General features: G+C 71.3%; 54 protein-coding genes and 7 tRNA genes (1 of these 61 running past the window's edge). 47 read left to right on the top strand and 14 right to left on the bottom strand.

Annotated features, from left to right (window positions below; all coding sequences use genetic code 11):
* The first annotated feature begins 192 nt into the window (after positions 1–192).
* From ACWCPM_RS05335 to ACWCPM_RS05320, 4 genes are all read left to right on the top strand, one after another.
* On the top strand, positions 193–468 hold the full coding sequence (locus ACWCPM_RS05335; protein ID WP_385385564.1) for a hypothetical protein: 276 nt from the start codon (positions 193–195) through the stop codon (positions 466–468).
* Between the two features lie 196 nt (positions 469–664).
* On the top strand, positions 665–871 hold the full coding sequence (locus tag ACWCPM_RS05330; protein ID WP_450974787.1) for a hypothetical protein: 207 nt from the start codon (positions 665–667) through the stop codon (positions 869–871).
* Positions 872–1200: 329 nt separating this feature from the next.
* Complete coding sequence (locus tag ACWCPM_RS05325; RefSeq protein ID WP_450974786.1) at positions 1201–2136, top strand: phosphotransferase; 936 nt, start codon at positions 1201–1203, stop codon at positions 2134–2136.
* A gap of 80 nt (positions 2137–2216) precedes the next feature.
* Complete coding sequence (locus tag ACWCPM_RS05320) at positions 2217–2504, top strand: TFIIB-type zinc ribbon-containing protein (RefSeq protein WP_450974785.1); 288 nt, start codon at positions 2217–2219, stop codon at positions 2502–2504.
* Between the two features lie 58 nt (positions 2505–2562).
* Here the strand turns inward: ACWCPM_RS05320 and ACWCPM_RS05315 are convergent.
* From ACWCPM_RS05315 to ACWCPM_RS05295, 5 genes are all read right to left on the bottom strand, one after another.
* Positions 2563–2634: transfer RNA gene (locus tag ACWCPM_RS05315), tRNA-Val, on the bottom strand.
* A gap of 46 nt (positions 2635–2680) precedes the next feature.
* Positions 2681–2752 (bottom strand) — tRNA-Val (locus ACWCPM_RS05310).
* A 26-nt stretch (positions 2753–2778) separates the two neighbouring features.
* Positions 2779–2850 (bottom strand) — tRNA-Val (locus tag ACWCPM_RS05305).
* Between the two features lies 1 nt (position 2851).
* Positions 2852–2925, bottom strand: a tRNA-Cys gene (locus ACWCPM_RS05300).
* 39 nt (positions 2926–2964) lie between these two features.
* Positions 2965–3037, bottom strand: a tRNA-Gly gene (locus ACWCPM_RS05295).
* Between the two features lie 178 nt (positions 3038–3215).
* Between ACWCPM_RS05295 and ACWCPM_RS05290 the strand changes: the two genes are divergently transcribed.
* From ACWCPM_RS05290 to ACWCPM_RS05280, 3 genes are all read left to right on the top strand, one after another.
* The gene (locus tag ACWCPM_RS05290; RefSeq protein ID WP_450974784.1) at positions 3216–4256 is read left to right on the top strand and encodes a chorismate-binding protein; all 1041 of its coding nucleotides are present in this window, start codon (positions 3216–3218) and stop codon (positions 4254–4256) included.
* An 82-nt stretch (positions 4257–4338) separates the two neighbouring features.
* The gene (locus ACWCPM_RS05285; protein WP_450974783.1) at positions 4339–5160 is read left to right on the top strand and encodes an aminotransferase class IV; all 822 of its coding nucleotides are present in this window, start codon (positions 4339–4341) and stop codon (positions 5158–5160) included.
* Between the two features lie 54 nt (positions 5161–5214).
* Positions 5215–6039, top strand: a complete 825-nt coding sequence (locus ACWCPM_RS05280; protein ID WP_450974782.1) for a GNAT family N-acetyltransferase — start codon at positions 5215–5217, stop codon at positions 6037–6039.
* Positions 6040–6051: 12 nt separating this feature from the next.
* Here ACWCPM_RS05280 and ACWCPM_RS05275 read toward each other — a convergent pair whose 3' ends face one another.
* On the bottom strand, positions 6052–6570 hold the full coding sequence (locus ACWCPM_RS05275) for a DsbA family protein (RefSeq protein WP_450974781.1): 519 nt from the start codon (positions 6568–6570) through the stop codon (positions 6052–6054).
* 434 nt (positions 6571–7004) lie between these two features.
* Here ACWCPM_RS05275 and ACWCPM_RS05270 point away from each other — a divergent pair, with 434 nt between their 5' ends.
* Together ACWCPM_RS05270 and ACWCPM_RS05265 are read left to right on the top strand one after the other, a co-directional pair.
* Positions 7005–7457, top strand: coding sequence for a hypothetical protein (locus ACWCPM_RS05270; RefSeq protein ID WP_450974780.1), 453 nt, complete (start codon positions 7005–7007; stop codon positions 7455–7457).
* A 161-nt stretch (positions 7458–7618) separates the two neighbouring features.
* Positions 7619–7771 (top strand): hypothetical protein, encoded by a 153-nt coding sequence (locus ACWCPM_RS05265; protein ID WP_450974779.1) that lies wholly within the window; start codon positions 7619–7621, stop codon positions 7769–7771.
* Positions 7772–7863: 92 nt separating this feature from the next.
* Here ACWCPM_RS05265 and ACWCPM_RS05260 read toward each other — a convergent pair whose 3' ends face one another.
* Both ACWCPM_RS05260 and ACWCPM_RS05255 read right to left on the bottom strand, forming a co-directional pair.
* A complete protein-coding gene (locus ACWCPM_RS05260) occupies positions 7864–8424 on the bottom strand; it encodes a CGNR zinc finger domain-containing protein (protein ID WP_450974778.1) in 561 nt (186 codons plus the stop codon).
* 410 nt (positions 8425–8834) lie between these two features.
* Positions 8835–9248, bottom strand: coding sequence for an SsgA family sporulation/cell division regulator (locus ACWCPM_RS05255; RefSeq protein ID WP_004002642.1), 414 nt, complete (start codon positions 9246–9248; stop codon positions 8835–8837).
* Positions 9249–9439: 191 nt separating this feature from the next.
* Here ACWCPM_RS05255 and ACWCPM_RS05250 point away from each other — a divergent pair, with 191 nt between their 5' ends.
* The 4 genes from ACWCPM_RS05250 to ACWCPM_RS05235 all read left to right on the top strand — a co-directional run bounded on the left by ACWCPM_RS05250 (position 9440) and on the right by ACWCPM_RS05235 (position 10729).
* A complete protein-coding gene (locus tag ACWCPM_RS05250; RefSeq protein WP_450974777.1) occupies positions 9440–9892 on the top strand; it encodes a TIGR02611 family protein in 453 nt (150 codons plus the stop codon).
* Between the two features lie 78 nt (positions 9893–9970).
* Positions 9971–10042, top strand: a tRNA-Val gene (locus ACWCPM_RS05245).
* Between the two features lie 117 nt (positions 10043–10159).
* Positions 10160–10618 carry an SRPBCC family protein gene (locus ACWCPM_RS05240; protein ID WP_450974776.1) on the top strand — a complete coding sequence of 153 codons (459 nt, stop codon included), beginning with the start codon at positions 10160–10162 and terminating at the stop codon, positions 10616–10618.
* Positions 10619–10657: 39 nt separating this feature from the next.
* Positions 10658–10729, top strand: a tRNA-Val gene (locus ACWCPM_RS05235).
* A gap of 56 nt (positions 10730–10785) precedes the next feature.
* On the opposite strand, the gene ACWCPM_RS05230 is transcribed toward ACWCPM_RS05235, so the two are convergent.
* Entirely contained in the window at positions 10786–11511 is a 726-nt protein-coding gene (locus ACWCPM_RS05230) for an exonuclease domain-containing protein (protein WP_450974775.1), read from the bottom strand.
* A 188-nt stretch (positions 11512–11699) separates the two neighbouring features.
* On the opposite strand from ACWCPM_RS05230, the gene ACWCPM_RS05225 reads away from it, so the two are divergent.
* The 4 genes from ACWCPM_RS05225 to ACWCPM_RS05210 all read left to right on the top strand — a co-directional run bounded on the left by ACWCPM_RS05225 (position 11700) and on the right by ACWCPM_RS05210 (position 16243).
* Positions 11700–12266, top strand: a complete 567-nt coding sequence (locus tag ACWCPM_RS05225; RefSeq protein WP_450974774.1) for a DUF4365 domain-containing protein — start codon at positions 11700–11702, stop codon at positions 12264–12266.
* Complete coding sequence (locus tag ACWCPM_RS05220; RefSeq protein ID WP_450974773.1) at positions 12263–13474, top strand: hypothetical protein; 1212 nt, start codon at positions 12263–12265, stop codon at positions 13472–13474. Before ACWCPM_RS05225 ends, ACWCPM_RS05220 begins: the two co-directional genes overlap by 4 nt.
* Before the next feature lie 90 nt (positions 13475–13564).
* Complete coding sequence (gene thrS / locus ACWCPM_RS05215; protein WP_450974772.1) at positions 13565–15541, top strand: threonine--tRNA ligase; 1977 nt, start codon at positions 13565–13567, stop codon at positions 15539–15541.
* 141 nt (positions 15542–15682) lie between these two features.
* The gene (locus tag ACWCPM_RS05210) at positions 15683–16243 is read left to right on the top strand and encodes an HIT family protein (RefSeq protein WP_450974771.1); all 561 of its coding nucleotides are present in this window, start codon (positions 15683–15685) and stop codon (positions 16241–16243) included.
* 20 nt (positions 16244–16263) lie between these two features.
* Here the strand turns inward: ACWCPM_RS05210 and ACWCPM_RS05205 are convergent, their stop codons facing one another.
* Complete coding sequence (locus ACWCPM_RS05205) at positions 16264–17925, bottom strand: hypothetical protein (protein WP_450974770.1); 1662 nt, start codon at positions 17923–17925, stop codon at positions 16264–16266.
* A gap of 172 nt (positions 17926–18097) precedes the next feature.
* On the bottom strand, positions 18098–20296 hold the full coding sequence (locus ACWCPM_RS05200) for an elongation factor G-like protein EF-G2 (protein WP_450974769.1): 2199 nt from the start codon (positions 20294–20296) through the stop codon (positions 18098–18100).
* 227 nt (positions 20297–20523) lie between these two features.
* On the opposite strand from ACWCPM_RS05200, the gene pgsA reads away from it, so the two are divergent.
* From pgsA to ACWCPM_RS05125, 15 genes are all read left to right on the top strand, one after another.
* Complete coding sequence (pgsA, locus tag ACWCPM_RS05195; protein ID WP_450974768.1) at positions 20524–21264, top strand: phosphatidylinositol phosphate synthase; 741 nt, start codon at positions 20524–20526, stop codon at positions 21262–21264.
* Positions 21261–22199 carry a phosphatidylinositol mannoside acyltransferase gene (locus ACWCPM_RS05190; protein WP_450974767.1) on the top strand — a complete coding sequence of 313 codons (939 nt, stop codon included), beginning with the start codon at positions 21261–21263 and terminating at the stop codon, positions 22197–22199. The genes pgsA and ACWCPM_RS05190 overlap by 4 nt, the downstream gene beginning before the upstream one ends.
* Positions 22196–23359, top strand: a complete 1164-nt coding sequence (locus tag ACWCPM_RS05185; protein ID WP_450974766.1) for a glycosyltransferase family 4 protein — start codon at positions 22196–22198, stop codon at positions 23357–23359. The genes ACWCPM_RS05190 and ACWCPM_RS05185 overlap by 4 nt, the downstream gene beginning before the upstream one ends.
* Positions 23360–23399: 40 nt before the next feature.
* On the top strand, positions 23400–23942 hold the full coding sequence (locus tag ACWCPM_RS05180) for a hypothetical protein (protein ID WP_450974765.1): 543 nt from the start codon (positions 23400–23402) through the stop codon (positions 23940–23942).
* A gap of 181 nt (positions 23943–24123) precedes the next feature.
* Complete coding sequence (gene pdxS / locus ACWCPM_RS05175) at positions 24124–25047, top strand: pyridoxal 5'-phosphate synthase lyase subunit PdxS (RefSeq protein WP_450974764.1); 924 nt, start codon at positions 24124–24126, stop codon at positions 25045–25047.
* A 12-nt stretch (positions 25048–25059) separates the two neighbouring features.
* Positions 25060–25668, top strand: coding sequence for a pyridoxal 5'-phosphate synthase glutaminase subunit PdxT (gene pdxT / locus ACWCPM_RS05170; RefSeq protein ID WP_450974763.1), 609 nt, complete (start codon positions 25060–25062; stop codon positions 25666–25668).
* A gap of 49 nt (positions 25669–25717) precedes the next feature.
* Positions 25718–26470: a YebC/PmpR family DNA-binding transcriptional regulator gene (locus ACWCPM_RS05165; protein WP_450974762.1), complete on the top strand. Its 753-nt coding sequence runs from the start codon at positions 25718–25720 to the stop codon at positions 26468–26470.
* A gap of 142 nt (positions 26471–26612) precedes the next feature.
* Positions 26613–27158, top strand: coding sequence for a crossover junction endodeoxyribonuclease RuvC (gene ruvC / locus ACWCPM_RS05160; RefSeq protein WP_450974761.1), 546 nt, complete (start codon positions 26613–26615; stop codon positions 27156–27158).
* Complete coding sequence (gene ruvA, locus ACWCPM_RS05155; protein WP_450974760.1) at positions 27155–27760, top strand: Holliday junction branch migration protein RuvA; 606 nt, start codon at positions 27155–27157, stop codon at positions 27758–27760. The genes ruvC and ruvA overlap by 4 nt, the downstream gene beginning before the upstream one ends.
* A 133-nt stretch (positions 27761–27893) precedes the next feature.
* Positions 27894–28964, top strand: a complete 1071-nt coding sequence (gene ruvB / locus ACWCPM_RS05150) for a Holliday junction branch migration DNA helicase RuvB (RefSeq protein WP_450974759.1) — start codon at positions 27894–27896, stop codon at positions 28962–28964.
* 162 nt (positions 28965–29126) lie between these two features.
* Positions 29127–29618: a preprotein translocase subunit YajC gene (yajC, locus tag ACWCPM_RS05145; protein ID WP_450974758.1), complete on the top strand. Its 492-nt coding sequence runs from the start codon at positions 29127–29129 to the stop codon at positions 29616–29618.
* 131 nt (positions 29619–29749) lie between these two features.
* Entirely contained in the window at positions 29750–31519 is a 1770-nt protein-coding gene (gene secD / locus ACWCPM_RS05140; RefSeq protein WP_450974757.1) for a protein translocase subunit SecD, read from the top strand.
* Between the two features lies 1 nt (position 31520).
* The gene (secF, locus tag ACWCPM_RS05135) at positions 31521–32639 is read left to right on the top strand and encodes a protein translocase subunit SecF (RefSeq protein ID WP_450974756.1); all 1119 of its coding nucleotides are present in this window, start codon (positions 31521–31523) and stop codon (positions 32637–32639) included.
* Complete coding sequence (locus ACWCPM_RS05130) at positions 32636–33175, top strand: adenine phosphoribosyltransferase (RefSeq protein WP_450974755.1); 540 nt, start codon at positions 32636–32638, stop codon at positions 33173–33175. The genes secF and ACWCPM_RS05130 overlap by 4 nt, the downstream gene beginning before the upstream one ends.
* Before the next feature lie 249 nt (positions 33176–33424).
* Positions 33425–35959 carry a RelA/SpoT family protein gene (locus ACWCPM_RS05125; RefSeq protein ID WP_450974754.1) on the top strand — a complete coding sequence of 845 codons (2535 nt, stop codon included), beginning with the start codon at positions 33425–33427 and terminating at the stop codon, positions 35957–35959.
* A gap of 76 nt (positions 35960–36035) precedes the next feature.
* On the opposite strand, the gene ACWCPM_RS05120 is transcribed toward ACWCPM_RS05125, so the two are convergent.
* Positions 36036–37265 carry a DUF349 domain-containing protein gene (locus ACWCPM_RS05120; protein ID WP_450974753.1) on the bottom strand — a complete coding sequence of 410 codons (1230 nt, stop codon included), beginning with the start codon at positions 37263–37265 and terminating at the stop codon, positions 36036–36038.
* Between the two features lie 135 nt (positions 37266–37400).
* Positions 37401–38222, bottom strand: a complete 822-nt coding sequence (locus ACWCPM_RS05115; RefSeq protein WP_450974752.1) for a peptidylprolyl isomerase — start codon at positions 38220–38222, stop codon at positions 37401–37403.
* A gap of 179 nt (positions 38223–38401) precedes the next feature.
* On the opposite strand from ACWCPM_RS05115, the gene ACWCPM_RS05110 reads away from it, so the two are divergent.
* The 5 genes from ACWCPM_RS05110 to rpsD all read left to right on the top strand — a co-directional run bounded on the left by ACWCPM_RS05110 (position 38402) and on the right by rpsD (position 43547).
* Positions 38402–39109 (top strand): MBL fold metallo-hydrolase, encoded by a 708-nt coding sequence (locus ACWCPM_RS05110; RefSeq protein ID WP_450974751.1) that lies wholly within the window; start codon positions 38402–38404, stop codon positions 39107–39109.
* Positions 39110–39122: 13 nt separating this feature from the next.
* On the top strand, positions 39123–40385 hold the full coding sequence (gene hisS, locus ACWCPM_RS05105) for a histidine--tRNA ligase (RefSeq protein WP_450974750.1): 1263 nt from the start codon (positions 39123–39125) through the stop codon (positions 40383–40385).
* A 176-nt stretch (positions 40386–40561) separates the two neighbouring features.
* Positions 40562–41224 (top strand): vitamin K epoxide reductase family protein, encoded by a 663-nt coding sequence (locus ACWCPM_RS05100; RefSeq protein WP_450974749.1) that lies wholly within the window; start codon positions 40562–40564, stop codon positions 41222–41224.
* Positions 41225–41270: 46 nt separating this feature from the next.
* Positions 41271–42626 (top strand): replication-associated recombination protein A, encoded by a 1356-nt coding sequence (locus ACWCPM_RS05095; RefSeq protein WP_450974748.1) that lies wholly within the window; start codon positions 41271–41273, stop codon positions 42624–42626.
* A gap of 306 nt (positions 42627–42932) precedes the next feature.
* Positions 42933–43547, top strand: coding sequence for a 30S ribosomal protein S4 (gene rpsD, locus ACWCPM_RS05090; RefSeq protein ID WP_123987943.1), 615 nt, complete (start codon positions 42933–42935; stop codon positions 43545–43547).
* A 24-nt stretch (positions 43548–43571) separates the two neighbouring features.
* On the opposite strand, the gene ACWCPM_RS05085 is transcribed toward rpsD, so the two are convergent.
* On the bottom strand, positions 43572–45731 hold the full coding sequence (locus tag ACWCPM_RS05085; RefSeq protein WP_450974747.1) for an ATP-binding protein: 2160 nt from the start codon (positions 45729–45731) through the stop codon (positions 43572–43574).
* Positions 45732–45890: 159 nt separating this feature from the next.
* On the opposite strand from ACWCPM_RS05085, the gene ACWCPM_RS05080 reads away from it, so the two are divergent.
* The 10 genes from ACWCPM_RS05080 to ACWCPM_RS05035 all read left to right on the top strand — a co-directional run.
* On the top strand, positions 45891–46325 hold the full coding sequence (locus ACWCPM_RS05080; RefSeq protein WP_450974746.1) for a DUF948 domain-containing protein: 435 nt from the start codon (positions 45891–45893) through the stop codon (positions 46323–46325).
* An 8-nt stretch (positions 46326–46333) separates the two neighbouring features.
* Positions 46334–46684 carry a hypothetical protein gene (locus tag ACWCPM_RS05075; protein WP_450974745.1) on the top strand — a complete coding sequence of 117 codons (351 nt, stop codon included), beginning with the start codon at positions 46334–46336 and terminating at the stop codon, positions 46682–46684.
* On the top strand, positions 46684–49356 hold the full coding sequence (gene alaS, locus ACWCPM_RS05070) for an alanine--tRNA ligase (protein ID WP_450974744.1): 2673 nt from the start codon (positions 46684–46686) through the stop codon (positions 49354–49356). Before ACWCPM_RS05075 ends, alaS begins: the two co-directional genes overlap by 1 nt.
* Before the next feature lie 13 nt (positions 49357–49369).
* Positions 49370–49834 (top strand): Holliday junction resolvase RuvX, encoded by a 465-nt coding sequence (gene ruvX, locus ACWCPM_RS05065; RefSeq protein WP_450974743.1) that lies wholly within the window; start codon positions 49370–49372, stop codon positions 49832–49834.
* A 127-nt stretch (positions 49835–49961) separates the two neighbouring features.
* A complete protein-coding gene (gene mltG, locus ACWCPM_RS05060) occupies positions 49962–51638 on the top strand; it encodes an endolytic transglycosylase MltG (RefSeq protein ID WP_450974742.1) in 1677 nt (558 codons plus the stop codon).
* On the top strand, positions 51619–52458 hold the full coding sequence (locus ACWCPM_RS05055) for a shikimate dehydrogenase (protein ID WP_450974741.1): 840 nt from the start codon (positions 51619–51621) through the stop codon (positions 52456–52458). The genes mltG and ACWCPM_RS05055 overlap by 20 nt, the downstream gene beginning before the upstream one ends.
* A gap of 216 nt (positions 52459–52674) precedes the next feature.
* The gene (gene aroC, locus ACWCPM_RS05050; protein WP_450974740.1) at positions 52675–53859 is read left to right on the top strand and encodes a chorismate synthase; all 1185 of its coding nucleotides are present in this window, start codon (positions 52675–52677) and stop codon (positions 53857–53859) included.
* Positions 53856–54371, top strand: a complete 516-nt coding sequence (locus ACWCPM_RS05045; protein ID WP_450974739.1) for a shikimate kinase — start codon at positions 53856–53858, stop codon at positions 54369–54371. The genes aroC and ACWCPM_RS05045 overlap by 4 nt, the downstream gene beginning before the upstream one ends.
* Positions 54368–55459, top strand: a complete 1092-nt coding sequence (gene aroB / locus ACWCPM_RS05040) for a 3-dehydroquinate synthase (protein WP_450974738.1) — start codon at positions 54368–54370, stop codon at positions 55457–55459. The genes ACWCPM_RS05045 and aroB overlap by 4 nt, the downstream gene beginning before the upstream one ends.
* A 163-nt stretch (positions 55460–55622) precedes the next feature.
* Positions 55623–55997, top strand: partial view of a Pro-rich N-terminal domain-containing protein gene (locus ACWCPM_RS05035; protein ID WP_450974737.1) — the beginning only. 489 nt of this gene lie beyond the right edge of the window; 375 of the gene's 864 nt are visible here — the first part of the coding sequence; its start codon is at positions 55623–55625; its stop codon lies off the right edge, out of view.

Raw genomic sequence — 55997 nt, 5'->3', positions numbered from 1 at the left:
GCTGCCCGGTCCGTGTGACGTGGCACAGCTTACGTTTCCGCGGCCGCCTGCGCGCAGAGGCCGCGCCCTCTCGGCCGGACGGATTGTCAGTGCCGGGTGCGAGACTTGAGTGGTGGTCAGGGAGCGTGCCGTCGACGCGCCTTTGGGCCGTCCGCGTTTCCAACCACCTGTTGCAGAAGGGGGATTGGGCACTTGAAGGGTGACCGTGTGGAGATAGTCGTGGACGCCGGGGACACGACACGTACGTACGAGGTGGTGGCGAGCAGAGCGGGCCGCCGGGTGGAGACGGCCGTACGCCGAGGTGTCGTCGAAGTGAGCGAAGTCACGCGAACCGGCGTTGTGGTCCGTACGGCGCGGTTCATGGCGAACCGGGTGTTGGCCCTGGTCGAGCAGCCGGTGCCCCGCGAGGACAGCTCGGAAAACACCGGACACACCGGGCGGCCCCTCCGGGAAGACCCCGAGACCTAGGTCCTCTTCTCCACCCAGGGGAGTACGCCCTGGCCCATGGCTCATCCTCCGGGAGGCCCGCCAATCGGTACGAGGGCATGACGCCCGCCTTCCGCCGCGGACCTAGATTTGAGGTCAAGCGGCGGGTGCAGCACTCGTCCCCCGAGGTCAGGCACTCGCCGCTGCCGACGACAACTGAACGGTCAGGAGAGGGGCCATGGCCTACACGGCACCGCGGACACTGATCCGCGAGCAGGGACGCAAGGCGCACGCCGCGTTCCGCCCGCGCCGCACCGGCCGCCGCCACCCCGTGGTGGCGACGGCCATGGCCCTTCCTCTCGCGGTCCTGCTCCTCGTCGTCTTCGACGGCTGGGAGACAGTGGCCACACAGGCGTCGTCCGTGGGCGTGATGCTGGGGCGCTGAGCGGCGACCCCAGGCCCGGAAGAGCGGTCCGGGCGGGGACATCCACCCATAACCCCGTGGGGACGGGGGTGCGGCGGACGGCAATGATGCCGGCGCAGCTGGGGAGCTGCGCCGGCATTGCTTTTGCCTCCGGCGTCGTGCCGGGGTGAGAGCGCCGCGCCGACCGGCACGAGCCCGGCCACCCGCTTCCCTTTTCACCTCCCACCCGCACAGCCGCAGGCGCACTGCGGGGGCGCCGTCGTCGTACCGGCCCCGTGAGGGGCCCCCTGCCCGACCCCGTCCCCGCCCACGTACCCTCCCTGCACCAGCCCCGCTCCGAGGAACGCCCCGTGACCCCACCCCTCGTCGTCGACCTGGCCGCCTGTGCCAGGGCCGCGGCTCACCCGCGCGCCGACGTCTGCGCCTGCGGAGCGGTGGTCACCCTCGCCGATCGTCCCGACGCCACGGTCGTCCGGCACGCCGGCACCGTGGCCAAGGCGCACGCCCCGGACGCCGATCCCGCCGCGCTCGGCGCCCGCCTCACCGCGGCGGCGCGGATACCCGGCGTACTGCTGGCCCCCCTCAGGCCCACGCCGGTCGCCCTGCACGGCAGGCCCGTGACCCTCTGGCCGTACGGCAGCCCGGTCGACCCCGACGCCCCGGACGCCGCCCCCTGGGAGGCCGCCGCCGGCCTCCTCGCCCGCCTGCACCGCACCCCGCCGCCCGTCCCGCTCCCTCCCATGCGCGGCCCCGAGAAGGCCGCCCGGGCGGTCGCCGGGCTCCGGGCCGCGGCGCGGGGCTCCGCCGCGCGTGCCGTACTCCGGGCCTGGGCCGCCCTCCCCGCCTGGGCACGCGGCGAGGGCCCCCTTCCCGACACCGGCACCCTCTGCCACGGTGACCTCCACCTCGGCCAGCTCGTCCGGCACCCCGCGCCGGACGGCCCCTGGCTGCTCATAGACGTCGACGACCTCGGGGTGGGCCCGGCGGCCTGGGACCTGGCCCGGCCGGCCGCCTGGTACGCCTGCGGGCTGCTCCCGCCCGACGAGTGGACCCGCTTCCTGACCGCGTACCGGACGTCCGGCGGCCCGGCGGTTCCCCCGGACACGGACCCCTGGCCCGCTCTGGACGTCCCGGCCCGCGCCCTCACCGTCCAGACGGCCGCGCGGATGGTGACGAAGGCCGTCGAGGCGGACCGGCGCCTGGACGAGGTGGAGCAGTCCCTCGTCGACGCCTGTGCCCGAATGGCTTCCGTCCCCGCCCAGTTGTCCCGCGACCTCGCGAAGTAGTGTGCAACCGACCGCAGCCGGACAGAGTCTGTCCTGGCGAATGGCGAAGCAGGACCGACCGGCGAGGAGTTGAACCGACGATGCAGTGTCCGAAGTGTCATGCGCCCATGCACACGTACAACCGCAACGGCGTCCAGATCGAGCAGTGCTCGGGCTGCCGCGGAATCTTCCTGGACTACGGCGAGCTGGAGGCGCTGACCCGTCTGGAGTCCCAGTGGTCCCAGCCGGCGCCGCCGCCCCCGCCCGCCGCGCAGGCGTACCCGGCGCCGCCCGCCCCCGCCTGGGGCGCCCCGCACGGTGGGCACCACGGCGGCCACCACGGCCACCACCGCAACAAGAGCTTCGGGCGCATGCTCTTCTCCAGCTGAGCCGCCGGCACCACGACGAAGCCCCCGGCCGTACGAGACGGCCGGGGGCTTCGGTGTGTGGACGATACTGGGATTGAACCAGTGACCTCTTCCGTGTCAGGGAAGCGCTCTCCCGCTGAGCTAATCGTCCTCGGGACCACGGTCGTGACTCCGGGGAGTCGTTCGTGGGCACTGCGTGCGCGATACTGGGATTGAACCAGTGACCTCTTCCGTGTCAGGGAAGCGCTCTCCCGCTGAGCTAATCGCGCGGGAACGGACCTTCGAGAAGATCCAGTGGACGATACTGGGATTGAACCAGTGACCTCTTCCGTGTCAGGGAAGCGCTCTCCCGCTGAGCTAATCGTCCTTGGAGGTGGAGACGGGATTTGAACCCGTGTAGACGGCTTTGCAGGCCGTTGCCTCGCCTCTCGGCCACTCCACCAGGAGTGTAGGGGTTCGGGAAGATCCCCTTGCTCTTTCGAGCGAACGACGAGGTTCGAACTCGCGACCTCAACCTTGGCAAGGTTGCGCTCTACCAACTGAGCTACGTTCGCCTGTCATTCCGGTCGGCTTGCGCGTCGCGGCGACGTGTTGAACTCTAGCGGATTCCTGGGCCAGTACAAAAACGCGTTTGTGCAGCGTGCTGCGCTGTGTCTGGTCGCACGCGAGCCCGCACCACCCGGAGGGACACTGCCGGACCGCCCGGAGGACACCCGCCATAGACTCGGCAGCGTGCTGGACTTCCCCCCTCTCGCCCGCTTCGGCGACCGCGTCGCCACCGGACTCCTCGATGTCACGAGCGACCCGGCGGCACTCGACTCGTCCGGCTTCTGGGCCGTCGCCGCCGACTTCGAGGGCCGTCTGACCTGCGCGCGTTTCGCCGACGTGAGGGAGGAGCCCGTTCCCGCGCCGGCCCGGCGGGCCTGGCACGGCCCGGCCGTCGGCGACTGGACGTCGTCACTGGACCACGCCTCCTACACGGAGGGAGTGCGCCGGATCCGACGGCACATCGCGGCGGGCGATGTGTACCAGGTGAACCTCTGCCGCGTCCTGTCGGCCCCCGTCGCCCCCGACGCCGACCCGGACGCCCTCACCGCGCTGCTGGCCCGAGGCAACCCCGCGCCCTACGCCGGAACGATTCGTCTGCCCCGGTACGGAGTGGAGATCGCGACCGCTTCCCCCGAACTCTTCCTGCGCCGCGCGGGGCGTGTCGTCGAGTCGGGCCCGATCAAGGGCACCGGCCGCACCGAGGCGGACCTGCTGGAGAAGGATCATGCCGAGAACGTGATGATCGTCGACCTGGTCCGCAACGACCTCGGCCGTGTCTGCGCGTCCGGCACGGTGACGGTCCCCGATCTGTGCGTGCCGGAGAAGCACCCCGGCCTGGTCCACCTGGTGTCCACCGTGCGCGGTGAACTGCGCGAGGGCGCGGGCTGGCCCGAGCTGCTCGACGCCGCCTTCCCGCCCGGCTCGGTCACCGGGGCGCCCAAGTCGAGCGCCCTGCGGATCATCGACGCCCTGGAGACGGCACCCCGGGGGCCGTACTGCGGCGGCATCGGCTGGGTCGACGCCGACCGGGGGACCGGCGAGGTGGCCGTCGGTATCCGCACCTTCTGGTTCGACCGGGCCGAGGGCCGCCTGCGTTTCGGAACCGGAGCGGGGATCACCTGGGGATCGGACCCCGAGGACGAGTGGCGGGAGACCGAACTGAAGGCGTCCCGGCTGCTCGCGATAGCGTCGGGGGCGTACGAGGTGAGTGGAGAGGGACTGTGATCGTGCCGGGCCCGACGGGGGAGGACCCCCGGCGCCCCGGCCGCGGCCAGGTCCCCGGCACGGAAATGTGAGGTGGGGACCAGTGAAGATCTGGCTCGACGGCGGGCTCCAGGATGCCGGGTCCGCCCGTGTCTCCGTCTTCGACCACGGGCTGACCGTGGGCGACGGCGTCTTCGAGACCATCAAGGCTGTCGACGGCGCCCCGTTCGCCCTCACCCGCCACCTCGACCGGCTGACCCGCTCGGCCCGGGGCCTCGGCCTGCCGGACCCCGACCTCGACGAGGTCCGCCGCGCGTGCGCCGCCGTGCTGGACGCCAACCCCATGCCGCTGGGCCGGCTCCGCCTCACCTACACCGGTGGTCACGGCCCGCTCGGCTCCGACCGCGGCGACCAGGGTCCGACCCTGGTCGTGGCCCTCGGTGAGACCCGGCGCCGCCCGGACTCCACCGCCGTGATCACGGTCCCCTTCACCCGCAACGAGCGTGGCGCCCTCACCGGCCTGAAGACCACCTCGTACGCCGAGAACGTCGTCGCCCTCGCCCGCGCGCACGAACAGGGCGCCTCCGAGGCGCTGTTCGCCAACACCGTCGGACAACTCTGCGAGGGCACCGGCTCGAACGTCTTCGTCGTCCTCGACGGCGAGATCCACACTCCTCCGGTCGCCTCCGGCTGCCTCGCGGGCATCACCCGCGCGCTGGCCGCGGAGTGGACCGGCACGAAGGAGACCGATCTGCCGCTGGACGTGCTGGAGCGGGCCGACGAGGTCTTCCTGACGTCCACCCTGCGGGACGTCCAGGCCGTCCATCGCGTCGACGGCCGCGAACTGCCCGGCGCCGCGGGCCCGGTGACCGCGAAGGCGATGCGGATCTTCGACGAGCGGTCGGGCGACGACCTCGATCCGTAGAACGCCGCGGAGATTCGGCGGACTCGGGGGGCGGGAGCGGGTAGAACACCCCTGATGACCACCACCCTGCGGCCGACCCAGCCGCTTCAGCGCGCGGCCGACGGTACGCGCTCCCGCCACTACCAGGTGTGCGTGAACAGCCGTCCCGTCGGCGCGGTGCGCCTCGGCACGTCCCCCACCCTGGGCGACTCCGTGGCACGCCTCCTCGACCTGCGCATCGAGGAACCGGACCGCCGCCGCGGACGCGGCACGGTCGCCGCCCTCGCCGCGGAGGAGGTCGCGCGCGGCTGGGGCTGCCGCCAGATCGAGGCGTCCGCCCCCGGGGACGCGGAGCCGGCGCTGCGGCTCCTGACGGCACTCGGGTACGTCCCGCGCAACCGCGGTATGGAGAAGCACCTCGGCGCCACCCCGCCCGAGTTGCCCGCCGGAAGTCACGCGCGCCCGATGACGGAGGCCGAGTTCGCCCGCTGGCTGGAGCACGAGTCGGAGCATTACGCGCGTACCTGGATGGAGCGGGGGGTACCGGAGACCGAGGCGTACGCCAAGGCGCGGGACGACCACGACAGGCTCCTGCCGGACGGCCCGGCCACCCCGGACACGCTGCTCACCGTCCTGGAGCGGGACGGCACGCGGGTGGGCACGCTGTGGGTGGCGCTTCAGGACGACGGGGCCTACGTCTACGACGTCGAGGCCGACGCGGCACACCGGGGGCGGGGTCACGGCCGTACGCTCATGCTGCTGGCCGAGCGTCAGACGATCGCGGCCGGCCGGCGTCTTCTCGGCCTCAACGTCTTCGCCGGGAACACCCCCGCCGAGCGGCTCTACGAGTCACTCGGCTACACGACGACGCGGCACACCCTCTACAAGCACCTGATCTGAGGAACCCGGCCGTCAGTCCTGGCCGGCGAGCAGCCGGTCCGCGATCTCCTCGATCCGCTCGCGCAGTCCCTCCTGGCTCTTGCCGCCGTCCAGCCGCAGGCCGTCGATGACGTACGTGGGGGTGCCGGTCACGCCGATCGCCTTGCCCTCGGCCTGGTCGGCGTCCACGATCAGGATGTGCCGTCCGTCGATCAGCGCCGTGTCGAACTCCTCGGCGTCCAGGCCGAGTTCCCGGGCCACCTCGACCAGGAGGGGCTCCCCCTCACGGGCCAGTTCGTCGACCCGTGACAGCACCGCCTCCACATAGGGCCACCCCTGCCCCTGTTCCAGGGCCTCCTCGGCGGCCTGCGCGCCGGCGAAGGCGTGCTTGTGCTTCTCCAGCGGAAAGTGCCGCAGCCGCAGTTCGAGCCGGTCGCCGTAACGAGCGCGCAGGGCGCGGAGGTCGTCCAGCGCGCTGCGGCAGTCCGGGCACTGGAGTTCGCACCAGACGTCGAGGACGGGTGCGGGGCGGTCGGGCGAGGAGTCGTTCATGAGGCCAGTCTCCCAGCCCGGGAGCGACGGTCCCAATCGGCTCCGGCGCTCCCGGACGCGCGGCCGACCCGGAGCGGGCGGGTTCCGGCCCGCGCCGCCCCGGCGCCCGGCGATCGTGCTGTTCGGTACCTGCGTGCGCGCGGGCGCCGCCCACCATAAGAAGGGCGGGACAGCTACCGTCCGCGAGCGCGGGTCAGGGGCCATCCGCCCACTGAGGCCCGGCGGTCGAGCCCTCGTCGCGGCCGGCCCGCGGGGGCCTCGGGGTCGGCCGCAGCGCCGTCCCGCCCGCGGTCGTACGTCCCACCCGCACGCGCGCAGGAGCCGACCCGGAGATGTCCCTGATCTCCGGGCGGAGCATGGCCCGGCGGGGTGCGCCGGGTGCACGATGGAGGAGGCGAAGCGCTCCGCCCGCCCGAGGCAGCCTGGAGGACCGGATGATCGCCGAGACCGTGTGTTCCGCCGTCGCCGCGGCCGGGCTGGGTATCTCGGCGGTGTCGGCCTTCCGCAGGCGTTTCCTCACGGCCACCCGTGTCGCCGCCTATGCGCTGGTCCCGCTGGGGCTGGTCATGACCGGTCTCGTGCAGTGGGCCGCGGACACCGCCTTCAGCCCTGTGGCCTGGGCGGGCTTCGGTGTGCTCGGCGGTGCCTGGCTGCTCCTGCTGTCCGTGCGGGCGGTGGAGCGGCGCCGCGGCCGCAAGGGGCGCGCCGTCGCCGGGGAGCCCCGGCGCGACCCGGTGGCCCCGCGGGCGTCGTCGCCCTCCCTGGGCCCGGCGGCCCGTCCGGCTGCCACGAAGAGCAAGAGCACCGAACCGCAGGCCGCGCCCCGTGCGGACGCCGCGGACGACTTCAGCGACATCGAGGCCATCCTCAAGAAGCACGGCATCTGAATCCGGCCATGACCGTCTGGAACGACCCCACGCTGCGGATGATCGGAAGCTGTCCGGCTCGCACCACAGACGTGCAGGTCATCACGGATTTCGGCGAACTCCCGCATCTTCGTGCGTCTTGATCGCGTTCTGGCCGCCGCCTGCGTCATCATCAGCGCGAGATGCTGGACACGACACAGAGCGATGCCGCGCCGCAGAAGGACGAGCCGCGCGGGTGCCTCTTCGCCCTATCCCAGCCACCGCTGATGATCTTCCTTGCGGTGATCGGGTGTCTGCTGCTCATGGCTGCGTTGCACGATCTGTTCCTGCTGTGAGCCGTACGCGCGGTGCCCGGCGCCACCCGCCGGGCACCGCGTCGGCATCGGCCTTCCACCGGTCGGCCCGGCGGCCGTGCACCGGCCGGGCGTCAGCCCGTCGCCTCCCGGCGGCGCGCCCGGTAGGCGGCCACATGCAGACGGTTGCCGCAGGTGCGGCTGTCGCAGTAGCGCCGCGAGCGGTTGCGGGAGAGGTCGACGAAGGCGCGGCGGCAGTCCGGCGCCTCGCACCGCCGCAGCCGCTCCTGCTCTCCCGCGACCACGAAGAAGGCCAGCGCCATCCCGCAGTCGGCGGCCAGATGGTCGGCGACGGAGGCGCCGGGCGCGAAGTAGTGCACATGCCAGTCGTAGCCGTCGTGGTCCGTGAGACGCGGTGTGGTGCCGGCGGCGGCGATCAACTCGTTGATCATCCCGGCCGCGGTACGGGCGTCCGCGGTCGCGAAGATCCCGGCGAACCGGCCGCGGATCCTGCGCACCGCCGAGAGGTCGAACTCCGAGAGCGTCCCGACATCGCTGATCGCGTGGTTCCGCACGAAGTGCTTGAGGGTCGCGACGTCCGGCAGCCCGTCCGGTGTCGAGTCGTCCTCCGGTGCGGTGTTGACCAGATCGACCACGGTGTCGAGGGCGCACCGGGTGTCGTGGGTGATCAGCACGTTACGCTCCCTGGCCTGATGGTCGGGCGGGCGCCCGCCGATGGTGGCCGATGGTAGTGGCTCCGGGCCACCGCTCCACCGCCTCCGGCGAGACTCACGGCCCGTGCCTGCCCTGGGAACGCGCCGGGACGCCCTGCGGTTCCCCCGAGGGCCCGGCGGCGCCGGAGGCGTGCTCGCCTCCACGCGGACCGGCGCCGCCCCCGCTGGAACGCGCGGTGGCGGCGCCGGTGTGTGCCGTATGCGGTTGTCCTGGCGCGTGCGGGCCTGCCCGGAGGATCCTGCCGGAGACAAGCCCTGGCACGCTTCACGGTGGCCGATCAGCGCCGTCGGCTTGCTCCGACCTGATCCGCCGGACAGGCCCGAGCCGTCTCCCCGAGTGGACGGCCGGGCGGCTTGGTGCTGGTCTCGCCCTAGCTTTCCGCCAGGATGTGCGAGAGCTCCTGGTCCAGATCGAAGTGCCGGTGCTCCGTGCCGGGCGGCACGGCGGCGTCTGTTCGCTTCAGGAACGATTCGAGAGCCCGTGCCGGGGCCTCGAGCAGTGCTTCCCCCTCGGGGGAGCTGAGGGCGATGCACACGACGCCCTGACCGTGACTGCGCGACGGCCAGACACGGACGTCGCCGGTACCTGTGGGTCGGTGAAGCCCTTCGGCGAGGAGGTCGCGGGCGAACACCCACTCGACGGTCTCCTCGGCTCCGGTGTGGAAGGTGGCGTGCACGGCGTAGGGGTCGGCCGTGTCGTACCGCAGGCCTGCGGGGACAGGCAGGGAGGACTCGCTCGACACAACGAGGCGCAGGTGCAGCTCGCAGCTGACCGTGGTGTTCATAAGCGCCAGGGCCTTTCGCTCAGTGTGCGCTCGGGGATTCGCACGTCGGCGAAATCGACATGCCACCTACGGTGCCGTTGTAAACCCCTCTGAGGGTTTTGCGTGTGTTTACGTAACTCTTCCGGCCGAGAACGACTTCGTCCGATACGCCCATTTCGGTGACCGGAAACGTTCGGGTAGGGTTTGGCCGTATGAATACGGGGAGTAGCAAGCCTGGCGAGGTCGCCATGGCGAGGGACGAGTCGGGGACGCGCGCGGCGCAGGGCGAGCGCGCCCTCGGGTCGCGTGCGCCCGAATTCATCAAGGCGCGGCGCCTGCTGCACGTGAGCTGGCAGGCGGGCGTCTTCCTCGTGGGGCTTGCGGTCGTGGTGACCGGCATCGTGCTGCTGCCGCTGCCGGGCCCGGGCTGGGTGATCATCTTCGGCGGCATGGCGATCTGGGCGACCGAGTTCGTCTGGGCCCAGCTGGTGCTGCGCTGGACGAAACGCAAGGTCACCGAGGCGGCACAGCGTGCACTCGACCCGAAGGTGCGCCGGCGCAACATCATCCTGACGTCGATCGGCTGTGTGATCGTCGCCGCGATCGGCGCGTTCTACGTCTGGAAGTTCGGCTTCATGATGCCGTGGAAGATCAAGGACCAGTGATCCGCGTGGCGGGGTGCGGGGGCGGTCCGGCGTGGTCATCCGCACCCTCTGACATGGGGTAATGTTCTCCCTGCGCCCGGGCGATTAGCTCAGTGGGAGAGCGCTTCGTTCACACCGAAGAGGTCACTGGTTCGAACCCAGTATCGCCCACCCGGAACACGGCCCGTCTGCGGAAGCGGACGGGCCGTTGTCGTTCCGCGCCGGCGTCGTCACCGTGGGTGTCGGCGCGTACCGGCCACCCGGAGCCCCGTCGGGCAGACTCGGCACATGGACTGGACGCACTACCGCTTCCGCAGTCTGTGGCACCTGCCCGCTCCGCCCGCCGTCGTGTACGGCGTGCTGGAGCGGCCCGAGGAGTACCCGCGGTGGTGGCCTCAGGTGCGCGAGGCCGAGCGGACCGACGACGCCACCGGTGTGATCCGGATCCGGTCGCTCCTCCCGTACGACATGACCTTCACCGCGCGCGAGGTGCGCCGGGACCCCGGGGCCGGGGTGCTGGAGATCGCCATGTCCGGTGACGTCGAGGGCTGGGCGCGCTGGACGGTGACACCCGCCGGGGCGGGCTGCCTCGCCCGCTACGACCAGGTGGTGCATGTGAACACACCTCTGCTGCGACGGTTGGCCGTGCCGGGGCGGCCGGTGTTCCGCGTCAACCACTGGCTGATGATGCGGGCCGGACGGCGCGGTCTGCGCGCGTACCTGGGCCGCGATTCCCCAGCGGTTTGAAGGAAGCGCGGGGGCACCTGTATTGTTCAGTCCGTTCCCGGGCGATTAGCTCAGTGGGAGAGCGCTTCGTTCACACCGAAGAGGTCACTGGTTCGAACCCAGTATCGCCCACCGGGAGAGGGCCGGTCCGCCCAGGCGGACCGGCCTTTCGCATGTCGGACGGCCGGTCAGGCTGCCGCCGCGAGCCCTGGCCGCAGGGGCCACGCCGGGTCCACCGCCTCCTCGTTGCCGCTGCGCGCGAACCACGCCTGCAGGCCCCGCGCCTGAGCCGCGTGCCATATCGCCTGCAAGGTGTGCAGCTCGGCGGGCGACAGGCGCTCCAGCCGGGACGCGAAGCGGCGCCCGACGGCCCGTACGACCTCCAGCGACGCGGTCGCGTCCGCCGCCGCGTCGTGCGCGCCGTCCAGCGGGACGCCGTAGTGCTCGCACAGGTCGGTGAGCGTGCGGCGGCCCTTGCGGTAGCGGTCCAGATGCTTGTCCAGGACCCGCGGGTCGAGCACCAGCAGGGGGACCGTCTCGAACCAGCGCCCCAGCGACGAAGCGCGATGCCGGCGCAGCTCGCGATCCAGGAGCGTCAGGTCGAACGGCGCGTTCATCACCACCAACGGCCGTCCGGTGCTCGCCTGTTCGGCGAGCTCGGTGGCTATCTCGTGCATCACCGGCGCCGGCCAGCGGCCGTTGCGCGCCAGATGATCCTCCGTCAGCCCGTGCACCGCCGTCGCCCCGGCGGGCACCGGCACGCCCGGGTTCACCAGCCAGTGGTGCACCCGGGGGCGCGTGCCAGGGGCGTCCTGGACGACGAGGGCGGCCGACACGATCCGGTCGGTCTCGACGTCCACGCCTGTTGTCTCCGTGTCGAATGCCGCCAGGGGGCCCTCGTACCAGCACGTCATACCTACACAACTCCTCGTTCACCCACGGCAGCTGACGCACCGTCTTCTGCCCGTTTGGTGATACCCGGGCTGTTTGCGCCGTACGCCGGGGGGAGACAACAGAAGTACGGGTCCGCGCAGTTCAGCGGCATGTTCCGCGGGCACGGCCCGGCGCGGGGAAATTCACTTTGCTTGGAAGGCTGCCGGCCATGGCGATAGCGCAGCCCGAGCGAGGCGGGCTGCTGCCCGAACGCACGGGCACCCATCGCGGTTCACTCGCCACCACCGCCTGCATGGAGACACTGCAGGTGGGCTATCTGCACGCCGTCGCGGCCGCCGCCGGATGCTCCCTCTCCCAGCCCTTTCCGGACAACGGCATCGACTGGCACGTCAGTCACAGCGCGCCCGGGCACACGATCGACGACGAGGTCACCATCAAGGTGCAGCTCAAGGCCACGTACCAGATCGCGCCCAAGCCGCCCGGCCGCTTCTTCTCCTTCACGCTCGACAACGACCACCTGGCGAAACTCGCCCGCACCCCGGTCTCGGTGCACAAGATCCTCGTCGTGATGCTCGTCCCGCGCTCGCAGGACGACTGGCTGCGCGCCAGCCACGACCGGCTCGACCTGAGGCACTGCTGCTACTGGGTCAACCTCGCCGGCCACCCCGTCACCGGCCGGTACCGGACCAACGTCCGCGTACCGACCTCGCGGATCTTCGACGACCGGGTGCTGTGCGAGATCATGACGCGGGTCGGGACGGGAGGCAGGCCATGACGCACCGCCCGCTCGACGAGCCCCTGAGGGCCGTACGACCCCACCCCGAGCCCTGGGACCAGCCGCCGGAGGCCGGCCAGGTCGACCCCGCCGTGCTCGGCGCGCTGCTGCGCCGGCACGGCTGGCAGCGCCGCGGCGGCGCCGCCGGACGCTACGGCCGCTGGACACCGCCGGGGCCCGGCTCGGCCGGCACCAGCCTGCTCGTCCCCGAGAGCCGGGCCTTCCCCGACAGCGACGACCTGCTCGCCGAGGCGCTTCTCGCGCTCTCCCGCAGCGCCCTGCCGTCCGCGCGCGAGGTGCTCGTCGGGCTGAGCGTGCCGAGCGACGAGATCCGCTGGTGGCGCGATGTGCCGGGCGGACCCGCGGGTGCGGCGTCCTGGACCGTGGAGGAGCAGTTGCGCTCCGCCGCCCGCCAGACGCTGCTCGCCGGTGCGCTCGCCACCCGCGCGCGTGCGGGCTACTACGGCGCGCGGCACAAGCGCTCCGCGGCCGTGATGCTGGAGAGCGTGCTGGTCGGCGCCGCGACCGGCGGGCGCGGCCTGACCGCGTTCGTCCCCGTCGACCCGGCCCGCCCGCTCGCGGTCCGCCTCCACCAGGCGCTCTACGCCGTCCGCGAGGCCATCGACTACCAGCGCGCCACCGGAGGCATGGACGCCTTCGACGGCGCCGTGGAAGCCGGCGTGAGCCGGGAGCTGACCGAGGCCCTCGTGGCCCTGGTGCGAGGCACGGAAGGCGCCCGTGTCGCCGTCGAGTGGGCGCCCGGCGCCGGTCCCCCCGAGGGCGGGGCCGGACGCGGCGAGGCCGTCGAGTTCTCACCGGGCGATCTGCCCGTGCTGCGTGAGGCCGGAGCCCGCTATCTGCGCGAGGAGCCGTCCATGCCGGTCCGGATCACCGGCGAGGTGGTCCGGATGCGCAGGTCGGAGCGGCGCGGCGAGGGAACCGTACGGCTGCGGGTGCTGGCCGGGGCCGAGATACCGCATGTGCGGCTGACACTGGACGAGGAGGACTACCGCATCGCCGGGCAGGCCCACCTCGTCGGGCTGCCGGTGCGGGTGCACGGCCGCCTGGAGAGCCGCGGCGGCTTCCGCCGGCTGACCGGCGCCTCCGGGGTGGTGCCGGTGCAGGTGGACGAGGTGGAGCGGGACCAGCTGCTGAAGTCGCTGCAGGAGAACCTCGACTTCTTCGAGGAGGCCTGCGGCGGGGATTGATTTCGCCTGGGGTGGTCCGGGGTCGGTACGATCCCTTAATGCGTGCGCTCTCGGTACGGCGCCGCACCCACCTTCAGTCAGGAGAGACCGGTGTCAGACGTCCGTGTGATCATCCAACGCGATTCCGAGCGGGAAGAGCGCACGGTGACGACGGGCACCACGGCCGCCGACCTCTTCGCCGGCGAGCGCTCGATCATCGCCGCGCGCGTGGGCGGCGAGCTCAGGGACCTCGCGTACGCGCTCGCCGACGGGGACGAGGTCGAGGGCGTCGAGATCTCCTCCGCGGACGGCCTGGACATCCTGCGTCACTCGACCGCGCACGTCATGGCGCAGGCCGTGCAGGAGCTGTTCCCCGAGGCCAAGCTGGGCATCGGCCCGCCGGTCAAGGACGGCTTCTACTACGACTTCGACGTCGAGAAGCCCTTCCACCCCGATGACCTCAAGGCCATCGAGAAGAAGATGCAGGAGATCCAGAAGCGGGGGCAGAGGTTCTCCCGCCGGGTCGTCACCGACGAGGCCGCCCGCGAGGAGCTGGCCGACGAGCCGTACAAGCTGGAGCTGATCGGCCTCAAGGGCTCCGCCTCGCACGACGACGGCGCGGACGTCGAGGTCGGCGCCGGTGAGCTGACGATCTACGACAACCTGGACGCCAAGACCGGCGAGCTGTGCTGGAAGGACCTCTGCCGGGGTCCGCACCTGCCCTCCACCCGCCTGATCCCGGCGTTCAAGCTGATGCGCAACGCGGCCGCCTACTGGCGCGGCAGCGAGAAGAACCCGATGCTCCAGCGCATCTACGGCACCGCCTGGCCGTCCAAGGACGAGCTGAAGGCGCACCTGGACTTCCTCGCCGAGGCCGAGAAGCGCGACCACCGCAAACTCGGCAGCGAGCTGGACCTGTTCTCCATCCCGGAGCAGATCGGCTCCGGGCTCGCCGTCTTCCACCCCAAGGGCGGGGTGATCCGCCGGGTGATGGAGGACTACTCGCGGCGCCGCCACGAGGAGGAGGGCTACGAGTTCGTCTACACCCCGCACGCGACGAAGGGGAAGCTCTTCGAGACCTCGGGCCACCTGGACTGGTACGCCGACGGCATGTACCCGCCCATGCAGCTCGACGAAGGTGTGGACTACTACCTCAAGCCCATGAACTGCCCGATGCACAACCTGGTTTTCGACGCGCGCGGCCGGTCCTACCGTGAACTGCCGCTGCGGCTGTTCGAGTTCGGCACCGTGTATCGCTACGAGAAGTCCGGCGTCGTGCACGGCCTCACCCGCGCGCGGGGCTTCACTCAGGACGACGCGCACATCTACTGCACCCGTGAGCAGATGTCCGAGGAGCTGGACAAGACGCTCACCTTCGTCCTCGGCCTGCTGCGCGACTACGGCCTGACCGACTTCTATCTGGAGCTGTCCACCAAGGACCCGGAGAAGTTCGTCGGCTCGGACGAGGCGTGGGAGGAGGCGACCGAGACGCTGCGCCAGGTCGCCGAGAAGCAGGGACTGCCGCTGGTGCCGGACCCGGGCGGCGCCGCCTTCTACGGGCCGAAGATCTCCGTGCAGACCAAGGACGCCATCGGGCGCACCTGGCAGATGTCGACCATCCAGCTCGACTTCAACCTGCCCGAGCGGTTCGATCTGGAGTACACCGGCGCCGACGGCACCAAGCAGCGTCCGGTCATGATCCACCGCGCGCTGTTCGGCTCGATCGAGCGGTTCTTCGCGGTGCTCCTGGAGCACTACGCGGGCGCGTTCCCGGCGTGGCTCGCGCCCGTCCAGGCGGTCGGCATCCCGATCGGCGACGCGCACATCGATTACCTGGAGAAGTTCGCCGCGACGGCGAAGAGGCGGGGGCTGCGGGTCGAGGTGGACTCGTCGTCCGACCGCATGCAGAAGAAGATCAGGAACGCCCAGAAGCAGAAGGTGCCCTTCATGGTCATCGCGGGCGACGAGGACATGGCGAACGGCGCCGTCTCCTTCCGCTACCGCGACGGCTCCCAGGAGAACGGCATCCCCGTGGACGAGGCCATCGCCAAGATCGCGAAGGTCGTCGAGGAGCGCACGCAGGTCTGACGCATCCGGCGTACCGCGAGGACCCCCGGGAGGCCGACCGGCCTTCCGGGGTCTTTCGTTCGGCGGGGTTCCGTCGGCCCCCGTCCGGCCCCGGCGGGTTTCGACGAGCCCCGACGACACGCCGCGAATGGGCGAAGCCATATGCTGCCTTGCATGACGAGTGAGCCGGAGCAGCAGATCGGAGTGGGGACGCAGGACGCGTTCCAGCGCCTGTGGACGCCCCATCGGATGGCGTACATCCAGGGTGAGAACAAGCCCACCGGTCCGGGGGCCGACGACGGCTGCCCGTTCTGCTCGATCCCGGCGAAATCCGACGAGGACGGACTGGTCGTCCGTCGCGGGGCGCAGGTGTACGCGGTGCTGAACCTGTACCCGTACAACGGCGGCCACCTCATGGTCGTGCCCTACCGTCACGTCGCCGACTACACGGACCTCACCGAGCCCGAGACGGCCGAGCTCGCCGGGCTGACCAAGCAGGCGATGACGGCGCTGCGCACGGCGTCGGGCGCGCAGGGCTTCAACATCGGCATGAACCAGGGCGGGGTCGCCGGCGCGGGCATCGCCGCGCATCTGCACCAGCACATCGTGCCGCGCTGGGGCGGGGACACGAACTTCATGCCCGTGGTGGGGCACACGCGAGTGCTGCCGCAGCTGCTGGCCGACACGCGGAAGATGCTGGCGGAGGCCTGGCCGGCGGCCTGAGGCCGCCGGCCGGGAGTCGCTTACGCGTCGTACAGGTCCGCCTTCCGCGGCGACGGGTCCTGCACCGCCGTGCTGAGGAACGCCGAGCGGTTGCCGAACTTCTCGGTGTCCACGCCGTTCTCCTGCAGCACCCGGATCGCGGCCGAGTGGACCACGCGGAGCACGGGCGTGGCGGCGCGCAGCGCGTCGTCGGCCATGAACCGGTGCCGCCAGGGCTTCGCGGCCCACGCGTGCCGCAGACCGAACGGCTCGGGCAGGGTGATCGAGCCGCCGAGCCAGTTCAGCAGCGGCGGGTACCAGGTCAGCGGCGCCCGGGCGGCCACCCGTACCACCTCGTCGGTGTCGACCAGGGGGAGCTTCACCGTCCGTGTCTCCCAGCGCTTCACGGACTTCTGCACCGACTTCTCCTTCGCCGCCGGCTTGGAGGTGAAGAGCGGGTGCACGGGGCCCAGGGCGTGGCCGGTCACCTCGATGCGCAGCGTCTCGAACAGCACCGTCACGGTGATCAGCATGGTGATCACCAGCTGCCCGTCCCAGAGCGTCCACTGCACGCCCAGGTAGTGCCGGTCGCCGCTGCCGAACTGCTGCTTGTTGCAGATGTCCTGTATGGCGTGCGACTTGACCTGGTACGCCTCCACGTCCGTGCCCTCCGGACGGGACACCGCCGTCGCGTTCTCGCCGATCGGCGTGACGACCCAGTGCCGTATCGACGGCTTGGGGAAGCCGCCCGTGTTCAGCGGGCCGCGCTCCAGCATGCGCAGCTGGTCGTGGATGGCCCGCACCACGTCCCAGCTGCGGAACGGGTGGATCTCCCGGTCGGGATCGGCGGGGGAGAGGTCCTCCGCGAGCTGCCAGCTGCCCCAGCGGGTGCCCATGCCGAGTATGCCCTTGGGGCCGGCGTAGAAGACCGAGTTGGACTGCTGCTCGGCCCCGAGCCGGGCGAGGGACTGGCGCAGCTGCTCGGCGGCGGTCTCGCCGGGGTTGCTCGGCACCGCCTCGGGCACCTTCGCGCCGACGCTGCCGCCCGACAGCAGGCTGTCCCAGCGCTCCCGCAGGTCCTTCGCGGTGCGCTCGCAGATCTGCTTGGCCCAGAACCAGCCGATCACCGGCATCACCACCGCCGCGCGCGCGTACCAGGCCCAGAAACCCGTGAACGGCATCTGGATCAGGAAGATCACGGCCAGCGCGCCGACCGCGACGAGCAGCGTCGTCGCGAGCGTGGAGGCCCGCTTGTCCTCGCGCCGGGCGATCGTGGTGCGGATCGTGAACACCATCAGCCAGACCAGCAGCCCCGGCAGGAAGAGCAGACCGCACAGGACCATGACGATCGCGAGCAGGTTGTCGCGCTCCCTGCGGATGCGGTTCGCGGCGAGACAGTGCTCGACGACGACCTGCGGCTCCGCGCCGAAGGACTGGATCAGCGGCGCCCGGCCGGAGCCCAGCATGCGGTCCACCACCGCCCGGGAGAACGCCTCGCCGAGGTTGGGCCGGAAGATCTTCGCCCACGGCTGGCCGGGCTTCACCTTCGACTCGTGCCACTCGTTGTTGGCCTTGAGCATCTCCTCGATCTCGTTGTCCCGGTACGCCGCCGAGGCCAGGGCGTACGTCGCCGTCTGCCCCTCGTCGCCGGTGCGCGGCACCTGTGGTCCGAAGATGTCCGCGTAACCGCTGTCAACGGTCATTCCCGCCCCCCGATCGCCGCCGTCGTCGCTCCTGCGGCCTTCCCGACTTCCCTGCTCCGCACACCTGTTGATCAGGTCGTCAAAGCCTAGCCGCAGGCACCGACATACGTCGGCGGACGGCCGAAGCCGCCCGCCGAACCGGACACGGGCCGCGTGCTCGGGCCTCCCGTCGCTAAGAGGCGTCCTGCTCCATCTTCCGCAGCCGCTCGGCGACTTGAGGGGGCATCGGCTCGTGGCGTGCGTACCGCCGGCTGAAGCGCGCGGTCCCGTGCGACAGGGAACGCAGATCGACGGCGTACCGCCCGATCTCGATCTCCGGTACCTCGGCCCGCACGAGGGTCCGTCCGCCCGGGGTCTGCTCGGTGCCCAGCACCCGGCCGCGCCGCCCCGACAGGTCGCTCATCAGGGCGCCCACGTAGTCGTCGCCGACCAGCACGCTCACCTCCGCCACCGGCTCCAGCAGATGGATCCGCGCGTCGGCCGCGGCCTCCCGCAGCGCGAGGGCGCCCGCCGTCTGGAACGCGGCGTCCGAGGAGTCCACGGAGTGCGCCTTGCCGTCGAGCAGGGTGATCCGCACGTCCACGAGCGAGTGCCCCGCGGCGATGCCCTTGGCGGCCTGCGCGCGGACGCCCTTCTCGACCGACGGGATGAACTGCCGGGGCACGGCCCCGCCGACCACCTTGTCGACGAACTCGATCCCCGAGCCGCCGGGCAGCGGTTCCACCTCTATCTCACAGATGGCGTACTGCCCGTGGCCGCCGGACTGCTTCACATGACGGCCGCGCCCGCCGGCCTTGGTCGCGAACGTCTCCCGCAGGGGGACCCGGTGCGGTACGACGTCCACCTGGACGCCGTACCGGCTGCGCAGCCGTTCCAGCGCGACGTCCGCGTGTGCCTCGCCCAGGCACCACATGACCACCTGATGGGTGTCCTGGTTCTGCTCCAGGCGCATCGTCGGGTCCTCGGCGACCAGCCGGGCCAGGCCCTGGGAGAGTCTGTCCTCGTCCGGTTTGCTGTGCGCCTGGATGGCGAGCGGCAGCAGCGGATCGGGCATGTCCCAGGGCTCCATCAGGAGCGGATCGTCCTTGGCGGAGAGGGTGTCGCCGGTCTCCGCGCGGTTCAGCTTCGCCACGCACGCGAGGTCGCCCGCGACGCAGTGCGGGACGGGGCGCTGCTGTTTGCCGAACGGCATGGACAGGGCGCCGACGCGTTCGTCGACGTCATGGTCCTCGTGGCCCCGGTCGGTCAGTCCGTGCCCGGACACGTGCACGGTCACGTCCGGACGCAGCGTCCCGGAGAAGACCCGCACGAGCGAGACGCGGCCGACGTACGGGTCCGACGAGGTCCGCACGACCTCCGCGACCAGCGGCCCGTCCGGATCGCAGAGCGTCACCTCGCGCGGCCTGCCGTCGATCGTGGTGACCCGGGGCTGGTCGTGCTCCAGCGGGGTCGGGAACCCCCCGGTGACCAGCTCCAGCAGTTCGACCGTGCCGAGGCCCTGCCGGGCGCCGTCCTCGGGGGGACCGGCGGCCAGGACGGGGAAGAACGTCCCGCGCGCGACGGCCCGCTCCAGGTCCTGCACGAGCGTCTCGACGTCGATGCGCTCGCCGCCGAGGTAGCGGTCCATGAGGGTCTCGTCCTCGCTCTCGGCGATGATGCCCTCGATGAGGCGGTTGCGGGCCTCCTCGATCAGCGGCAGCTGTTCCTCGCCCGGCTCGGACTCCTTGCGCTCACCCGTCGAGTAGTCGAACAGCTTCTGCGACAGCAGCCCGGTCAGCCCGGTCACGGGCGCGTGCCCGTCCGGCGCCTGAGGACCGTGCAGCGGCAGGTACAGCGGCAGCACCGCGTCGGGGTCGTCGGCGCCGAAGGCCTGCGCGCAGATCCGCGTCATCTCCCCGAAGTCGGCGCGGGCGGCCTCCAGGTGTGTGACGACGATGGCGCGCGGCATGCCGACGGCCGCGCACTCCTCCCACACCACGCGGGTCGAGCCGTCCACCCCGTCCGCGGCCGAGACGACGAAGAGGGCCGCGTCCGCCGCGCGCAGACCGGCCCGCAGTTCCCCGACGAAGTCGGCGTATCCGGGGGTGTCGAGGAGGTTGACCTTGATGCCGTCCCACTCGACGGGCACCAGGGAGAGCTGCACCGAGCGCTGCTGCCGGTGCTCGATCTCGTCGTAGTCGGAGACGGTGCCGCCGTCCTCCACACGGCCCGCCCGGTTCACCGCTCCCGCCGCAAGCGCGAGAGCCTCCACCAGAGTCGTCTTCCCGGCCCCGCAGTGGCCGACCAGCACCACATTCCGTACGGACGTGGGCCGGTCGGCCGCCACTGCTCTGCCGGCGGCTCCGGGGTGTGCGTGGGTCTTGTCGCCCATGATCCTGCCTCCCGTGCACGGTGAGGTCCCTGTGGGCGCGGACACGCGGGATCCGCGTGCTGGGCGGCTCCTGCGACGCCCGCGATCCTTCGAGCTTTGCACTCCCGTCACGGTGCGTCCATACAAAGGACGCGAAGGCGCCGACCGCCTGCGGTTGCGGGCCGTCAGCCCGGCGGCCCGACGAGGCGAGGGTGCCGAGCGGTCGCCCGCCCGCGCGCGTGGCTACGATGGGCCCGCCGACGGTCAGCAGGGCCGCGCGGCGCAAGCGACCCTCCGGGAAGGCCATGCTGAACAAGTACGCGCGTGCATTCTTCACGCGTGTCCTCACACCGTTCGCCGCGTTTCTCATCCGCCGGGGCGTGAGCCCCGACACGGTCACGCTGATCGGCACGGCGGGCGTGATGGCGGGCGCGCTGGCCTTCTACCCCCGGGGCGAGTTCTTCTGGGGCACGGTCGTCATCACGCTGTTCGTCTTCTCCGACCTCGTCGACGGGAACATGGCCCGCCAGCTGGGCCGCTCCAGCCGCTGGGGCGCGTTCCTGGACTCCACCCTGGACCGGGTCGCCGACGGCGCCATCTTCGGTGGCTTCGCGCTCTGGTACGCCGGTGGCGGCGACGACCTCGTGCTGTGCGCCGTCTCGATCTTCTGCCTGGCCAGCGGCCAGGTGGTGTCGTACACCAAGGCGCGCGGGGAGTCGATCGGCCTGCCGGTCGCGGTGAACGGGCTGGTCGAACGCGCCGAGCGCCTGGTGATCTCTCTCGTGGCGGCCGGGCTCGCGGGCCTGCACGCGTTCGGCGTCCCGGGGGTCCAGGTGCTGCTGCCGATCGCCCTGTGGCTCGTCGCCGGCGGGAGCCTGATCACCCTGGTCCAGCGGGTCGTCACGGTCCGCCGCGAGTCCGCGGAGGCGGAGGAGGCGGAGCGGCGGAACACCGGCGATGCCTCCCACGGGAGGGAGGCGGCGAAATGAGTGCTCGGGACAGCCTGACGGACACCCTGTACGGCCTGGGCTGGAGCACGGTGAAGAAGCTGCCCGAGCCGGTGGCCGCGAGGCTCGGGAACACCGTGGCCGACCTGGCCTGGAAGCAGCGCGGCAAGGGCGTGCGGCGGCTGGAGGCCAACTACGCGCGCGTGGTGCCCGGGGCGTCCCCGGAGCGGCTCGCGGAACTCTCCCGCGCGGGAATGCGCTCGTACCTGCGCTACTGGATGGAGTCCTTCCGGCTCCCGGCCTGGAGCGCCGAGCGCGTCAAGGCCGGTTTCGAGGCCAAGGGCCTGCACCATCTGACCGACGGCCTGGCCGCGGGCAAGGGCGTCGTAGCGGCGCTGCCGCACCTGGCCAACTGGGACCTGGCCGGCGCCTGGCTCACCACCGCGATGGGCATTCCCTTCACCACCGTCGCCGAGCGGCTGAAGCCGGAGTCGCTGTACGACCGCTTCGTGGCCTACCGCGCGGGCCTCGGTATGGAGGTCCTGCCGCACGCCGGCGGCTCCGCCTTCGGCACCTTGGCCAGGCGGCTGCGTGACGGCGGTCTGGTCTGCCTGGTCGCCGACCGGGACCTGTCCGCCTCCGGGGTGGAGGTCGGCTTCTTCGGCGAGACCGCCAGGATGCCGGCCGGACCGGCGCTGCTCGCCCAGCAGACCGGAGCCCTGCTGATACCGGTGACGCTCTGGTACGACGACTCACCCGTCATGAAAGGCCGTCTGTTTCCCCCGATCGAAGTACCCGAGTCAGGCACCCGGGCGGAGAAGACGTCTGTCATGACGCAGGCCCTGGCGGACACCTTCGCGTCGGGGATCGCCGAGCATCCGGAGGACTGGCACATGTTGCAGCGGCTGTGGCTGGGGGACCTCGACCCCGCCAGGGGCGGTCCGGCGGCCCCGGAGGCCACGAAGGGGACCCCGTGAGGATCGGCATCGTCTGCCCGTACTCGTGGGACGTGCCGGGCGGCGTCCAGTTCCACATCCGGGATCTGGCCGAGTACTTCATCCGCCAGGGGCACGAGGTGTCCGTCCTCGCCCCCGCGGACGACGACACCCCGCTCCCGCCGTACGTCGTCTCCGCGGGCCGCGCGGTCCCGGTGCCGTACAACGGCTCGGTGGCCCGGCTGAACTTCGGCGTCCTGTCGGCCGCACGGGTGCGCCGCTGGCTGCACGACGGCTCCTTCGACGTGATCCACATCCATGAACCGGCGTCCCCGTCGCTGGGGCTGCTGGCCTGCTGGGCGGCGCAGGGCCCGATCGTCGCCACGTTCCACACCTCCAACCCCCGCTCGCGCGCGATGATCGCCGCGTACGCGATCCTGCAGGCGGCGCTGGAGAAGATCAGCGCCCGGATCGCGGTCAGCGAGTACGCCCGCCGCACGCTCGTCGAGCACCTCGGCGGGGACGCCGTGGTGATCCCCAACGGCGTCGACGTCGACTTCTTCGCCGAGGCCGAGCCCCGTCCCGAGTGGCAGGGCGACACCCTCGGCTTCGTCGGCCGGATCGACGAGCCCCGCAAGGGACTGCCGGTGCTGATGCGGGCGCTGCCCAAGATCCTCGAGGAGAGGCCGCAGACGCGGCTGCTCGTCGCGGGCCGCGGGGACGAGCGCCAGGCGGTGGAGTCGCTCCCGGCCGAGCTGCGCTCCCGGGTGGAGTTCCTCGGCATGGTCAGCGACGAGGACAAGGCCCGCTTCCTGCGCAGTGTCGACGTGTACGTGGCCCCCAACACCGGCGGCGAGAGCTTCGGGATCATCCTGGTCGAGGCGATGTCGGCGGGTGCCCCCGTGCTCGCCTCCGACCTGGACGCCTTCACCCAGGTCCTCGACCAGGGCGCGGCGGGCGAGCTGTTCGCCAACGAGGACGCGGACGCGCTGGCCCGGGCGGCGCTGCGGCTGCTGGACGACCCCGAGCGGCGCAAGGAACTGCGGGAGCGGGGCAGCGCGCACGTCCGCAGGTTCGACTGGTCCACGGTCGGCGCGGACATCCTGTCGGTCTACGAGACGGTCACGGACGGCACCACGGCGGTCGCCGCCGACGAGCGGTCCGCCGGACTGTGGGGCCGGTTCGGGCTGGCCCGCGACTGACCGATCACGCCCGGCCGGTCCCCCGGTAGCCTTGCCGCCCGTGACCGCAACCCTGATCTGGATCCTCGTCGCCCTCGTCGCCGTCGGTGTCTACCTGAGCTGGACGGCGGGCCGCCTGGACCGGCTGCACGCCCGGATCGACGCCACGCGGGCCGCCCTGGACGCACAGCTGCTGCGCCGCGCCTCGGTGGCCCAGGAGGTGGCCACGTCCGGGGTGCTGGACCCGGCGGCCTCGATCGTGCTGTACGAGGCGGCACACGCGGCCCGGCAGTCCGAGGAGGAGCAGCGGGAGGTCGCCGAGAGCGAGCTGAGCCAGTCCCTGCGGGCCGTGTTCGCCGATCCCCGGCAGATCGAGACGGTCCGCCGGGCGCCCGGGGGCGAGGCTGCCGCCCGTGAGCTGACGGAGGCGGTCCGCCGGGTGCCGATGGCCCGCCGCTTCCACAACGACGCCGTGGGCGCCGCCCGCAGGCTGCGACAGCACCGCAAGGTGCGCTGGTTCCGGCTGGCGGGGCACGCCCCGTTCCCCATGGCGTTCGAGATGGACGACGAGCCCCCGACGGCCCTGGCGGACCGCGCGGCCTAGCCAGCCGGTGCCGCGTCGGTCGAGGTCTGCCCGACACGCGGCGGACCTCGGCTGACGCGGCACCGGCCACGCATGGCGGAAAACGATCCACCGGCTGCGCATTGGCCCTTGCTGTGGCCTGCGCATATCCCGTTTCCTCGGTGCTTGCAGAAAGCCCTCTTTCACGTCAGTGAGGTCACCCGTGTCCAGCACGCTCCCGAACCCCGCCCCGTCCCAGGACAACGCCGCCACCGGCACCGCGCGCGTGAAGCGCGGCATGGCCGAGCAGCTCAAGGGTGGCGTGATCATGGACGTCGTCACGCCGGAGCAGGCGAAGATCGCCGAGGACGCGGGCGCCGTCGCCGTCATGGCTCTGGAGCGCGTCCCGGCCGACATCCGCAAGGACGGCGGAGTGGCCCGGATGTCCGACCCGGACATGATCGAAGGCATCATCGACGCCGTCTCGATCCCGGTCATGGCCAAGTCCCGCATCGGCCACTTCGTCGAGGCCCAGGTCCTGCAGTCGCTCGGCGTCGACTACATCGACGAGTCCGAGGTGCTCACCCCGGCCGACGAGGTCAACCACTCCGACAAGTGGGCCTTCACCACCCCCTTCGTCTGCGGCGCCACCAACCTCGGTGAGGCCCTGCGCCGCATCGCCGAGGGCGCGGCCATGATCCGCTCCAAGGGTGAGGCCGGCACCGGCAACGTCGTCGAGGCCGTCCGCCATCTGCGCCAGATCAAGAACGAGATCGCCCGGCTGCGCGGCTACGACAACAACGAGCTGTACGCCGCCGCCAAGGACCTGCGCGCCCCGTACGAGCTGGTCAAGGAGGTCGCCGAGCTCGGCAAGCTGCCGGTCGTGCTGTTCTCCGCGGGCGGGGTCGCCACCCCGGCAGACGCCGCGCTGATGCGCCAGCTCGGCGCCGAGGGCGTCTTTGTCGGCTCCGGCATCTTCAAGTCCGGCGACCCGGCCAAGCGTGCCGCCGCCATCGTCAAGGCGACCACCTTCTTCGACGACCCGAAGATCATCGCCGACGCGTCCCGCAACCTCGGCGAGGCCATGGTCGGCATCAATTGCGACACCCTCCCCGAGACCGAGCGCTACGCCAACCGCGGCTGGTAAGGCACTGCGTCCATGAGCCACACCCCCGTCATAGGTGTCCTGGCCCTCCAGGGCGACGTACGGGAGCACCTCATCGCCCTGGCCGCGGCCGACGCCGTGGCCAGGCCGGTCAGGCGCCCCGAAGAACTCGACGAGGTCGACGGCCTCGTCGTCCCCGGCGGCGAGTCCACCACCATCTCCAAGCTGGCCCACCTGTTCGGCGTGATGGAGCCCCTGCGCGCCCGGGTGCGCGCGGGCCTGCCCGTCTACGGCACCTGCGCGGGCATGATCCTGCTGGCCGACAAGATCCTCGACCCGCGCTCGGGCCAGGAGACGATCGGCGGCATCGACATGATCGTGCGCCGCAACGCCTTCGGACGGCAGAACGAGTCCTTCGAGGCAGCGGTCGACGTCGCGGGCGTCACGGGAGATCCTGTGGAAGGGGTCTTCATCCGCGCCCCGTGGGTCGAGTCCGTCGGCGCCCGGGTCGAGGTGCTCGCCGAGCACGGCGGCCACATCGTCGCGGTCCGCCAGGGCAACGCGCTCGCCACGTCGTTCCACCCGGAGCTGACCGGTGACCACCGTGTGCACAGTCTGTTCGTCGACATGGTGCGCGCGACCCGTGCGGCGCGGTCCTTGTAGGATCTCTGGCGTTCGTTGCAGAGATGGGTTACGCGAAGGAGACAGGCAGATGTCCGGCCACTCTAAATGGGCTACGACGAAGCACAAGAAGGCCGTGGTCGACGCCAAACGCGGCAAGCTCTTCGCGAAGCTGATCAAGAACATCGAGGTCGCGGCCCGTATGGGTGGCGTCGACATCGAGGGAAACCCGACGCTCTACGACGCCATCCAGAAGGCGAAGAAGCAGTCGGTCCCGAACAAGAACATCGACTCCGCGGTCAAGCGCGGCGGTGGCCTCGAGGCCGGCGGCGCCGACTACGAGACGATCATGTACGAGGGCTACGGCCCGAACGGTGTCGCGGTGCTCATCGAGTGCCTCACCGACAACCGCAACCGCGCCGCCTCCGACGTCCGTGTCGCCATGACCCGCAACGGCGGCAACATGGCCGACCCGGGCTCGGTGTCGTACCTCTTCAACCGCAAGGGCGTCGTCATCGTCCCCAAGGGCGAGCTCGGTGAGGACGACGTCCTGGGCGCCGTGCTCGACGCGGGCGCCGAGGAGGTCAACGACCTCGGCGAGTCCTTCGAGGTGCTCAGCGAGGCCACCGACCTGGTCGCGGTCCGCAGCGCCCTCCAGGACGCCGGGATCGACTACGACTCCGCCGAGGCCAACTTCGTCCCGACCATGCAGGTCGAGCTGGACGAGGAGGGCGCGAGGAAGATCTTCAAGCTGATCGACGCGCTGGAGGACAGCGACGACGTCCAGAACGTCTTCGCCAACTTCGACGTGAGCGACGAGATCATGGAGAAGGTCGACGCCTGACTCCGCCGCGGGCTCCAGAGCGCTCCACGGGCCGACGGGACACACACCCCGTCGGCCCGTCGCGTTGTCAGCGGCACCCGATAGCCTGCACGAACTGGGGGTACCGGCCGGCGGTGGCCGGTGCGGAGCGAAGGAGGGGCAGGTGCGTGTACTGGGTGTGGACCCGGGACTGACCCGGTGCGGTGTCGGTGTCGTGGAAGGGATTCCCGGCCGGCCGCTCACCATGCTGGGCGTCGGTGTCGTGCGCACCCCGGCGGACGCCGAGCTCGGGCACCGCCTGGTCGCCGTCGAGCGGGGCATCGAGGAGTGGCTCGACGCGCACCGGCCGGAGTTCGTCGCGGTGGAGCGGGTGTTCAGTCAGCACAACGTGCGCACGGTGATGGGAACCGCCCAGGCCAGCGCCGTCGCCATGCTCTGCGCGGCCCGCCGCGGCATCCCCGTCGCCCTGCACACCCCCAGCGAGGTCAAGGCCGCCGTCACCGGCTCCGGCCGCGCCGACAAGGCACAGGTCGGGGCCATGGTCACCCGGCTTTTGCGGCTGGCGGCCCCGCCGAAGCCGGCCGACGCCGCCGACGCCCTGGCACTCGCCATCTGTCACATCTGGCGCGCCCCCGCGCAGAACCGCCTCCAGCAGGCCATCGCCCAGCACACCGCAGGAACCACCGCATCGAAAGGCCGCACGGCATGATCGCCTTCGTCAGTGGCACGGTCGCCGCTCTCGCCCCCGACGCCGCGGTGGTCGAGGTCGGCGGGGTCGGCATGGCCGTCCAGTGCACGCCCAACACGCTGTCCACGCTCCGCACGGGCCGGCCCGCCAAGCTGGCGACCTCCCTCGTCGTGCGGGAGGACTCGCTCACCCTCTACGGCTTCGTCGACGACGACGAGCGGCAGGTCTTCGAGCTGCTCCAGACCGCGAGCGGGGTGGGCCCGCGGCTCGCCCAGGCCATGCTCGCCGTGCACACGCCCGACGCGCTGCGCCGCGCGGTCGCGACCGGCGACGAGAAGGCCCTGACCGCCGTCCCCGGCATCGGCAAGAAGGGCGCCCAGAAGTTGCTGCTGGAGCTGAAGGACCGCCTGGGCGAGCCGATCGGCGCCCCCGCGGTCGGCGCGCCCGTCAGCACCGGCTGGCGCGACCAGCTGCACGCCGCCCTGATCGGCCTGGGGTACGCGACCAGGGACGCCGACGAGGCGGTCGCCGCCGTAGCGCCCCGGGCGGAGGCTGCCGAGGGCGCGCCCCAGGTGGGCCAGCTGCTGAAGGCGGCCCTGCAGACGCTCAACAGAACCCGATGACCCGGGGCGCCGCGCACGGCACGCGACGGCGGCGGACGCGAGCCGCCCGCCGCGCCGATGAGACCGCCCGAGGAGCCGCGCCCGCCTTTCCGACCCACCCATCCGACCGCGAACGCACCCGAGGCCCCCGCACATGAACTGGGACGACCCGACCGACCCCGCCGACACCGAGCGGCTGGTGGGCCCCGCCGCCGACCGTGAGGACCAGGCCGTCGAGGCCGCGCTGCGCCCCAAGGACCTGGGCGAGTTCATCGGCCAGGAAAAGGTCCGGGAGCAGCTCGACCTCGTCCTGCGCGCCGCCCGCGCGCGGGGCGCCACCGCCGACCATGTGCTGCTGTCCGGCGCCCCGGGGCTGGGCAAGACCACGCTCTCCATGATCATCGCGGCCGAGATGGGCGCGCCGATCCGCATCACGTCGGGCCCCGCCATCCAGCACGCCGGCGACCTCGCGGCGATCCTCTCGTCCCTCCAGGAGGGCGAGGTCCTCTTCCTCGACGAGATCCACCGCATGTCCCGGCCCGCCGAGGAGATGCTGTACATGGCGATGGAGGACTTCCGCGTCGACGTCATCGTCGGCAAGGGCCCCGGCGCCACCGCGATCCCTCTGGAGCTGCCCCCGTTCACGCTGGTCGGCGCCACCACGCGCGCGGGCCTGCTGCCGCCCCCGCTGCGCGACCGCTTCGGCTTCACCGCGCACATGGAGTTCTACGAGCCGGCGGAGCTGGAGCGGGTCATCCACCGCTCCGCGAACCTGCTGGACGTCGAGATCGACACCGACGGCGCCGCCGAGATCGCCGGCCGCTCCCGCGGCACGCCCCGGATCGCCAACCGGCTGCTGCGCCGGGTGCGGGACTACGCGCAGGTCAAGGCCGACGGAATCATCACGCGCGACATCGCGTGCGCGGCGTTGCGGGTCTACGAGGTCGACCCGCGCGGCCTGGACCGCCTCGACCGTTCGGTGCTCGAAGCGCTGCTGAAGCTGTTCGGCGGCGGACCGGTCGGCCTGTCGACGCTCGCTGTCGCGGTGGGGGAGGAGCGTGAGACCGTGGAGGAGGTCGCCGAACCGTTCCTCGTACGCGAGGGTCTGCTCGCCCGGACACCGCGCGGCCGGGTCGCCACACCCGCGGCCTGGGCGCATCTCGGCCTCACCCCGCCCCGCCAGGGCACGGTGGGAACCGGACAACAGGACCTGTTCGGGGCGTGACGGCGAGGGCATTCGTCCCGGCAGGAACCCCGGTGCGATGCTGAGCGTTGTTCCCTGCGCGCGGACTCGCTTAGACTCCGCCGATGCCGCCTTCCCCGGCGGCTGACATACCCCCATCCAACAGGCCGCCCACCTGCGCGGTCGTGCGAAGGAAATCGTCCCGTGAATAGCCTCGTGACCCTCCTCCCGTTCATCGTGCTGATCGGGGCCATGATCCTGATGACCCGCTCGGCCAAGAAGAAGCAGCAGGCCGCGGTCGACATGCGCAACCAGGTGCAGCCCGGTTCCGGAGTCCGCACCATCGGGGGCATGTACGCAACGGTCAAGGAGGTCAACGAGGACACGGTCCTCCTCGACGCCGGCCCGGGCGTCGACCTCCTCTTCGCCAAGAACTCCATCGGCGCGGTGCTCTCCGACGACGAGTACAACCGCCTCGTCCACGGCATCGAGCACGACCTGAAGGACGACGCGGACACCGTCCCGGACGACGCCTCCTCCCTCACCGAGGACGACGAGCCCGCCGACGCCGCCCACGCCGACGAGAAGTCCGTCGACCTCGGGAAGAAGGACGTGGACGCCGCGCCCGCCGACGCCGCCGAGGCGAAGCAGGACGACGAGCCGAAGAAGACCGACGGCGAGGCCGACGCGAAGTAGTCAGTCCCGGAGCGCGCGGGCCGGGCCCGGGTGCCCGGGACAGGCGCAACCCGCACGGGATCCCGACACCATGTCATGGCCGTCCCGCCCGCTGACCCGGAGTGAGGCGGCCCGAGAGGGAGTACGAGAAGGTGGCAGCACCTAAAAAGGGCCGGAGTTCGAGCGCCCAGAGCAAGCCATGGCGCTCGTTGGCCCTGATTCTGATCGCCCTCGTGGCGCTCACCGGGGGAATGTTCGCCTCCGGACACACCACTCCGCGTCTCGGCATCGACCTGGCCGGTGGTACGAGCATCACGCTGACGGCGGTCAACGAACCAGGCGAGCCCAACGCGATCAACAAGACCAACATGGACACCGCCGTCGAGATCATGGAGCGGCGCGTCAACGGTCTTGGTGTCTCGGAGGCCGAGGTTCAGACCCAGGGCGACCGGAACATCATCGTCAACATTCCCAAGGGCACGAATTCCAAGCAGGCCCGGGAACAGGTCGGTACCACCGCCAAGCTCTACTTCCGCCCGCTGCTGCAGCGCGAGGCGTCCACCGGTGCGCAGCCTCCCGGCGAGGCCCCGAGCGGCAGCCCGTCGCCCAGCGCCTCCGCCACGGGCGACGGCAAGGACGAGGCGAAGTCCCCCGCCGCCCCGTCGGGCACGGCGACGTCCTCCGGCACCCCGTCGGCCACGGCCACCACGCAGGGCCGAGCCGTCACGAACGGGCTCAAGGCCGACGCGTCGCCGTCCGCCACCCCCACCCCCTCCGCTCCCGCGGAGAACGGCTCGGGTGACGTCAGCAGCGCTCTCCAGGCCCAGTACGCGGCGCTGAACTGCGCGGACCCGAAGCAGCGCGCCGAGGCCGGCAGGGCCGCCAAGTCCGACGAGGCCACCGTCGCCTGTGGCCAGGACGCGGGCATGTGGAACAAGTTCCTGCTCGGCCCGGTCGGCGTCGACGGCACCGAGATCGACAAGGCCCAGGCCGTCTTCGACACCCAGAGCGCGGCAGGGTGGAAGGTGGTGATGGACTTCAGCTCCGCCGGGGCCAAGAAGTTCGCCGACATCACCGGTCAGCTCTCGGCGAAGCCGTCCCCGCAGAACGAGTTCGCGATCGTCCTCGACGACGAGGTGGTCTCCCACCCGTACGTCCGCACGGCCATCACCGGCGGCAACGCCGAGATCTCCGGCAGCTTCACGCAGGAGGAGTCCCAGAACCTCGCGAACGTGCTGTCCTATGGTGCGCTCCCGCTCTCCTTCAAGGAGTCCAGCGTGACCACCGTGACCGCCGCCCTGGGTGGTGAGCAGCTCGAGGCCGGCCTGATCGCGGGCGCCATCGGCCTCGCCCTGGTCGTGCTGTACCTGCTGGTCTACTACCGCGGCCTGTCGTTCATCGCCCTCCTGTCGCTGCTGGTCTCCGCGGCCCTCACGTACACGCTCATGGCGCTGCTCGGCCCGGCGATCGGCTTCGCGCTGAACCTGCCGGCCGTGTGCGGGGCCATCGTCGCCATCGGCATCACGGCGGACTCGTTCATCGTCTACTTCGAACGGGTCCGGGACGAGATCCGCGAGGGCCGCTCGCTGCGCCCCGCCGTCGAGCGTGCCTGGCCGCGTGCCCGGCGCACGATCCTGGTCTCCGACTTCGTGTCGTTCCTCGCCGCCGCGGTGCTCTTCATCGTCACCGTCGGCAAGGTGCAGGGCTTCGCGTTCACGCTCGGCCTGACCACCGTGCTCGACGTCGTGGTCGTCTTCCTCTTCACCAAGCCCCTGCTGACGCTCATGGCGCGCCGGAAGTTCTTCGCGGAGGGTCACCCGTGGTCCGGGCTCGACCCCAAGCGTCTCGGCGCGCGGCCGCCCGTGCGCCGCACCCGCCGTCCCTCGCACCCCGCAGGCCCCGTCGAAACGAAGGAGGCCTGAGATGTCGAAGCTCGGCGACCTCGGAGCCCGACTGCACCGTGGCGAGGTCAGTTACGACTTCGTCGGCAACCGCAAGATCTGGTACGGCATCTCGATCCTGATCACCATCACGGCGATCGTGGGTCTGGCGGTGCGGGGCCTGAACATGGGCATCGAGTTCCAGGGCGGTGCCGTCTTCACCACCCCGAAGACGTCCGTCTCGGTCAGCCAGGCCGAGGAGTACGCGGAGGCGGCGTCGGGACACGACGCCATCGTCCAGAAGCTCGGCAACGGCAGCCTGCGCATCCAGGTCGCGGGCATCGACACCAGCCAGGCGGACCGGATCAACCAGGCGCTCGCCGACGACATGAAGGTCGACGCCGACAAGATCAACGCCGAACTGGTCGGCCCCAGCTGGGGTGAGCAGATCGCCAACAAGGCATGGCAGGGCCTGGGGATCTTCCTGGTCCTGGTGGTGATCTACCTCGCGATCGCCTTCGAGTGGCGGATGGCGGTCGCGGCGTTCGTCGCCCTGATCCACGACATCACCATCACGGTCGGCATCTACGCCCTCGTGGGCTTCGAGGTCACACCGGGCACGGTGATCGGTCTGCTGACGATCCTCGGTTATTCGCTGTACGACACGGTGGTCGTCTTCGACAGCCTCAAGGAACAGACGAGGGACCTCACCAAGCAGACCCGCTGGACCTACAGCGATGTCGCCAACCGGTCGATCAACAGCACGCTGGTCCGCTCGATCAACACCACGGTGGTCGCGCTGCTGCCGGTGGCGGGCCTGTTGTTCATCGGCGGCGGTGTGCTCGGCGCGGGCATGCTCAACGACATCTCGCTGTCGCTGTTCGTCGGCCTCGCGGCCGGTGCGTACTCCTCGATCTTCATCGCCACACCGCTCGTCGCCGACCTCAAGGAGCGCGAGCCGAAGATGAAGGCGCTGCGCAAGCGGGTCCTCGCGAAGCGGGCGCAGGGCGGCGAGCAGGACGAGACGTCGGTCGCCGACGCCGAGGGCGAGCCGTTCGACGACGAGCCGGACGACGCCGCTCACGCGGTGGTCGGCCCGCGCAACCAGCCCGTCTCCCGCACGCGTGGGCGCGGCCGGCCCTCCTCGGGGAAGCGTCGATGACCGACATCAGGGAGCTGCTGCTCAGCCGCATCCGTGATGTGGCCGACCACCCGGAACCGGGCGTGGTGTTCAAGGACATCACCCCGCTGCTGGCGGACCCGGCGGCGTTCACGGCGCTGACGGACGCGCTGACCGAGGTCGTGGAGCGCACCGGCGCCACCAAGGTGGTCGGTCTGGAGGCCCGCGGCTTCATCCTCGCCGCACCGGTCGCCGTGCGCGCCGGCGTCGGCTTCATCCCGGTGCGCAAGGCGGGCAAGCTCCCCGGAGCGACGCTGAGCCAGGCGTACGACCTGGAGTACGGCTCGGCGGTCATCGAGGTGCACGCCGAGGACCTGAGCGAGGACGACCGGGTCCTGATCATCGACGACGTCCTCGCCACGGGCGGCACGGCCGAGGCGTCGGTCCAGCTCGTCCAGAGGGCCGGCGCCACGGTCGTGGGTCTCGCGGTCCTCATGGAGCTGACGTTCCTCGGCGGCCGGCAGCGGCTCGCATCGCTGCCGGGCGAGGTTCCCCTGGACGCGTTGATCGCGATCTGAGTGTGTGTTCCACCCGCTGACGGGCGCCCCGGAAGGTTCCGGGGCGCCCGTCTCGTCCCTGGCCCGTCCGCGCAGCTCGAGCTCGGGGGGAGCCCAGCCGGCCGGCTGGGAGGAATCCGCTGCCCGCCTGCGGCGTTGAGCATGTACGCGGTCCTCGGATCGGCCTGAAGGAGATCCTGGAGCCGAGGATCGCTACCATGGGTTCTCCGGAGCCTGACCGGGGACCCGGATCGCGCACGAGGAGCCCGCTTGCCAGACGAGGCCCAGCACCTGACCGCCGCCAAGCCCGAGCGCGCCTCGGAGCACGCGGCCCAGCCCGCGCAGCACCCGAGGAACGACGCTCGCGGGTCGGTGGAGCACGCCCCGTCGGCGCCCCCCGCGAAGGGCAGCGAGCAGCCTCGCCCCAAGTCGGCCGCTGCCGAGCGCCCCGCGTCCGCAGCTCCGATCCGGCCCGCCGCGACGCCCCAGACGGCCCGCTCCGGCTCCTCCAACCGCGTCAGGGCCCGTCTGGCCCGCCTCGGCGTCCAGCGCGCCCACCCGTACAACCCGGTCCTGGAGCCCCTGCTCCGGATAGTCCGCAGCAACGACCCGAAGATCGAGACGTCGACGCTGCGCCAGATCGAGAAGGCCTACCAGGTCGCCGAGCGCTGGCACCGCGGCCAGAAGCGCAAGAGCGGCGACCCGTACATCACGCACCCGCTCGCCGTGACCACGATCCTCGCCGAGCTCGGCATGGATCCGGCCACCCTCATGGCGGGCCTGCTGCACGACACCGTCGAGGACACCGAGTACGGCCTGGAGGACCTGCGCCGCGACTTCGGCGACGTGGTCGCCCTGCTCGTGGACGGCGTCACCAAGCTGGACAAGGTCAAGTTCGGCGAGGCCGCGCAGGCCGAGACCGTGCGCAAGATGGTCGTCGCCATGGCCAAGGACCCGCGCGTCCTGGTCATCAAGCTCGCCGACCGCCTGCACAACATGCGCACCATGCGGTACCTCAAGCGCGAGAAGCAGGAGAAGAAGGCGCGCGAGACCCTGGAGATCTACGCGCCGCTCGCCCATCGCCTCGGTATGAACACCATCAAGTGGGAACTGGAGGACCTCGCCTTCGCGATCCTCTACCCCAAGATGTACGACGAGATCGTACGGCTGGTGGCCGAGCGGGCACCGAAGCGTGACGAGTACCTGGCCATAGTGACCGACGAGGTCCAGCAGGACCTGCGTTCCGCCCGGATCAAGGCGACGGTCACCGGCCGCCCGAAGCACTACTACAGCGTCTACCAGAAGATGATCGTCCGCGGCCGTGACTTCGCGGAGATCTACGACCTGGTGGGCATTCGCGTCCTCGTCGACACGGTCCGCGACTGCTACGCGGCCCTCGGCACCGTGCACGCGCGATGGAACCCGGTCCCCGGCCGGTTCAAGGACTACATCGCGATGCCCAAGTTCAACATGTACCAGTCGCTGCACACGACGGTGATCGGTCCCAACGGCAAGCCGGTCGAGCTCCAGATCCGGACGTTCGACATGCACCGCCGCGCCGAGTACGGCATCGCCGCGCACTGGAAGTACAAGCAGGAGGCCGTCGCCGGCGCCTCCAAGGTACGCACCGACGCGCCGAAGTCGTCCGGCAAGGGCAAGGACGACCACCTCAACGACATGGCGTGGCTGCGCCAGCTGCTGGACTGGCAGAAGGAGACCGAGGACCCGGGCGAGTTCCTGGAGTCCCTGCGCTTCGACCTGTCGCGCAACGAGGTCTTCGTCTTCACCCCCAAGGGCGACGTGATAGCGCTCCCGGCGGGTGCCACCCCGGTGGACTTCGCGTACGCGGTGCACACCGAGGTCGGTCACCGCACCATAGGGGCGCGGGTCAACGGCCGTCTCGTACCGCTGGAGTCCACCCTGGACAACGGCGACCTGGTGGAGGTCTTCACCTCCAAGGCCACGGGCGCGGGCCCGTCCCGCGACTGGCTCGGCTTCGTGAAGTCGCCGCGCGCCCGCAACAAGATCCGGGCGTGGTTCTCCAAGGAGCGCCGCGACGAGGCGATCGAGCAGGGCAAGGACGCCATCGTCCGCGCGATGCGCAAGCAGAACCTGCCGATCCAGCGCATCCTCACCGGCGACTCCCTGGTGACCCTGGCGCACGAGATGCGCTACCCGGACATCTCCGCGCTGTACGCGGCGATCGGCGAGGGCCACGTCTCCGCGCAGAACGTCGTGCAGAAGCTCGTCCAGGCCTTCGGCGGCGAGGAGGCGGCCACCGAGGAGATCGACGAGAGCGTGCCGCCGGTCCGCGGCCGCAGCCGCAAGCGCCGGTCCAGCGCCGACCCGGGTGTGGTCGTCAGGGGCGTCGATGACGTGTGGGTCAAACTGGCCCGCTGCTGTACGCCCGTTCCCGGTGATCCGATCATCGGTTTCGTCACGCGCGGTAGCGGCGTATCGGTTCACCGCAGCGACTGTGTCAACGTGGAGTCACTGTCCCGTGAGCCCGAGCGCATCCTCGAGGTGGACTGGGCGCCCACCCAGTCCTCCGTCTTCCTGGTCGCCATCCAGGTGGAGGCACTCGACCGCTCCCGGCTCCTCTCGGACGTCACACGCGTGCTGTCCGACCAGCACGTCAACATCCTCTCCGCGGCGGTCCAGACCTCCCGGGACCGCGTCGCCACCTCGCGCTTCACCTTCGAGATGGGCGACCCGAAGCATCTGGGCCATGTGCTGAAGGCGGTGCGGGGCGTCGAGGGCGTCTACGACGTCTACCGGGTGACGTCGGCGCGCAGCCGGGCGTAGACGCGGTCACGGCACCACGAGAAGGGGCCCCGTACCTGGCGGTACGGGGCCCCTTCTCGTGCGGGTGTGTCGTGGGTCAGCCCCCGAACTCCTGCAGACCCTTCAGGGCCTGGTCCAGGAGCGCCTGGCGGCCCTCCAGTTCGCGCTCCAGCTTGTCGGCCCTGGCGCCGTTGCCCTGGGCACGCGCCTGCTCGACCTGCTTGTGGAGCTTGTCGACGGCGGCCTGGAGCTGGCCGGTCAGACCCGCGGCACGCGCGCGTGCCTCCGGGTTCGTCCGGCGCCACTCGGCCTCCTCGGCCTCCTGGATGGCCCGCTCGACGGCGTGCATCCGGCCCTCGACCTTCGGCCGGGCGTCGCGCGGCACATGGCCGATGGCCTCCCAGCGCTCGTTGACCGAGCGGAAGGCGGCCCGCGCGGTCTTCAGGTCCGTCACCGGGAGGATCTTCTCGGCCTCCTCGGCGAGTTCCTCCTTGAGCTTGAGGTTCTCCGTCTGCTCCGCGTCCCGCTCGGCGAACAGCGAGCTGCGGGCGGCGAAGAAGACGTCCTGGGCGCCGCGGAAGCGGTTCCAGAGGTCGTCCTCGTGCTCGCGCTGGGCGCGGCCCGCCGCCTTCCACTCCGTCATCAGGTCGCGGTAGCGCGCGGCCGTCGGACCCCAGTCCGTCGAGCCGGACAGCCCCTCGGCCTCGGCGACCAGCCGCTCCTTGGTCTTGCGGGCGTCCTCGCGCTGCGCGTCGAGCTGCGCGAAATGCGCCTTGCGACGCTTGGAGAACGCCGACCTGGCGTGCGAGAAGCGGTGCCACAGCTCGTCGTCCGACTTGCGGTCCAGCCGCGGCAGACCCTTCCAGGTGTCCACCAGGGCCCGCAGCCGCTCACCGGCCGCCCGCCACTGGTCGGACCGGGCCAGCTCCTCCGCCTCGGCGACCAGCGCCTCCTTGGAGTGCCGGGCCTCGTCGGTCTGCCGCGCGCGCTGCACCTTGCGCTCCTCGCGGCGCGCGTCGACGCTCTGCACGAGCTTGTCCAACCGGGTCCGCAGCGCGTCCAGATCACCGACGGCGTGGTGCGCGTCGACCTGCTCGCGCAGATGGTCCACGGCCGCTGTCGCGTCCTTCGCGGACAGGTCGGTGGTCTTCACTCGCTTCTCGAGGAGGCCGATCTCGACAACCAGGCCCTCGTACTTGCGCTCGAAGTAGGCCAACGCTTCCTCGGGGGAGCCGGCCTGCCAGGAACCGACGACCTGCTCTCCGTCGGCCGTACGCACGTACACGGTCCCCGTCTCGTCGACGCGGCCCCACGGGTCGCTGCTCACAGCGCCTCCTCCACATGATGCCTGCGGGGGGCCTCAGCTCCCCCGGGCATCGTCCACAGTTTCGTCACGGCCAACATAGGCGACCGGCGGGTTGCCTGTCCGCATCCCGCGCGACCGAAATTTCGCAGATGAGGGTCAGGATTTCGTGACGGTTGCCTTGTTGACCACGACCGTCGCGTTGGGTGCCCCGTCACCGGCGCCGGTGTTCTCACCAGCGGCGGCGATCTTCTTCAGGACCGCCATACCGGACTCGGAGAGGGTACCGAACGGTGTGTAGCTCGGCGGCAGCTGGCTGTCCTGGTAGACGAGGAAGAACTGGCTGCCGCCGGAGCCCGGCTGGCCGGTGTTCGCCATCGCGACGGTGCCGGCGGGGTAGACGTTGGCCTTGAGGCTTTCGTCCTTCAGGTTCTCGTCCGGAATCGTGTACCCGGGACCGCCGCTGCCACTGCCCGTCGGGTCGCCGCACTGGAGCACGTAGATGCCGTTGGTCGTCAGCCGGTGGCACGTGGTGTGGTCGAAGTAGCCCTCGCCGGCCAGGAACTCGAACGAGTTGACGGTGTGCGGAGCCGCCGACGTCTTCAGGGCGACGTCGATGTCGCCGCAGGTCGTCGCGAGCTTCATCGTGTAGTCGGCGGACTTGTCGATGGCCAGCTCCGGCTCCTTCTTCCAGGTCTGCGTCCCGGGCTTGCCGGCGGCCGGCTTGTCGCACGGGTCAGGGGCCTTGGACGGCGACGGCGGCGCGCTCTCCGTGACCTCCGCGCCCGCGTTGGTCTTGCCGTCGTCCTTGAGCACGCCGGTCGTGTACAGCGCGAGGCTGCCGATCAGGACCACGCCGAGCACCGACGCGACGACGGCGCTGCGGGTGCGCGACTTGCGCCGGGCGTCGGTGCGCCGCTGCTGCTGCCGCAAGAACTTCTCCCGGGCGAGCTGACGCCGCCGCTGTTCCTGGGTGACCACCGGATCTACTCCTCATGCGTCTAGAACGTCGACCGGTACGTGTGCGTCCTGCGGGCCGACCACCTGCGTGTGCCCCGTACCGTATATGGGTTCGCTGAGGAATCGGCAGCGCCGGTAGGCTCTTGAGGTCGGCCACAGCCGTCGCGAAACCGCCCGAACCGACACAACGAAGGACGATCGTGCTCATTGCCGGGTTCCCCGCCGGGGCCTGGGGGACGAACTGTTATCTCGTCGCCCCCGCCGCCGGTGAGGAGTGCGTGATCATCGACCCGGGCCACCAGGCGGCCCCCGGAGTCGAGGAAGCACTGAAGAAGCATCGGCTCAAGCCCGTCGCCGTCGTCCTCAGCCACGGTCACATCGACCACGTGGCCTCGGTCGTCCCGGTCTGCGGGGCGCACGACGTACCGGCGTGGATCCACCCCGAGGACCGCTACATGATGAGCGACCCGGAGAAGGGCCTCGGCCGGTCGATCGGGATGCCGCTCATGGGTGAACTCACCGTGGGAGAGCCGGACGACGTCAGGGAGCTGGCGGACGGCACGAAGCTGGAACTGGCGGGACTGGAGTTCTCCGTCGCCCACGCGCCGGGCCATACCAAGGGGTCGGTGACCTTCCGGATGCCCGAGGCCGCGGACGTCCCGTCCGTGTTCTTCTCGGGGGATCTGCTGTTCGCCGGCTCCGTCGGACGCACCGACCTGCCCGGCGGTGACATGGCCGAGATGCTCGACTCGCTGGCCCGCGTGTGCCTGCCGCTCGACGACTCGACCGTGGTGCTGTCCGGTCACGGCCCCCAGACGACCATCGGCCAGGAGCGCGCCACCAACCCGTATCTGCGGCAGGTGGCCGCCGGCCAGGGAGTCCCCGGGACTCCCCGACGAGGAATGTGACGAGAGACCTTCCGTGAGCACCTTCAAGGCCCCCAAGGGCACCTACGACCTGATCCCGCCGGACAGCGCCAAGTACCTGGCCGTCCGCGAGGCCATCGCCGCCCCGCTGCGCAACTCCGGCTACGGCTACATCGAGACCCCCGGCTTCGAGAACGTCGAGCTGTTCGCACGCGGCGTCGGCGAGTCCACCGACATCGTCACCAAGGAGATGTACGCCTTCGAGACCAAGGGCGGCGACCGCCTCGCCCTGCGTCCCGAGGGCACGGCGTCGGTGCTGCGCGCCGCGCTGGAGGCGAACCTGCACAAGGCGGGCAACCTGCCGGTCAAGCTCTGGTACTCGGGCTCGTACTACCGCTACGAGCGCCCCCAGAAGGGCCGTTACCGCCACTTCTCCCAGGTCGGCGCGGAGGCGATCGGCGCGGAGGACCCCGCCCTCGACGCCGAACTGATCATCCTGGCCGACCAGGCGTATCGCTCGCTGGGCCTGAGTGACTTCCGCATCCTGCTCAACAGCCTGGGCGACAAGGAGTGCCGCCCCGTCTACCGGGCCGCCCTCCAGGACTTCCTGCGCGGCCTCGACCTCGACGAGGACACCCTGCGCCGGGCGGACATCAACCCGCTGCGGGTGCTGGACGACAAGCGCGAGTCGGTGCAGCAGCAGCTCACCGGCGCCCCCCTGCTGCGCGACTACCTCTGCGACGCCTGCAAGGCGTACCACGAGGAGGTCCGCGAACTGATCACCGCGGCGGGCGTCGCCTTCGAGGACGACCCGAAGCTGGTGCGCGGCCTGGACTACTACACGCGGACCACGTTCGAGTTCGTCCACGACGGACTCGGCTCGCAGTCCGCCGTGGGCGGCGGCGGACGGTACGACGGCCTGTCCGAGATGATCGGCGGCCCCGCGCTGCCCTCCGTCGGCTGGGCCCTCGGCGTCGACCGCACGGTGCTCGCCCTGGAGGCGGAGGGCGTCGAGCTCGAACTCCCCGCCGCCACCAGCGTGTTCGCGGTGCCCCTCGGCGAGGAGGCGCGGCGCGTGCTGTTCGCGAAGGTCACCGAGTTGCGCAGGCTCGGGGTCGCCGCCGACTTCTCCTACGGAGCCAAGGGCCTCAAGGGCGCGATGAAGAACGCCAACCGCAGCGGCGCCCGCTACACGGTCGTGGCCGGTGAGCGCGACCTCGCGGAGGGCGTGGTCCAGCTCAAGGACATGGAGTCCGGCGAGCAGACGGCCGTGGGCGTGGGCGAGATCGTGGCCGAACTGGAAGCCCGGCTGGGCTGATCACGTCGGCGAGGGCGCCGGAGGCCCCACAGGGCGTCCGGCGCCCGCACGCGTGTCCGGAACCCGCCGGTGCGCCGGGACTCCTTATGTGCAGCGAACGGTGGACTTACGCGCGCGTGCGGCACAATGTCCCCTGCCGGAAGCAGGCCCCCCACCCAAGTGACGGAATCGGCGTGATGAGCAAGACGACAGTCAAGGACGTCTCCACCGAGCCCGAGCCCGGGCCGCGCGGCCCGGCCGCCGAGGCGCGTACGGCCGGCGGCAGCCGGGCCTTCGCCCTGCTGCTGGTGATCACGGGCGCGGCGGGCCTGCTCGCGGCCTGGGTCATCACGCTCGACAAGTTCAAGATCCTGGAGGCCAAGGCCCGGGGCGAGACGTTCACGCCGAGCTGCAGCCTCAACCCGATCGTCTCCTGCGGCAGCGTCATGGAGAGTGCCCAGGCCACCGTCTTCGGGTTCCCCAACCCCATGCTGGGCCTGGTCACCTACGGCATCGTGATCTGCGTCGGCGTGAGCCTGCTCGCCGGGTCCCGCTTCCCGCGCTGGTACTGGCTCACCTTCAACGCGGGCACGCTCTTCGGCGTCGTCTTCTGCGCCTGGCTGATGTTCCAGTCGCTGTACCGCATCAACGCGCTGTGCCTGTGGTGCTCGCTGGCCTGGGTCGCCACCATCGTCATGTTCTGGTACGTGACCTCGTTCAACATCCGCAACGGCTTCCTGCCGGCCCCCGACGGCCTCAAGCGGTTCTTCGCCGAGTTCACCTGGGTGCTGCCCCTCACGCACATCGGCATCATCGTGATGCTGATCCTGACCCGCTGGGGCAGCCAGCTCTGGGCCTGACCACCGGGGCGGCGGCGTTGTCGGTGCCGTGACTTAGGGTTTCAGCGTGGAGCCCGACCTGTTCACCGCCGCCGCAGAAGAACGCCAGGAGAAGGACCCGACCGCGAGCCCGCTGGCGGTGCGGATGCGCCCCCGCGCCCTCGACGAGGTCGTGGGCCAGCAGCATCTGCTGAAGCCCGGCTCGCCCCTGCGCCGTCTGGTCGGCGCGGGCGACGGGGGACCCGCGGGCCCGTCCTCGGTCATCCTCTGGGGCCCGCCCGGCACCGGCAAGACGACCCTGGCGTACGTGGTCTCCAAGGCGACCGACAAGCGGTTCGTGGAGCTGTCCGCGATCACCGCCGGCGTCAAGGAGGTCCGCGCGGTCATCGACGGCGCCCGCCGCGCCACCGGCGGTTTCGGCAAGGAGACCGTCCTCTTCCTGGACGAGATCCACCGCTTCAGCAAGGCCCAGCAGGACTCCCTCCTGCCGGCCGTCGAGAACCGCTGGGTCACCCTGATCGCGGCCACGACCGAGAACCCGTACTTCTCGATCATCTCGCCCCTGCTCTCCCGCTCCCTGCTGCTGACCCTCGAACCCCTCACCGACGACGACGTGCGCGATCTGATCCGGCGCGCACTCGCCGACGAGCGCGGTCTCGCCGGCGCCGTCACCCTCCCCGAGGACACCGAGGGGCACCTCCTGCGGATCGCCAGCGGCGACGCGCGCCGCGCGCTGACCGCCCTCGAGGCCGCCGCCGGGGCCGCGCTCGACAAGGGCGAGGCCGAGATCGGCCTCACGACGCTGGAGGAGACGGTCGATCGCGCCGCCGTGAAGTACGACCGTGACGGCGACCAGCACTACGACGTGGCCAGCGCCCTCATCAAGTCGATCCGCGGCTCCGACGTCGACGCCGCGCTGCACTACCTGGCCCGGATGATCGAGGCCGGTGAGGACCCGCGCTTCATCGCCCGCCGCCTGATGATCTCCGCCAGCGAGGACATCGGCCTCGCCGACCCGGGGGCCCTGCCGATCGCGGTGGCCGCCGCACAAGCCGTCGCCATGATCGGCTTCCCCGAGGCCGCCCTCACCCTCAGCCACGCCACCATCGCCCTCGCCCTGGCCCCGAAGTCCAACGCGGCGACGACCGCGATCGGCGCCGCCCTGGACGACGTGCGCAAGGGCCACGCGGGGACGGTGCCCGCGCATCTGCGGGACTCCCACTACCAGGGCGCCGGCAAACTCGGTCACGGGCAGGGGTACGTGTACCCCCACGATCTGCCGGAGGGCATCGCCGAGCAGCAGTACGCGCCGGACGTCCTCAAGGACCGGGAGTACTACACACCGACCCGGCACGGCGCCGAGGCGCGGTACGCGGACGCCGTCGAGTGGACGAGGAGACACCTCGGTCGCAGGCGGTCCTGAGCACCCTGTAGAATCCCTCGCAGTGCTGAGTCCCGTGCAGTCAGAGCGGGACAGCCAGTCGGAGATCCAGTCCCCCGCGGACTGACTCCAGGAGCGTCGCGCACCGTCGAATGGTGTCGCGGGCAGCCCACCACCATCCCAGCATGACGGGACCGGTCGGTGGGCCGTTCGTGTGCTGCACGTATGTGCCCAGACCAGGGGAGCGGCTGCCCGGCAGGTCCCTCGTGGACCTGGTGGGTTTCCCCGGCTGCGGATGCGACCTCCCTCAGATCTGACAAGCCGGAAACTAGGAAAGAGACACAGAACGTGGCGAACCAGTCCCGTCCCAAGGTCAAGAAGTCGCGTGCCCTCGGTATCGCGCTGACCCCGAAGGCCGTCAAGTACTTCGAGGCCCGCCCCTACCCGCCGGGTGAGCACGGCCGTGGCCGCAAGCAGAACTCGGACTACAAGGTCCGTCTGCTGGAGAAGCAGCGTCTGCGCGCGCAGTACGACGTGTCCGAGCGTCAGCTCGTCCGCGCCTACGAGCGTGCCTCCAAGGTTCAGGGCAAGACCGGTGAGGCCCTGATCATCGAGCTGGAGCGTCGTCTCGACGCCCTGGTCCTGCGTTCGGGCATCGCCCGCACGATCTACCAGGCCCGTCAGATGGTCGTCCACGGCCACATCGAGGTCAACGGCCAGAAGGTCGACAAGCCCTCGTTCCGCGTCCGTCCCGACGACGTCGTGATGGTCCGCGAGCGCAGCCGCGAGAAGACCCTCTTCTCCATCGCCCGCGAGGGCGGCTTCGCCCCCGACGGCGAGACCCCGCGCTACCTCCAGGTGAACCTCCGCGCCCTGGCCTTCCGCCTGGACCGCGAGCCGAACCGCAAGGAGATCCCGGTGATCTGCGACGAGCAGCTCGTCGTCGAGTACTACGCCCGCTGACCCGGACGTAGCACCACCCGCGCATCAGCCCGCCGTCTCCCCGCCCTTCCGGGTGGGCGAGGCGGCGGGCTCTCGCATGTGCGCGACACCCCGCGCCTGCCGCACCGGCCCGCGCGGCTCCGGCAGCGCCGCCACCGGCCCCGGCCGGCCGAGCGCGAGACCCACCGCCTCCTCCCGGCCGAGCCGCGCGCCCTGCCGCACACAGGCCTCGTACCGCTCGTCGCCGAGCAGCTGCCGGGCCGTCGCCTCGCACAGCTCGTGCGGGGTGCTGTAGTAGGCCGAGCCGAACAGCGGCAGGCCCACCGAGCGCCACATCCCGTGCGCCGCCCCCTGGAGCACCGCGGCGTCGGCCGGGTCGCCGTCCGCCGTGGTGACCAGCGCCAGCAGCTCGATCGCCAGCACCGAGCCGAGCAGATCGTGAAAGGCGTGGGCGCCGGTCAGGCAGTCGGTGAGCAGGGCGCGGGCACCCGCCGGGTCGCCCTCGGCCCAGGCGGCGTACGCCAGCACGAACAGCGCGTAGCCGCGTGCCCAGCGCTCGCCGTGGTCCTCGCACACCCGGCGCACGTCGTCGCAGAGCTTCACCGCGTCCGCCAGATCGCCCTGGAACGCCCGCGCCATCCCCAGCTCCACCTGGCCCATCAGGACGTTGCTGTTCAGCTCGCCGATCTCCTGGTAGCGGTCCAGCGCCGAGCGCAGCAGCGTCTCCGCGCGCGGCATGTCGTCCGTCACCAGTGCCAGACAGCCCGCGCGGTGCTCCGCGTACGCCAGTGCCGTGGCGTTCCCGGACCGCTCCGCCTCCTCCCGGCACTCCTGCAACGCCGCCAGGGCCGGCACCGGATCGCCCTGGAGGACGGCCACGTAGCCGAGCACCCACAGGGCCTTCAGCCGGGAGTGCTCGTTGCCGGAGTCCAGTTGCAGACCCCGCTCCAGCCAGTGCCGGCCCTCCGACAGCCGGCCGCAGCCCGCCCAGTAGAACCACAGCGAGCCCGCGAGGTACTGGCCCAGGTGGGCCTCCTCCGGTTCGCTCAGGCAGTGGTCCAGGGCGCAGCGCAGATTCGGCAGCTCCACGTCGACCCGCGCCGCGACCTCGCCCTGGCGGGGCGAGAACCAGTCCAGCTCGCACCAGGTCGCCAGGCCCACGTACCAGTCGCGGTGCCGCCGCCGCAGCCGGGCCGCGTCCCCGGCGGCCGTCAGCCACCGGGCGCCGTACGCCCGGAGCGTGTCCAGCATCCGGTAGCGCAGCCCCGCCGGGGTCTCCTCGCGGGTCACCACGGACTGCGCGATCAGCTCGGTCAGCACGTCCAGGACGTCGGCGGCGGCCAGCCCGTCACCGCTGCACACGTACTCGGCGGCCTCCAGGTCGAAGGCGCCGGCGAACACCGACAGCCGTGCCCACAGCAGTCGTTCCCCGGGCGTGCACAGCTCGTGGCTCCAGCCGACCGCCGTGCGCAGCGTCTGATGCCGGTGCGGCGTACGGCGCCCGTTGCCGGTCAGCAGCCGGAACCGGTCGTCGAGCCGGTCCAGCAACTCCCCGGGGGACAGCGCCCGCAGTCGTCCCGCCGCCAGCTCGATCGCCAGCGGGATCCCGTCCAGACGCCGGCACACCTCGTGTACCGCCCGGTCGTCGTCGCACGCCGCCCCGTGCTGTGCGGCACGGTTCGCGAACAGTTCGACCGCCTCCACCTCGCCGAGCGGCGCCAGCGGGAACAGCCGCTCGCCCGCCACCCCCAGCGGTCTGCGCCCCACCGCGAGCACCCGCAGCCCGGGCGCCCGCCGCAGCAGCTCCGTGACCAGTGCGGCGCACGCGTCCACCAGATGCTCGAACCCGTCGAGGACCAGCAGGAGCCGGCGGTCGGCGACATGGGCGAGGAGGGTCTCGTGCGGTGGCCGCGTGGTCTGGTCGGTCAGCCCGAGCGCCTCGACGACCGCGTATCCCACGAACCCCGGATCGTGCACCGGCTCCAGATCCACGCGCCACACCCCGTCCGGCGCCGTGCGCCCGGCGGCCACCCGGGCCGCGAGCCGTGACTTGCCGACCCCGCCCGTCCCCGTCACGGTCACCAGCCGGGAGGCGTCCAGCGCCCGGGCCAGTCCCGCGAGTTCGGCCGACCGGCCCACGAACGCGTCCAGCTCCAAGGGGAGATTGCCGGGAGTGGGCACGCCGTCGCGCTGAGGTGATCGCATGGGACACGGAGCGTACTGAACCGTGTTCATTCCGTACAATCGCTTCCCGCGACCCGGTCGCGCCCGCCCCCTAATCCGGTACGGAGCGCGAGCCCCGGCGCGATAGGCTCGGTGCACGACTTTTTCGATGTTCAGGCACGTTCAGGGAGCGGGTGCGCAGTGTCCGGTGGAGAGGTGGCCGGCATCCTGGTGGCCGTCTTCTGGGCGATCCTGGTCTCCTTCCTCGCCGTGGCTCTGGCGAGGCTGGCCCAGACGCTCAGGGCGGCCACCAAGCTGGTGGCGGACGTGACCGACCAGGCCGTGCCGCTGCTCGCCGACGCCTCCTCGGCGGTGCGCTCGGCACAGACCCAGATCGACCGGGTCGACGCCATCGCCTCGGACGTCCAGGAAGTCACGTCGAACGCGTCCGCGCTGTCCACGACCGTCGCCTCCACCTTCGGCGGCCCGCTGGTCAAGGTCGCCGCCTTCGGGTACGGCGTGCGCCGGGCCCTGGGCGGCCGCAAGGAGGACGTGCCCGCGAAGTCGTCGGGGCGTACCGTGATCGTGGGGCGGACCGTCCCGGCGGCGCGGTGGGCCAAGCGGAAGAAGGACTGAGACCAGCGATGTTCCGCCGTACGTTCTGGTTCACCACGGGTGTCGCCACCGGTGTGTGGGCCACCACCAAGGTCAATCGCAAGCTCAAGCAGCTCACCCCCGAGAGCCTCGCCGCCACGGCGGCGAACAAGGCGGTCGAGGCGGGCCACCGCCTGAAGGACCGCGCGGTGGGCTTCGCGCTCGACGTCCGCGCCAACATGTCCCAGCGGGAGGCCGAACTCCAGGACGCACTCGGCCTGGACGCCGCCCCGGAGCTTCCCCCCGCGCGGCGCCACGCCGCCATCGAGAACCGCAACAAGCCGAAGACGTACGTCGACGACCACACGACGTACACGTACAACCGGAATGAGGACCACTGATGGAGTCGGCCGAGATTCGCCGCCGCTGGCTGAGCTTCTTCGAGGAGCGCGGGCACACCGTCGTCCCTTCGGCGTCGCTCATCGCGGACGACCCGACTCTGCTCCTCGTGCCGGCCGGCATGGTGCCCTTCAAGCCCTACTTCCTGGGTGAGGTCAAGCCGCCCTTCGACCGCGCCACCAGCGTGCAGAAGTGCGTGCGCACGCCGGACATCGAAGAGGTCGGGAAGACCACCCGGCACGGCACGTTCTTCCAGATGTGCGGCAACTTCTCCTTCGGCGACTACTTCAAGGAACGCGCCATCCAGTACGCCTGGGAGCTGCTCACCAGCCCCCAGGACAAGGGTGGTTACGGCCTGGAGCCGGAGAAGCTCTGGATCACCGTCTACAAGGACGACGACGAGGCCGAGCGCATCTGGCACGAGGTCGTCGGCGTGCCGAAGGAGCGCATCCAGCGCCTCGGCATGAAGGACAACTACTGGTCCATGGGCGTCCCCGGCCCCTGCGGTCCGTGTTCCGAGATCAACTACGACCGCGGCCCGGAGTTCGGCGTCGAGGGCGGTCCCGCCGTCAACGACGAGCGGTACGTGGAGATCTGGAACCTCGTCTTCATGCAGTACGAGCGCGGCGAGGGCATCGGCAAGGACAACTTCGAGATCCTCGGCGAGCTCCCCAGCAAGAACATCGACACGGGCCTCGGCCTGGAGCGACTCGCCATGATTCTGCAGGGCGTGCAGAACATGTACGAGATCGACACCTCGATGGCCGTCATCAAGAAGGCCACCGAGCTGACCGGTGTGGCCTACGGCGACGCCCACGGTTCGGACGTCTCGCTGCGCGTCGTGACCGACCACATGCGCACGTCCGTGATGCTCATCGGCGACGGCGTCACCCCCGGCAACGAGGGCCGCGGCTACGTCCTGCGCCGCATCATGCGCCGCGCCATCCGCAACATGCGCCTGCTCGGCGCCACCGGCTTGGTCGTCAAGGACCTCATCGACGTCGTGATCGAGATGATGGGCCGGCAGTACCCCGAGCTCGTCACCGACCGGGAGCGCATCGAGAAGGTCGCCCTCGCCGAGGAGAACGCCTTCCTCAAGACGCTGAAGGCCGGCACCAACATCCTCGACACGGCCGTCTCCGACACCAAGGCCACGGGCTCCACCGTGCTGGCCGGCGACAAGGCGTTCCTGCTCCACGACACCTGGGGCTTCCCGATCGACCTCACCCTGGAGATGGCCGCCGAGCAGGGCCTGTCCGTGGACGAGGACGGCTTCCGGCGCCTGATGAAGGAGCAGCGGGAGCGCGCCAAGGCCGACGCCCAGGCCAAGAAGACCGGTCACGCCGGCGCCGGCGCCTATCGCGAGATCGCCGACAGGACCGGCGAGACCGAGTTCATCGGCTACGGCGACACCGAGGGCGAGTCCACCGTCGTCGGCATCCTCGTCGACGGCGCCTCCTCGCCGGCCGCCCTCGAGGGCGACGAGGTCGAGATCGTCCTCGACCGCACCCCGTTCTACGCCGAGGGCGGCGGTCAGATCGGCGACACCGGCCGCATCAAGGTGGACAACGGTGCCGTGATCGAGATCCGCGACTGCCAGAAGCCGGTCCCGGGTGTCTACGTCCACAAGGGTGTCGTCCAGGTCGGCGAGGTGACAGTCGGCGCCAAGGCCCACGCCTCGATCGACCACCGCCGCCGCAAGGCCATCGCCCGCGCCCACTCGGCCACCCACCTCACCCACCAGGCCCTGCGCGACGCCCTCGGCCCGACGGCCGCCCAGGCCGGCTCCGAGAACCAGCCCGGACGCTTCCGCTTCGACTTCGGCTCGCCGTCCGCCGTTCCGACGGCCGTGATGACCGACGTCGAGCAGAAGATCAACGAGGTGCTGTCCCGCGACCTCGACGTGCACGCCGAGGTCATGGGCATCGACGAGGCCAAGAAGCAGGGCGCCATCGCCGAGTTCGGCGAGAAGTACGGCGAGCGCGTCCGCGTCGTGACCATCGGCGACTTCTCCAAGGAGCTGTGCGGCGGCACGCATGTGCACAACACCGCCCAGCTGGGCCTGGTGAAGCTGCTCGGCGAGTCCTCCATCGGCTCGGGCGTCCGTCGCATCGAGGCCCTGGTCGGAATGGACGCCTACAACTTCCTCGCCCGCGAGCACACGGTCGTCGCCCAGCTCCAGGAGCTCGTCAAGGGCCGCGCGGAGGAGCTTCCGGAGAAGGTCTCCGCCATGCTCGGCAAGCTGAAGGACGCCGAGAAGGAGATCGAGAAGTTCCGCGCCGAGAAGGTGCTCCAGGCCGCCGCGGGCCTTGCCGAGTCCGCCAAGGACGTGCGCGGTGTGGCGCTCGTCACGGGGCAGGTCCCCGACGGCACCACCGCCGACGACCTGCGCAAGCTGGTCCTCGATGTGCGGGGCCGGATCCAGGGCGGCCGGGCCGCCGTGGTGGCCCTGTTCACCACGGTGGGCGGCAAGCCGCTGACCGTCATCGCCACCAACGAGGCCGCCCGTGAGCGCGGACTCAAGGCCGGTGACCTGGTCCGCACGGCCGCCAAGACCCTCGGCGGCGGCGGTGGCGGAAAGCCGGACGTCGCTCAGGGCGGTGGCCAGAACGCGGCCGCCGTCGGTGAGGCCGTCGACGCCGTCGAGCGGCTCGTGGCGGAGACGGCCAAGTAAGGACTTGGTGGAGATGCGCGTAGGACGTCGCCTCGCGATCGACGTCGGGGACGCCCGGATCGGGGTCGCCTCGTGCGACCCCGGCGGGATCCTCGCCACGCCTGTCGAGACGGTCCCCGGCCGGGACGTCCCCGCGGCGCACCGGCGGCTCAGGCTGATCGTCGAGGAGTACGAGCCGATCGAGGTCGTCGTCGGACTCCCTCGTTCCCTCCAGGGGGGCGAGGGGCCCGCCGCGGTCAAAGTCCGCGGCTTCGCCCAGGAGCTGGCCAGGGGCATCGCCCCGGTCCCGGTCCGGCTCGTGGACGAGCGGATGACCACCGTGACGGCCGGTCAGAGCCTTCGGGCGTCCGGGGTGAGATCCAAGAAGGGCCGCTCGGTGATCGACCAGGCCGCGGCTGTCATCATTCTGCAGCAGGCACTGGAATCCGAACGGGTGTCAGGTGAACCACCCGGCGAGGGCGTCGAAGTGGTCATCTGATCGCGATACGGTAACGTTCCGCGCGATGCGGTAGCGTTCGAACAGCCGCCGCACGGCAAGAGGCGGAACGGGGAGCCGAGCCGGAAGCCAAGCCACGTGACCGCCGCCCAGCGGCTCTAGGGGATCGATGACTGAGTATGGCCGGGGCCAAGGCTCCGAACCGTGGCATCCCGAGGACCCGTTGTACGGGGACGGCGGATGGGCAGGACAGCAGGCCCACGCGGGTCAGCCGTCCCCCTACGGCGGCCAGCCGCATCACTATCCGCAAGCGCCGCAGCAGCCGCAGTACGACGAATGGGGCACCGGCGCGCACCCCGGCCCCGGCCAGGCGCAGCACTACCAGCAGCAGTACGACCAGCAGCAGTACGCCGCGCAGGCGCAGCAGTCGTACGGCACCCACCAGCAGTACGACACCGGCGGCTGGGCCACCGGTACGCAGGCGCCCCCGCCGTACGCCGCCGACCCCATCGACCCCTACACCCAGCAGGGCGTCCCCTACGGCGGTGAGCAGCCCGACTTCTACGGCACGCCCGACGCCTATCCGCCGCCGGAGCCCCCCGGCCGCCGGCGCGCCGAGCCCGAGCCCAGGACCGACTGGGACCCCGGACCCGACCAGGGCGAGCACGCCTTCTTCTCGGGGGCGGACGACGACGAGGACGACGAGCCCGCGGACCGGCGCGGACGCGGCGAGCGGCGCGGGCGGGGCGGCAAGGGCAAGACCAAGAAGAGCCGCAACGGATGTGCCTGCCTGGTCGTCGCCCTGGTGTTCGGCGGCGGTCTGGCCGGCGTCGCCTACTTCGGCTACCAGTTCTACCAGGATCGTTTCGGCGTGGCCCCGGACTTCGCGGGCGAGGGCACGAGCGAGCAGGTCACCGTCGAGATCCCCAAGGGCGCGAGCGGCGCGGAGATCGGCCGCCGGCTGAAGGAGGCCGGCGTCGTCAAGAGCGTCGACGCCTTCGTGGCGGCGCAGTCGCAGAACCCCGACAGCGGTGCGATCCAGGCGGGCGCCTATCTGCTGAAGAAGCAGATGTCGGCGGCGAGCGCCGTCGAGATGATGCTCGACCCGAAGAGCCAGAACAACGTGATGGTCACCCCGGGCCGGCGCAACGTGGGCGTCTACAACGACATCGACGAGAAGCTCGGCTTGGAGTCCGGCACCACCCAGGACGTCGCCGAGAAGCAGTACAAGAAGCTCGGCCTGCCCAGTTGGGCGAACAACGACCCCGAGATCAAGGACCCGCTGGAGGGCTTCCTCTACCCGGGCACCTATCCCGCGGCCAAGGGCATGAAGCCCGAGGCGGTCCTCAAGGAGATGGTCGGCCAGGCCAACCGGCAGTACGCGCAGTACGACCTGGCGGCCAAGGCGAAGGCGCTGGACCTGGAGAACCCGCTGGATGTCATCACGGTCGCCAGCCTCGTCCAGGCGGAGGGCAAGACGGAGGACGACTTCCGCAAGATGGCAGAGGTAGTCTACAACCGCCTCAAGCCGGACAACACGGAGACCAACCAGCTCCTGCAGTTCGACTCGACCTTCAACTACCTGAAGGGCGAGAGCAACATCAACATCAGCGAAGCCGAGATCCAGAGCAACCAGGACCCGTTCAACACCTACACCCAGAGGGGTCTGCCGCCCGGGCCGATCGGCAACCCCGGCGCCGACGCGCTGAAGGCCACGCTGAACCCGACCGACGACGGCTGGATGTACTTCGTGGCGACCGACGGCCGCCACAACACCGAGTTCGCCCGGACGCACGACGACTTCCTGGAGCTCAAGGAAAAGTTCAATGAGAGCTCGGGCAACTGAGGCCCGCAGGGCCGCCGTCCTCGGTTCCCCCATCGCCCACTCCCTGTCCCCGGTGCTGCACCGGGCGGCGTACCGGGAACTGGGGCTGACGGGCTGGACGTACGACCGGTTCGAGGTCGACGAGGAGGGGCTGCCGGGCTTCGTCGCGCCGCTCGGCCCCGAGTGGGCCGGGCTGTCGCTGACGATGCCGCTGAAGCGGGCCGTGATACCCCTGCTGGACGAGATCAGCGACACCGCCGCCTCCGTCGAGGCGGTCAACACGGTCGTCCTCACGGACGACGGTCGTCGCGTCGGCGACAACACCGACATCCCCGGCATGGTCGCGGCCCTGCGCGAGCACGGCATCGAGCAGACCGACACGGCCGCGATCCTCGGCGCCGGGGCCACCGCGTCCTCGGCGCTCGCCGCGCTGGCCCGGATCTGCACCGGCGAGGTCGTCGTGTACGTCCGCAGCGCGGCCCGCGCCGCCGAGATGCGCCGGTGGGGGGAGCGGCTGGAGGTCGACGTCCGCGTCGCCGACTGGGCGGACGCGGCCGAGGCGCTGCACCACCCGCTGGTCGTCGCCACCACGCCCGCCGGCACGACCGACGCCCTCGCCGCCGCCGTGCCCGAGCGGCCCATGACGCTCTTCGACGTCCTGTACGAGCCGTGGCCGACGGTGCTGGCGGCGCGCTGGTCGGCGTACGGCGGGGCCGTCGTCAGCGGGCTCGACCTGCTGGTGCACCAGGCGGTGCTCCAGGTCGAGCAGGTGACGGGCCGCACGCCCGCGCCGCTGGACGCGATGCGCAAGGCCGGCGAGCACGCGCTCGCCGGGCGCTAGGTCCCGGCCGCGGTCGGACGCGCGGAACCCCGGGCACGTCCCGACGTCCTCCTCGTGCCGTCCGTCCGCCTGCTGGACCGGCGGCCTGACCAGCGGTCCGGTCGTGGGAGGATCGAAGGTGGCGGGCCAGGGCCGCGCACCCGGGTCTGCGCCACCGCGCTACGCGAGCAGACGTGTATGCCGGTCACCACCGGGCGCGAGCACAGAGGAGCACCGTTGAGCAGGTTGCGCTGGCTGACCGCGGGGGAGTCCCACGGTCCCGCACTCGTCGCGACGCTGGAGGGCCTTCCCGCCGGCGTGCCGATCACCACGGAGATGGTGGCGGACCACCTGGCGAGGCGGCGGCTCGGCTATGGACGCGGTGCGCGCATGAAGTTCGAGCAGGACCAGGTGACCTTCCTCGGTGGTGTGCGGCACGGGCTGACGCTGGGCTCGCCGGTCGCCGTCATGGTCGGCAACACCGAGTGGCCCAAGTGGGAGAAGGTCATGGCGGCCGACCCCGTGGACGCGGACGAGCTGGCCGCGCTGGCCCGCAACGCCCCGCTGACCCGCCCCCGGCCCGGCCACGCCGACCTCGCCGGCATGCAGAAGTACGGCTTCGACGAGGCCCGTCCGATCCTGGAGCGGGCGTCGGCACGGGAGACCGCGGCCCGCGTGGCGCTGGGCGCGGTCGCGCGCTCGTACCTCAAGGAGACCGCCGGTATCGAGATCGTCAGCCATGTCGTGGAGCTCGCGGCGGCGAAGGCCCCCTACGGCGTCTACCCGACCCCGGCCGACGTGGAGAAGCTGGACGCCGACCCGGTGCGCTGCCTGGACGCCGACGCGTCGAAGGCGATGGTCGCGGAGATCGACCAGGCCCACAAGGACGGCGACACGCTCGGCGGAGTCGTCGAGGTGCTCGCGTACGGCGTGCCGGTGGGCCTCGGCTCGCATGTGCACTGGGACCGCCGCCTGGACGCCCGGCTGGCCGCCGCGCTGATGGGTATCCAGGCGATCAAGGGCGTCGAGGTCGGCGACGGCTTCGAGCTGGCCCGGGTGCCGGGCTCGCAGGCGCACGACGAGATCGTCACCTCGGACGACGGCATCCGGCGCGCCACCGGCCGCTCCGGCGGCACCGAGGGCGGCCTGACCACCGGTGAGCTGCTGCGGGTGCGCGCGGCCATGAAGCCGATCGCGACCGTGCCGCGGGCTCTGCGGACGGTCGACGTGGTCACCGGCGAGGCCGCCCAGGCCCACCACCAGCGCTCGGACGTGTGCGCGGTCCCGGCCGCCGGCATCGTCGCCGAGGCGATGGTCGCGCTGGTCCTTGCGGACGCGGTCGCGGAGAAGTTCGGCGGCGACAGCGTGACCGAGACCGCCCGCAACGTGCGCTCCTACCTCGACCACCTGGTGATCCGGTGAGCGGGCCGCTGGCCGTGCTCGTCGGCCCCATGGGTGTCGGCAAGTCCACCGTGGGCCGGCTGCTCGCCGAGCGGCTCGGTGTCGGCTTCCGGGACACCGACGAGGACGTCGTCGCCGAACAGGGCCGCACCGTCGCCGACATCTTCGTCGAGGACGGCGAGGCCGCCTTCCGCGCGCTGGAGAAGCGGGCGGTGCGCACGGCGCTGGCCGAGCACACCGGGGTGCTGGCGCTGGGCGGCGGCGCCGTGCTCGACGTCGGCTCGCGCGAGCTGCTCGCCGGGCACCAGGTCGTCTATCTGTCCATGGACGTCGAGGAGGCGGTCCGGCGGACCGGCCTGAACGCGGCCCGGCCGCTGCTGGCCATCAACCCGCGCAAGCAGTGGCGGGAGCTGATGGAGGCCCGACGGCATCTGTACGAGGAGGTGGCGCGGTCGGTCGTGGCCACGGACCACCGTACGCCCGAAGAGGTCACCCAAGAGGTGCTGAACGCCCTGGAGTTGAAGGAAGCATGAGCGAGTCAGTGACGCGGATCCAGGTCGGCGGCACCGCGGGCAGTGAGCCGTACGAGGTCCTGGTGGGCCGTCAACTGCTCGAAGAACTCGGCGGTCTGATCGGTGAGCGGGTCAAGCGGGTCGCCGTCATCCACCCCGAGGCCCTCGCCGAGACCGGCGAGGCGCTGCGCGCCGACCTGGCCGAGCAGGGCTTCGAGGCGGTCGCCATCCAGGTGCCGAACGCGGAGGAGGCCAAGACGGCCGAGGTCGCCGCGTACTGCTGGAAGGCGCTCGGCCAGTCCGGCTTCACCCGCACCGACGTCGTCGTGGGCGTCGGCGGCGGCGCGACCACCGACCTCGCCGGCTTCGTGGCCGCGACCTGGCTGCGCGGGGTCCGCTGGATCGCGATCCCCACCACGGTCCTCGCCATGGTCGACGCGGCCGTCGGCGGCAAGACCGGCATCAACACGGCCGAGGGCAAGAACCTGGTGGGCGCCTTCCACCCGCCCGCCGGCGTCCTGTGCGACCTCGCCGCGCTGGACTCCCTCCCGGTCAACGACTACGTCTCCGGACTCGCCGAGGTCATCAAGGCGGGCTTCATCGCCGACCCGGCGATCCTGGAGCTCATCGAGTCCGACCCGGAGGCGGCGCGCACGCCCGCCGGACCGCACACGGCCGAGCTCGTGGAGCGCTCGATCCGCGTCAAGGCCGAGGTCGTCTCCTCCGACCTGAGGGAGTCGGGACTGCGCGAGATCCTCAACTACGGCCACACCCTCGGCCACGCCATCGAGAAGAACGAGCGCTACCAGTGGCGGCACGGCGCCGCGGTATCCGTGGGCATGCACTTCGCCGCCGAACTGGGCCGGCTCGCGGGCCGGCTGGACGACGCCACGGCCGACCGGCACCGCGCGATCCTGGAGGCCGTCGGGCTGCCGCTGCACTACCGCTACGACCAGTGGCCCAAGCTGCTCCAGACGATGAAGGTCGACAAGAAGTCCCGCGGCGACATGCTGCGCTTCATCGTCCTGGACGGCCTGGCCAAGCCGACGGTCCTGGAAGGACCCGACCCGGCGATGCTGCTCGCGGCGTACGGCGAGGTCGGCCAGTAGATCCGGCGAGCAGCCCGGTACGTCCCGCGGGGCCCCTTCCGCCCGATTCCCCTTGCTCCGCCGGGCACTTCGGGCCGTCCCCCGCCGTTCACCAAAGAACGGCGGGGGACGGTACCGTTCGGTAGCGAGCGCCAATTGCCTGGACGAGACGGAGTGGCACCGGATGCAGCACGCAGTGGGGTCTCCGCTGCCGCCGCCCCACCAGCCGGGGCAGGGACCGGCCGGCGGCTGGTCGCCGAACGCACAACACCCGGGTCCGGGTCCGCACCACCAGGGGTACGTGCCCGCCGTCCCGCCGGGGCCCGCCCCCGTGCCGCCGCCCCCCGGTTACTCGGGCCCCCCGCCCTCGGCTCCGCACCACCCCCCGACGGCACCGCCGGCCCCGGACACCACGGGCCACGTCCGGCTGCCGCCCGGCGGCCCGGTGACGATGCCTTCCGTCGCGGCCACCACCGTCGCCGACCCGGGGGTCACCCCCCTCGCCGTGCTGCTCATCGGCCCGGCGGGCGCGGGCAAGACCAGCGTGGCCAAGTACTGG

The sequence above is a fragment of the Streptomyces sp. NPDC002309 genome (assembly GCF_053593375.1).
Note: the sequence above shows the minus strand (reverse complement) of the source record. Positions and strands in the feature narration are given on the sequence as shown.

Bases quoted from the DNA above. Each gene is read 5' to 3' on its own strand.
- ACWCPM_RS05330 (WP_450974787.1), top strand. From the start codon at position 665: ATGGCCTACACGGCACCGCGGACACTGATCCGCGAGCAGGGACGCAAG.
- ACWCPM_RS05320 (WP_450974785.1), top strand. From the start codon at position 2,217: ATGCAGTGTCCGAAGTGTCATGCGCCCATGCACACGTACAACCGCAAC.
- ACWCPM_RS05280 (WP_450974782.1), top strand. From the start codon at position 5,215: ATGACCACCACCCTGCGGCCGACCCAGCCGCTTCAGCGCGCGGCCGAC.
- ACWCPM_RS05275 (WP_450974781.1), bottom strand. From the start codon at position 6,570: ATGAACGACTCCTCGCCCGACCGCCCCGCACCCGTCCTCGACGTCTGG.
- ACWCPM_RS05270 (WP_450974780.1), top strand. From the start codon at position 7,005: ATGATCGCCGAGACCGTGTGTTCCGCCGTCGCCGCGGCCGGGCTGGGT.
- ACWCPM_RS05265 (WP_450974779.1), top strand. From the start codon at position 7,619: ATGCTGGACACGACACAGAGCGATGCCGCGCCGCAGAAGGACGAGCCG.
- ACWCPM_RS05255 (WP_004002642.1), bottom strand. From the start codon at position 9,248: ATGAACACCACGGTCAGCTGCGAGCTGCACCTGCGCCTCGTTGTGTCG.
- ACWCPM_RS05250 (WP_450974777.1), top strand. From the start codon at position 9,440: ATGAATACGGGGAGTAGCAAGCCTGGCGAGGTCGCCATGGCGAGGGAC.
- ACWCPM_RS05240 (WP_450974776.1), top strand. From the start codon at position 10,160: ATGGACTGGACGCACTACCGCTTCCGCAGTCTGTGGCACCTGCCCGCT.
- ACWCPM_RS05230 (WP_450974775.1), bottom strand. From the start codon at position 11,511: ATGACGTGCTGGTACGAGGGCCCCCTGGCGGCATTCGACACGGAGACA.
- ACWCPM_RS05225 (WP_450974774.1), top strand. From the start codon at position 11,700: ATGGCGATAGCGCAGCCCGAGCGAGGCGGGCTGCTGCCCGAACGCACG.
- ACWCPM_RS05220 (WP_450974773.1), top strand. From the start codon at position 12,263: ATGACGCACCGCCCGCTCGACGAGCCCCTGAGGGCCGTACGACCCCAC.
- ACWCPM_RS05210 (WP_450974771.1), top strand. From the start codon at position 15,683: ATGCTGCCTTGCATGACGAGTGAGCCGGAGCAGCAGATCGGAGTGGGG.
- ACWCPM_RS05205 (WP_450974770.1), bottom strand. From the start codon at position 17,925: ATGACCGTTGACAGCGGTTACGCGGACATCTTCGGACCACAGGTGCCG.
- ACWCPM_RS05200 (WP_450974769.1), bottom strand. From the start codon at position 20,296: ATGGGCGACAAGACCCACGCACACCCCGGAGCCGCCGGCAGAGCAGTG.
- pgsA (WP_450974768.1), top strand. From the start codon at position 20,524: ATGGGCCCGCCGACGGTCAGCAGGGCCGCGCGGCGCAAGCGACCCTCC.
- ACWCPM_RS05190 (WP_450974767.1), top strand. From the start codon at position 21,261: ATGAGTGCTCGGGACAGCCTGACGGACACCCTGTACGGCCTGGGCTGG.
- pdxT (WP_450974763.1), top strand. From the start codon at position 25,060: ATGAGCCACACCCCCGTCATAGGTGTCCTGGCCCTCCAGGGCGACGTA.
- ACWCPM_RS05165 (WP_450974762.1), top strand. From the start codon at position 25,718: ATGTCCGGCCACTCTAAATGGGCTACGACGAAGCACAAGAAGGCCGTG.
- ruvA (WP_450974760.1), top strand. From the start codon at position 27,155: ATGATCGCCTTCGTCAGTGGCACGGTCGCCGCTCTCGCCCCCGACGCC.
- ruvB (WP_450974759.1), top strand. From the start codon at position 27,894: ATGAACTGGGACGACCCGACCGACCCCGCCGACACCGAGCGGCTGGTG.
- secF (WP_450974756.1), top strand. From the start codon at position 31,521: ATGTCGAAGCTCGGCGACCTCGGAGCCCGACTGCACCGTGGCGAGGTC.
- ACWCPM_RS05130 (WP_450974755.1), top strand. From the start codon at position 32,636: ATGACCGACATCAGGGAGCTGCTGCTCAGCCGCATCCGTGATGTGGCC.
- ACWCPM_RS05100 (WP_450974749.1), top strand. From the start codon at position 40,562: ATGAGCAAGACGACAGTCAAGGACGTCTCCACCGAGCCCGAGCCCGGG.
- ACWCPM_RS05085 (WP_450974747.1), bottom strand. From the start codon at position 45,731: ATGCGATCACCTCAGCGCGACGGCGTGCCCACTCCCGGCAATCTCCCC.
- ACWCPM_RS05075 (WP_450974745.1), top strand. From the start codon at position 46,334: ATGTTCCGCCGTACGTTCTGGTTCACCACGGGTGTCGCCACCGGTGTG.
- alaS (WP_450974744.1), top strand. From the start codon at position 46,684: ATGGAGTCGGCCGAGATTCGCCGCCGCTGGCTGAGCTTCTTCGAGGAG.
- ruvX (WP_450974743.1), top strand. From the start codon at position 49,370: ATGCGCGTAGGACGTCGCCTCGCGATCGACGTCGGGGACGCCCGGATC.
- mltG (WP_450974742.1), top strand. From the start codon at position 49,962: ATGACTGAGTATGGCCGGGGCCAAGGCTCCGAACCGTGGCATCCCGAG.
- ACWCPM_RS05055 (WP_450974741.1), top strand. From the start codon at position 51,619: ATGAGAGCTCGGGCAACTGAGGCCCGCAGGGCCGCCGTCCTCGGTTCC.
- aroB (WP_450974738.1), top strand. From the start codon at position 54,368: ATGAGCGAGTCAGTGACGCGGATCCAGGTCGGCGGCACCGCGGGCAGT.